A 56,957-nucleotide genomic window follows, 5' to 3' on the forward strand; every position below is an offset into this window, starting at 1 on the left:
CACCCCCGCGCTCCCGCGCGAGGCCATGCTTTGAATCGATGCGAGTCAGGTTTCGCCGGACTCACGGTCGGCGCGGCGCCCGACGGGATCGGGCCCCGAGAAAGAACAAAGCCCCGGACGAAGCCGGGGCTCTGGGTCCGCCGGATACGGGAGACCAGGTCTCCCGCATCGCGGCGTCAGGACATCAAGTCGCTCAGATCGCCGTGACGACGACCGTGGAGCGGCTGTTCTCGCCCTTGACGGTGAAGGACACCGTGCCGTCGATCAGTGCGAACAGCGTGTGGTCCTTGCCCATGCCCACGTTGGTACCGGCGTGGAACTTCGTGCCGCGTTGGCGGACGATGATCGAGCCAGCCGAGATGGTCTGGCCGCCATACACCTTGACGCCCAGCATCTTCGGCTTCGAGTCGCGGCCATTTCGTGTTGAGCCGCCGCCCTTTTTCTGTGCCATGGATTACTCCTTGATCAGATTACGAGAGAGTCAGGAATCAGCCGTTGACCGCGCTGATTTCCAGCTCGGTGAACGTCTGGCGATGGCCTTGGCTCTTCTTGTAGTGCTTACGACGACGCATCTTGAAGATGCGCACCTTGTCATGCTTGCCATGCGCCACCACGGTGGCCTTGACGCTTGCACCCGCAACCAAGGGAGTCCCAATCTTCAGGTCGGCGCCGTTTCCGACGGCCAGCACCTGGTCAATCACGATCTCTTGGCCAACGTCCGCAGCAATCTGTTCTACCTTGATCTTTTCGCCAGCAGCAACCTTGTATTGCTTGCCACCGGTTTTTATGACCGCGTACATATCAGCCCTTTCACATGAGAGCGGCTCGTCAGACACCCGGAAAATTTCCGGAGGTGCTCGTCGACCGCCCAAGAAAAAACACCGCACAAAGATGCGGAGCCCGAGAATGTAGCACAGCCCCCCGGATTGATGCAAACCCTGATACGTCGAGAAGCCTGTGGCCACCGGCTTTCCGAGGCATCCAGGCGACATCGGGGCGGCCTCCGCGAGGTGCCGGGGCGTGCTTTGACGATGCGCCCGTGCGAAGGCGCGGACGTCACGGACAGACCTGGCCCCGCGCCTTCCTATAATCCGCGCTTCCCCTCACAGTGAGTCCAGAGTGCAGCCCATTGCCTCTACCCCAGTTGCCGAGGTCCTCGAGGCGCTGAACGCGCAGATGAATGAAGTCGACGCCGTGATCGCGCAGCGGCTTCGTTCGGACGTCGCGCTGATCAACCAGATCTCCGCGTACATCATCCATGCCGGCGGCAAGCGGATGCGTCCGAAGCTGGTGCTGATGTTCGCCAACGCGCTGGATGCGGACTCGCCGGCCAGCCGGGAACTCGCGGCCGTCGTGGAGTTCATCCACACCGCCACCCTGCTGCATGACGATGTCGTCGACGAGTCCGCGCTGCGGCGCGGCAAGCAGACCGCCAACGCGCTGTTCGGCAACGCCGCCAGCGTGCTGGTGGGCGACTTCCTGTACTCCCGCGCCTTCCAGATGATGGTGTCGGTGAACCGGATGCGTGTGCTGGAAGTGCTGGCCGATGCGACCAACGTCATCGCCGAAGGCGAGGTCCTGCAGTTGATGAACATGCACGATCCGGACGTTGCGGTGGACAGCTATCTGCGCGTCATCCGCTACAAGACGGCCAAGCTGTTCGAGGCCAGCGCGAGACTGGGCGCGGTGCTGGCCGATGCGCCGCCCGCACTGGAGGAAGCCTGCGCTGGGTATGGCCGCGCGCTGGGTACCGCCTTCCAGCTGATCGACGACACGCTGGATTACGAAGGCACGAGCGAATCGCTGGGCAAGAACGTCGGCGACGACCTGCGCGAAGGCAAACCCACGCTGCCGCTGCTGATCGCGATGGAGCGCGGCACTGCAGAGGACCGCGCGCTGATCCGGCACGCGATCGAACATGGTGAAGTCGAGCGGCTGCAGGACATCGTCGCGATCGTGCGTCGCACCGGCGCGCTGGAAGCGACGCGCGAAGCCGCCCGCGCGGAGGTCGCACAGGCGAGACAACATTTGTCGGCGCTTCCCCTTTCCAAGTGGAAAGAAAGCCTGCTAGAATTTGCGGCTCAGTCGGTGGAGAGAAGTTCTTGAACAGACGATCTTGAACCACTCTGAACCGAGTGACCAAAACGGGGTGTAGCTTAGCCTGGTAGAGCGCTACGTTCGGGACGTAGAGGCCGGAGGTTCGAATCCTCTCACCCCGACCAGGACATCGATGACGCCGCGAATCGCAAGGTTCGCGGCGTTTTTCTTTGCGCGCGAAAAACGCTCGCCCGGCAACGGTGCGCCGCTCGCCAGACGTGATGCACGCGGGAAATGTCCGGAACCGACGACCCCGAGGGTCAGGCCTTGCGGCCTCGCGGAAACGGTATTGCACATTTCTCGCTCAATTTCCAGTGACCAAGGCCGAAACTGCACGAAGCGTCTGACTTCATTACAAGCCAGGGCCGCCCCTGCCGCCGCCCCTCCTGTCATGGGGGTAAAGTGAGGGGCTGTTCCGGCGCATGCGCCGGCATCCGGCAAGACCCTACCCGATGGCGATATCCGTGGACACCACACTGGCAGAACCTCCTCAGTCCGCCCTGTCAGGCGTCGCCCGCGTGCTCGTGCACGCCGGCAAGCTCAAGCCGCAGGCCGCCGAGGACCTGGTCAAGCTGGCCCGGGAAAAGAAGACCAGCTTCATCAACGCGGTCATGGCCTCGGGCACCGTCACGCCGACGGACCTGGCGCACACCTTGTCGCAGTCGCTCGCGCTGCCGCTGCTCGACCTGAACGCCGTCGACGGCCACAAGCTGCCGCAGAACATCATCGACGCCAAGCTGGCGGTGCAGTACCAGGTCGTGGTGCTGGCACGCCGAGGCAACCGGCTCTTCATCGGCGGCGCCGATCCGACCGAGCAGGAAGTCGTCGAGCGCATCAAGTTCGCCACCCAGCTCACGCCTGAATGGATCGTCGTCGAGCACGACAAGCTCGCGAAGCTGCTGGGCCTCACCGCGGCCTCGGCCTCGGAAGCGCTGGAGGCGATCGCCGGCGAGGATTTCGACTTCGACATCGCCGACGACACCGCCGCACCACCCGAGGAAGCGCAGGAGATCGCCGACGTCGAAGATGCGCCGGTGGTGCGCTTCCTGCAGAAGATGCTGGTGGACGCCATCAACATGCGGGCCTCGGACCTTCATTTCGAGCCCTTCGAATATCACTACCGCGTCCGGTTCCGGGTCGACGGCGAGTTGCGCGAGATCACGCAGCCGCCGATCGCCATCAAGGACAAGCTCTCCTCCCGGATCAAGGTGATCTCGCGGATGGACATCTCCGAGCGCCGCGTCCCGCAGGACGGCCGGATGAAGCTGAAATTCGGCTCCAAGGCGATCGACTTCCGGGTCTCGACGCTCCCGACGCTCTTCGGCGAGAAGATCGTGATCCGGATCCTGGATCCGTCCTCGGCCAAGCTCGGCATCGAGGCGCTGGGTTACGAAAAGATCGAGAAGGAGCGGCTGCTCCATTGCATCCATCGTCCGTACGGGATGATCCTGGTCACCGGGCCGACGGGTTCGGGCAAGACGGTGTCGCTGTACACCTGCCTGAACATCCTGAACCAGCCCGGCACCAACATCTCGACCGTCGAGGATCCGGCGGAAATCAACCTGCCCGGCATCAACCAGGTCAACGTCAACGACAAGGCCGGCCTGACCTTCTCGGCGGCGCTCAAGGCCTTCCTGCGCCAGGATCCCGACATCATCATGGTCGGCGAGATCCGGGATCTGGATACCGCGGACATCGCCATCAAGGCCGCGCAAACCGGCCACATGGTGATGTCGACCCTGCACACCAACGATGCGCCGACAACCCTGACCCGCTTGCTGAACATGGGCGTCGCCCCGTTCAACATCGCCTCGAGCGTGCTGCTGATCACCGCGCAGCGTCTGGCGCGCCGGTTGTGCGAAAACTGCAAGGCACCGGCCGAATATCCGCGCGAGGCGCTGCTTCGCGCGGGCTTCGCGGAGTCGGATCTCGATGGCAGCTGGAAGCCCTACCGGGCCGTCGGCTGCTCGAATTGCAACAATGGTTATCGTGGGCGCGTCGGTCTTTACCAAGTGATGCCCATCACGGAGCCGATCCAGCGGATCATCCTGTCCGAGGGAACGGCCGTGGACATCGCCCACCAGGCCCGCGCGGATGGTGTGCGGGACCTGCGGCAGTCCGGGTTGATCAAGGTCCGGGCGGGCGTCACGACACTGGAAGAGGTGCTGGCGGCCACCAACGAATGACATCGGCGACATGACGCGGCGCCTGCGGGCGCCGCGTTCGTGCGTCTGGCGTCGGGCTACCAGGACCGTTCGAACGAGTCAAAGATTGGGAGCGCCACTCATCTGGCGCGACGGCAGGAGGTGATATGGCGACGACCACCGCAGGCGCGAAGAGCGCGGCCAAGGGCATCAAGGAATATGTCTTCGAATGGGAAGGCAAGGACCGCAACGGCAAGATCGTGCGCGGAGAGATGCGGGCCGGCGGCGAAGCCGTCATCAGCGCGTCGCTGCGGCGCCAGGGCATCCTGGTCAGCAAGATCAAGAAGCGCCGCAGCTCCGGCGGCAAGTCCATCAAGCAGAAGGACATCTCGGTCTTCACTCGCCAGCTGGCGACGATGATGCGCGCCGGCGTTCCACTGCTGCAGTCCTTCGACATCGTCGCGCGCGGCAGTCCGAACCCGCGCCTGACCAAGCTGCTCACCGACATCCGCCAGGACGTCGAAACCGGCACGTCGCTGTCGGCCGCCTTCCGCAAGCATCCACTCTACTTCGACGCGCTCTACTGCAACCTCGTCGAGGCCGGCGAGCAGGGCGGTATCCTGGAAGCGTTGCTGGACCGTCTGGCGATCTATCAGGAAAAGACCGTTGCGCTGAAAGGCAAGATCAAGTCGGCCCTGACCTATCCCATCGCGGTGCTGGTCGTGGCCTTCGTCGTGACCGCGGTGATCATGATCTTCGTGATCCCGGCCTTCAAGGACGTGTTCAAGTCCTTCGGCGCTGAGCTGCCGGCACCGACGCTGTTCGTGATGGCGCTGTCGGAGATCTTCGTCGCGTACTGGTGGCTGATCTTCGGCGTGGTCGGCGGCGGCATCTATTTCTTCTTCCAGAGCTGGAAACGCTCCGAGAAGATGCAGAAGTTCATGGACCGGCTCCTGCTCAAGGTGCCGATCTTCGGGCAACTGATCTACAAGTCCGCGGTCGCGCGCTGGACGCGCACGCTGGCGACGATGTTCGCCGCGGGCGTGCCGCTGGTCGAGGCACTGGACTCGGTGGGCGGCGCCTCCGGCAACGCGGTGTTCGCCGAGGCGACGGAGAAGATCCAGCGTGACGTGTCGACGGGCGCCTCGCTGACGACCTCGATGCAGACGACCGGCATCTTCCCGATCATGGTCCTGCAGATGTCGTCGATCGGCGAGGAATCCGGCTCGCTCGACCACATGCTGGGCAAGGCGGCGGACTTCTATGAGGAAGAGGTCGACGACGCCGTCAAGTCGCTGTCCAGCCTGATGGAACCCATCATCATCGTGTTCCTGGGCGGGCTGATCGGTGGCATCGTGGTCTCGATGTACCTGCCGATCTTCAAGCTGGGCGCGGTGGTGTAAGTGCTGGACCCGGCCCTGCTGGACGCGCTGCTGTCCCCCGCGTTCCTCGGCCTGATCGGCCTGTGTGTCGGCAGCTTCCTGAATGTCGTCATCTACCGCCTGCCGGTGATGCTGCACCGGGAATGGCTGTCCGATTGTGCCGATCAGCTGGCGATCGACAGCGATCTGAAGAGCTATGCCGGACTCGACGACGTCGCGGCACGGCAGCTCGCCGCCGCTGCGGAGCCGTTGCGCGACTCGCTCGACCGTCTGCCTGCGTTCTCGCTGATTCGGCCGGCCTCGCGCTGCCCCCACTGCAGCCACCAATTGCGCTGGCATGAGAATCTGCCGCTGCTCGGCTGGTTGCGGCTGGGCGGAAAATGCGCCTCCTGCAAGGCGCCAATCTCGGCGCGATATCCGTTTTTCGAACTGCTCACCGGCCTGCTGTTCGCAGGCATCGCTTGGCGCCTCGGTGACCAACCAGCGACGTTGCTGTACTGCGGCTTCGCAGCCGCGCTGGTGGCTCTGGCCGGCATCGACTGGGACACCACGCTGCTGCCTGACAGCATCAATCAACCGCTGTTGTGGGCAGGCCTGATCGCGGCATTCGCGGGATGGATTCCGGTCTCGCTGAGCGATTCACTGATCGGCACGCTGGCGGGCTATCTGTCGCTCTGGTCGATCTACTGGGTCTTCAAGCTGGCCACCGGCAAGGAAGGCATGGGCTACGGCGATTTCAAGCTGCTCGCTGCCCTCGGCGCCTGGTTGGGCTGGCAGATGGTGCTGCCGGTCGCGCTGTTCGCTTCGCTGATCGGAGCCGTGGTTGGCATCGGCCTGAAACTGCGCGGAGGTCTTCGGGAAGGCTGGTATGTTCCCTTCGGCCCCTTCCTCGCCGGCGGTGGACTCGTCGTCCTGCTGGTCGGAACCGCGCAGGTCGCGGCCTGGCTCGGATTGCGGGCCTGACCCGTCCTCGGAGTCCGTTGTGCGCATCGGCCTCACCGGCGGCATCGGCAGCGGCAAGAGCACCGTCGCGGCAGCGCTGGTGGATCTGGGCGACGCGCTGCTGGTCGACACCGACGCCATCTCCCGAACCTTGACCTTGCCCGGCGGCGGCGCGATGCCAGCCATCGCCACGCGGTTCGGTCCGGGCTTCGTCGCTCAGGATGGCGCCCTCGATCGAGCCGCCATGAGAGAACTGGCTTTCCGCGACCCCAGGGCCAAGCGGGAGCTCGAAGCCATCCTGCACCCCCTGATCGGCGCCGAGACGGCGCGGCAGGCGGCGCTCGCCGCACCGGGGCAGCGGGTCGTGTTCGACGTGCCGCTGCTGGTCGAGTCCGGTCGTTGGCGCCAACAGGTCGACCGGGTGCTCGTCGTCGACTGCAGGGAGGAGACGCAGGTCGCTCGCGTCATCGCGCGATCACGCCTGGACGAGGCGACGGTGCGCGCCATCCTCGCCCAGCAGGCGACGCGCACTCAGCGCCGCGCCGCTGCCGACGCCGTGATCCACAACGACGGCCTCTCGCTGGAGCAGTTGCGTGAGGAGGTCGGACACCTGCTGAGCACCCCCCTCTTCTGACCACCCCTCAGCCGATCTGGGTAACGTCACGACACACTGTGGAACAATGGCCACTTGCCGCAAAGGGATGGTCGACTTGGTCCTCTACGAATACCCGTTCAACGAGAGCATCCGCACGATGCTCAGACTCGAACACCTGTTCGATCGGCTCGGTCAGTTGATGGCGCGCGACACCGCGATGGATCACCACTTCGCGTTGGCCACCATCTTCGAGGTGATGGACGTCGCCTCGCGCGCCGACCTCAAGGCCGATCTGCTCAAGGAGTTGGAACGCCACCGAACGCAGTTCAACAGCTACCGCGGCAATCCGGCCGTGTCGGAAGCCGTGTTGGACGAGGTCGTCGGTCGCATCGACGCCGCGTTTGACAAGCTCAACCAGCTGCCCGGCAAGGCCGGTCACACGCTCACGACCAACGAGTGGCTGATGAGCATCCGCAGCCGGATCTCGATTCCCGGCGGCACTTGCGAGTTCGACCTTCCCGCCTACTACGCGTGGCAACAGCTGTTGCCGGTCCGCCGCCGCAACGACCTGATGCAGTGGGCGCAGACGTTGATGCCGCTGGCCGAAGCGCTCAACGTCCTGCTGGGCCTGCTGCGCGACAGCGGCTCGCCGCACAAGGTGGCGGCCCACGGCGGGCAGTACCAGCAGAGCCTGCCGCCGGGCCGCAGCTTCCACATGCTGCGCATGCGCATCGATCCCAGCCTGGGCCTGATCCCCGAGATCAGCGGTCACCGGCTGATGGTCTCGATCCGTCTGATGCGCCAGGATGAGGATGGGCGCTTGAAACCCGCGCCGGTCGACGCCACCTTCGAACTGACCCTGTGTTCCTGACCTGGCGCGCGCGGCGTTGAGCGCCACGCGCTCCCTGTAGTTCCGACTCCGTCATGCCCGAGAAATTCATCCCCGCCACGCCGGCGCCTCGCATCGTCCCCTGCCCCACCTGCGGCGGCGACAGCCTGTTCGCGCCCACCAACATCTGGCGCCCGTTCTGCAGCGAGCGCTGCCGTCAGATCGACCTGGGCCACTGGTCCGACGAATCGTTCCGGGTGGCCGCGCCGCCGACGACGATCGACGAGGACGACGCGTCGAAATAAGGACGCCGCGCGCGATCAGCCGGCGCCCCGACCACCGTCCTTCAGGCCGGCAGCAGGTCCCGACGCACCAGGTCTTGCCGCGCCAGTTCCGGCGTCGTGAAAAGGTGCGTGTGCCAGCCGAGCGCCTTCGCCGCGGCGATGTTGTCCGGATGGTCGTCGAGGAAGAGCACTTCCTCGGGCCTGGCGCCGAACTGCTCGAGCGCGAGATCGAAGATCTCGCGCGACGGCTTCGACTGCTTCACGCGCCCCGAGAACACGCCCGAGACGAACCAGTCCTTCAGCGGGAAGGTCTGCTCGAGGTAGTCGGCATACGGCTCGGGCATGTTGGACAGGAAGTGCAGCGTGTGCCCCTGCGCTTTCAGTTCCTGGATCAGCGCCGCGGAGCCGTCGATGAGCTTCAGCTCCGACGGCACGGCATCCATGACTGCGACGATGTCCTCGCGCGGCCAACCGGTGCGCGCATGGATGCGGTCCGCGGTCGTGGAGGCGTCGATGAGGCCTTGATCGAACGCGCCCCAATCGCCGCGGTAGTCCTGGAAGAGTTCCTTGGCCAGCGCGGCTCCCTGGATCTCGTCGGCGGCACGATGGGCCCAGACGCGGGCCAGGAAACTCGGCGGGTGCCAGCGGAACAGCACGGCGCCGAAATCGAACACGATCTTCATCTGATTCGTTCTCTACTGCGTGGGAATCGGGAGAGCGCGCTCAGCTGCGCACCTTGGTCAGCAGGCCGGCCGTCGAGGCGTCCAGGCCCGAGGCGTCACCGCTGGTCAGGCGCGGCAGCAGACTGTTGCACAGCGCCTTGCCGAGCTCCACGCCCCATTGATCGAAGCTGTTGATGTTCCAGACGGCGCCACTGACGAACACGCGGTGCTCATACAGCGCGATCAGCGCCCCCAGCGACGACGGCGTCAGCGCGTCCAGCAGCAGTGTCGTGCTCGGCCGGTTGCCGGTGAAGCTCCGATGCCGCGCCAGCACGTCCGGATCCAGATCCTGGGACGCCGTTGGCGCCTTTTCCATGCGCGCGGCTTCCGCGGTCTTGCCCTGCATCAGCGCCTGCGATTGCGCGAGGCAGTTCGCCAGCAGCTTCACGTGCTGGTCCTGGAGCCGTGCCAGCAACTCGCCGCCCACGTGCTCGCCGAAGTTCGGCGTCTTCACCGCGATGAACTCCACCGGGATCACGTCGGTCCCCTGGTGCAACATCTGGAAGTAGGCGTGCTGGCCGTTGGTACCGGCTTCGCCCCACACCACCGGGCTGGTGGCGAAACTCAGCGGATCGCCCGCGCGGTCGACTCCCTTGCCGTTGCTCTCCATCTCCAGTTGCTGCAGATAGGCTGGCAGACGGCGCAGGCCCTGGTGATACGGCGCCACCGAGCGGCTCGTGAAGCCGTGGAAATTGCGGTACCAGACGTCCAGCAGGCCCAGCAGCACGGGCAGGTTCCTGTCCAGCGGCGCGCTGCGGAAATGCTGGTCCATCGCATGGGCACCGGCCAGCAGCGCGCGGAAATTGGCTGATCCCACGGCGATCGCGATCGGTAGACCGATCACCGACCACAGCGAGTAGCGTCCGCCGACCCAGTCCCAGAACCCGAAGGTCGTCGTGATACCGAATTCGGCGGCCGCCTTGGCATTGCTGGTCGTGGCGACGAAGTGCTTCGCGATGTCGGTGCCGCCGTTCTGCAGGAACCACGCCTTGGCGGCCATCGCATTGGCCAGCGTCTCCTGCGTCGTGAAGGTCTTGGAGGCGACGATGAACTGCGTCGTCTTTGCATCCAGCTTGCGCAGGACCGGGGCCAGGTCGTGCCCGTCGACGTTGGACACGAAATGCAGCGTCAGTCCGGACGGCACATAGGACTGCAGCGCCTGCACGACCATCGCCGGCCCCAGGTCCGAACCGCCGATGCCGATGTGGACGACGTCCGTGATGCCGCTGCGGGCCGCGTCGCGGACCGCGTCGGCGAAGGCCAGCATGCGCGTGAGCGCGTCCTGCACCTCGTCCGAGTGCGGCCCCTGCCCCGCCGGCGCGCGCAGCGCCGTGTGCAACACCGCGCGGCCTTCGGTCGCATTGATGGGATCGCCATTGAACAGCGCCTCGCGCTGCGACTCCAGCTGCACGTCCCGGGCCAGCGTCAGCAGCAGTTCCAGCGTGCGGGCGTCGATGCGATTCTTCGACAGGTCCGCGAACACCTCCGGAGCCTGCAGCGACCAGGCCGCGAAGCGGCCCTCATCGGTCGCGAAGACCTGACGCAGGTCGAACGCGCGTCCGGATTGCTGGTAATGACTTTGCAAGGCCGCCCAGGTCGGGCTGCGGTCGCAACGCGGGAACTCGGTCATCGCAGGCTTTCGATCATCTGGTCCAGCTTGCCGGCATCGACGGCAAACAGGCGGATGCCTTCGGCCAGCTTCTCGGTGGCCATGGCATCCTGGTTGAGGGCGAAGCGGAAGGCCGCCTCGTTGTAGGAGACCTTGGGCAAGTCCTGGGCCTTGGCGGCGTCCGCGTCGAGGGCGCGCGTCAACGGCACCTCGCTGCCCTGCAGCTGGGCGAGGAGGTCGGGACTGATCGTCAGCAGGTCGCATCCGGCGAGTGCCTGGATCTGCCCGATGTTGCGGAAGCTCGCCCCCATCACCTCAGTCCGGATGCCATGCTTCTTGAAGTAGTTGTAGATGGCGGCCACCGACTTCACGCCGGGGTCGTTGACGCCGGCGTTGGCCGCCTCGTCCCAGCTCTGACCGGCCGACTTCTTGTACCAGTCGTAGATGCGGCCGACGAAGGGCGAGATCAGCTGGATGCCGTTCTCGCCGCAGGCCACGGCCTGGCAGAACGAGAACAGCAGCGTCAGGTTGGTGTGGATGCCTTCGAGTTCCAGCTCGCGCGCGGCCTGGATGCCTTCCCAGGTCGACGCGACCTTGATCAGCACGCGGTCGCGGCCGATGCCGGCGTCCTCGTACATCTGGATCAGGCGGCGGGCCCGCGCCAGCGTGGCCACGGTGTCGAAGCTCAGGCGCGCATCGACCTCGGTCGACACGCGGCCTGGCACGACCTTCAGGATTTCCAGACCGAAGGCGACCAGCACCTTGTCGACCACCAGGTCCAGCGCATCGGTCCTGTTCGCGGCGACCGTGTCTTCCAGCAGGTGCGCGTAATCGGGCGACTGCACCGCCTTCAGGATCAGCGACGGGTTCGTCGTCGCGTCGCGCGGCGTGAACTGCGCCAGCTGCTTGAAGTTGCCGGTGTCGGCGACGACGGTGGTGAAGGCCTTGAGTTGTTCGAGCTGGTTCATGAGCGTGGGCCCTGGGGGCGGTCGAATACGGAGGGGCACGTCGGAGGCATGGGCCTTGCCCCACGCCACCGACGGAGAAACCCCTATTAGAACTGCTGGCGGCCCCTGCCCCAGGAGATGGCGTCCACGTTGACCGGCCCAAGAAACTGCGGCATCATAATTCCGGTAACTTCGTTACATCAAGACATCGCCAACAACTCTTACGCCCCGACGCGGGGCGCCCGCGCTCATGTCCTTCGACCTCGTCTTCTTTGGTGGCACCGGTGACCTGACCTGGCGCAAGCTGATGCCCGCGCTGTTCCAGGCGTTCCGCCATGGCAAGCTGCCCGAGGGCGGCCGCATCCTGGCGGTCGCCCGCGACGATCAGTCCGACGAGCGCTACCGTGAATGGCTCAAGGAGCGCTTCCAGGAGGTCGAAGCCGGCAAGCGGCCGAACGATGAAGAGTTCGCCCGCTTCTCCGAGCTGGTGCATTACCGCCGCATGGACCTGTCCCAGCCCGACCACTACGCGCGGCTGAAGGAATGGCTGGGTGAACGCAACGCCGACACGGTCGTGTTCTACCTGGCCACCAGCCCCCACCTGTTCACGCAGATCTGCCAGCAGCTCGGCGCCGCCGGTCTGAACGGCGACAACGTGCGTGTCGTGCTGGAGAAGCCGCTGGGCCACGATCTGGCCAGCGCACAGGAGATCAATCGCGTCGTGCGCTCGGTGTTCTCCGAGACCCAGGCCTTCCGCATCGACCATTACCTCGGCAAACCGTCGGTGCAGAACCTGATGGCGCTGCGCTTCGGCAACGCCCTGTTCGAACCGCTGTGGCGGCGCGAGAGCATCGCCAACATCCAGATCACGCTGGCCGAGGGCCTGGGCGTCGGCACGCGCGGTCCGTTCTACGACGGCACCGGTGCGCTGCGCGACATGATCCAGAACCACGCGCTGCAACTGCTGACGATGATCGCGATGGAGGCGCCATCGAGCAACGACGCCGACGCCATCCGCGACGAGAAATTGAAGGTGCTGCGCGCGCTCAAGCCGTTCACGGCGGAGAGCGTCGCGCGCGACGTCGTGCGCGGCCAGTACCGGGCCGGCAACGCCGAAGGCAAGCCGGTTCCGGGTTATCTGGACGAAGGCAAGATCCCGCCGGACAGCCACACCGAAACCTTCGTCGCACTGAAGACGGAGATCCAGAACTGGCGCTGGGCCGGCGTGCCCTTCTACCTGCGCACCGGCAAGCGTCTCGCGGCGCGCGATGCGCAGATCGTCATCAATTTCCGTCCGGTGCCGCATCCGATCTTCCCGGGCAGCAGCTGCCCCAACCGGCTGATCATCAAGCTCCAGCCCGAGGACGGCCTGGAACTGCAGCTGATGGCCAACAAGGGCGGGTCCAGCACCGAGGCCTTGAGCCCGGTGTCGCTCGACCTGGACTTCGACAAGGCCTTCGCACACACGCGCGTCGGTGCGTATGAGCGGCTGCTGCTGGACGCGATCGCCGGACGGCTCAACCTGTTCGTGCGCAGCGATGAACAGGAACAGGCCTGGCGCTGGGTCGAACCGATCCTGAACTTCTGGAAGCAGGACAGCACCGGCCCGCGCACCTACGTCGCCGGCAGCTGGGGCCCTCCCGCATCGAGCGCGCTGGTGGCCCGCGACGGCCACTCCTGGATCGAGGAATGCTGACGCGATGAGCATGCTCGAACGAGTCAAGGCCGCGCTGCCCGCGCTGCCGCCCGCCGAACAGCGGGTCGCCAAGCTGCTGCTGGCCGACCCGCGCTCGTTCGCGAGCCTGCCGGTGAGCGAACTGGCCGATCGCTCCCATGTCAGCAAGCCGACCGTGGTGCGCTTCTGCCGCAGCGTCGGCTACGACGGCCTGGCGGATTTCAAATTGAAGCTCGCCGGCAGCGTCAACGAAGGCGTGCCCTTCGTGCACCGGGCCGTGGACGAGGACGACAAGCCCGGCGACCTGATCGTCAAGGTGGTCGACAACGCCGTCGCGGCGCTGCTCCACTACCGCAACGATGCGGCCAGCCATGCCTTCGAACGGGCCATCGCGGCGCTGTCGGAGACCGCCCGGCAGCGCCAGCGCATCGAGTTCTACGGCGTCGGCAACTCCGGCATCGTGGCGCAGGACGCCCAGCACAAGTTCTTCCGCCTGGGCGCCAACACCTTCGCGTGCAGCGACGGCCATGTGCAGCTGATGAGCGCGACCATGCTGGGCGCCGGCGACTGCGCGGTGATCATCTCCAATTCGGGGCGCAGCCGCGATCTGATGGACGCGGCCGAAATCGCCCGCAAGAAGGGCGCGACGACGATCATCATCACCGCCAGCGGTTCGCCGCTGGCGCAGATGGGACAGTTGCCGGGTCAGGTCTTGCTGGCCGTCGATCACCCGGAGGACTACGACCGGTACAGCCCGATGGTGTCCCGCCTGTTGCACCTGATCGTCGTGGACGTGCTGACCACCGGCGTCGCTTTGCGCCTGGGCGAGAACCTCCGCCCGATGCTGCAGGAGATCAAGCGCAACCTCCGCACCAAGCGCTACGCGCAGTGAGGCGGACGGCGCCGACCACCGCGGTCGGCCGTCGCGCCGAGAACTCGACGCTGAAAAGGAATCGGGCCGCGTCAGCGGCCCGATGTCGTTGGAGATGTCGTTGGAGACGTCTGCGTCACACCATCTCTGGCGGCGCCGGAGCGTCGGTCCAGAACAGATGCTCCAAGGCATACACGCGCGCCAGCTCACGCAGCTCGCGAGGGGCCTGCTGGAGCGTCAGCTGCCAACCGTCCTGACCGCACAGGCGCAGCGCGCTGAGCAGCAGGCTCAGCGCCGCGGAGTCGAAGTCGTTCAAGCCGCTGGCGTCCAGCGTGACGCTGCGTCCGGCGGCATTGCCGACCTGCGCCAGTTCAGCGCGCAGCGCGCCCTCGAGCCGCACCCATTCCTCGGGCACGTTCTCCAGGCGCAGCCGCGACGGCAGCTTCAGCATCGCATCAGCCCTTCTTGGCGCCCGAGGCGGCCGTGGCCGGACGCGCGTTGCGCTCGGCCAGCGACTTGACCAGCCCGTCGATGCCCTTGGCGTTGATCTCCTGGGCGAAGCTGTTCTTGTACTGATCCGCCAGCCAGATGCCGAGGACGTTCACGTCGTAGATCTTCCAGCCGGAATCCAGCTTTTCCAGACGGTAGTCCAACTGGATCGGATCGCCCTTGCCGCGGATCTCGGTGCGCACGATGACTTCCTTGTCCTCGGGCGACGCGCGCATCGGCTTCATCGCGATCGTCTGGTCCTTGACCTGCGTCAGCGCGCCGGCATAGGTGCGCACCAGCAGGGTCTTGAACTCCTCCTGCAGGCGCTGCTTCTGCTCCGGCGTCGCCTGACGCCAGAAGCGGCCCACCGCCGTCGCGGTGATGCGCTGGAAGTCCACGTGCGGCATCACCTTGCTGTCGACCAGCTGCATGATCTTATTGACGTCGCCGCCCTGGATGGCCTTGTCGCCCTTGACGGCATCCAGCGTCTCGATGGACAGCTCGCGGATCAGTTGATCCGGTGCCGAGCTGTCGGCGGCGAAGGAGGCCAGCGGGCTCAGCGTGGCGATCGAGACGATCGCGCCGAGCAGCAGTCGTTTGGTGGCATTCATGCTTGTCCTTTCTCTCTCTTCATGACACGGACCGGATCACAACGCGGCAAGTCCGGTGCCGGTTCACCGGTCGCCCCCATGGGCGTTACCGGTTGTTGCGACACTCAACGATCTTTCACGGACCGTTCAGCGATCGCCTTGTGGATTGACCGGCTTGTCGTCCGGGGTGATGACTTCGTAGTCGTCGTCCTCTTCCTGCTCCTTGTGCGTCTTGATGGTCCGACGCTGCATGTAGGCGTCGCGCACGAAGGTGTACTTGTCCAGCGCGATGCCGTCCAGCATGTCGGTCACCCGCAGCAGGTTGGCGCGGGTGTTGATCAGCTGGAGCGCCGAGATCGCGAACTTGTATTCGCCATCGTCGAACAGGTAGGCGGGTGAGTAATAGATGTTGGCAGGCAGCGTCACCGAGTCACGCAGCGATGACGGCCCCAGCAGCGGCCAGACGATGTACGGGCCCGTCTTGACGCCCCAGTAGCCGAGCGTGCGGCCCAGGTCTTCGGAGGTCTTCTCCAGGCCCGCGGGCGTGGCGATGTCGATCAGGCCCGCGATGCCGAACACCGAGTTCACGGCGACGCGCATCGTCTGCGACGCCCCGGTCTTGAAGCGGCCTTGCAGGAACAGGTTGACCGCCGACCAGGCGTCGGAGAAATTGCCGAAGAAGTTGTCGACCGCCTGCCGCGCCGGCTGCGGCACGAGGTCCGAGTACGCCGTGGCGACCGGACGCAACAGGTTCTCGTCCAGCTTCTCGTTGAAGTTGAAGACCTTGCGGTTCCAGCTCTCCCACGGGTCGAGACGGTTGCGCACGCGCGGGCCCGGGGCTGGCGCATCCTGCGCCGCGGCGGCCGCAGCGCCGGCTTGACCTGCCGCGGCAGGCTCAGCCGACGAGGCGCCGGACGCGGGCGCGGCGGCGGCCGTCGCCTGGTCCTGCTCCGCCTGGTCCCAAGTAGGTTGCTGCTCGGTCGGCTTCGGCTCGGCGACTTGCTGTTCAGCGGCTTGCGGCGCCTCGACCGCCTGCTCGGCAGTCGGCGCCATCAGGCTGGCGGTCTGCGGCCGCTCAAGCGGCTGCTCAAGCGCCTGCTCGGCCTGCGCCATGGCCGGTGCCGCGACGCCCAACAGGACGGCACTCAGCAGAGCGGCCGCGAGTTCGGGCCGTCCCGCGCAAGCGGTCCCGACCTGTGTGGTGATCTTCATTGTTTCTCTCCCGAGGCCGGCGTCGAGGACGCGTCGGCCGCCTTGTTATAGAGGAACTGGCCGATCAGGTTCTCCAGCACCACCGCCGACTGGGTCTGCGTGATGATGTCGCCTGAGGCGAGGTTCTTTTCTTCCGCACCCGGCTCCAGGCCGATGTATTGCTCGCCGAGCAGACCGGACGTGAGGATCTTGGCCGAGCTGTCCTTGGGGAACGCGACGCCCTGGTTCATGTTGAGGATCACGCGCGCCTGGAAGCTCTTGTCGTCGAAGCTGATGGCGCCGACACGGCCGACCACGACGCCGGCGCTCTTGACCGCCGCGCCGGGCTTCAGCCCGCCGATGTTGTCGAACTTGGCGGTCACGGTATAGGTGTCCTGGAAATTCAGCGACAGCAGGTTCCCCGCCTTCAGGGCCAGGAACAGCAGGGCCGCGCCGCCCAGCAGCACGAAGAATCCGACCAGCGCGTCATAACGAGAGGATTGCATCAGGCAACTCCGAGATATCTCTTGAATTCGATGGGGTGTCGACGGATCGCGCGCCGCGCGTCAGATCGAGAACATCATGGCGGTGAGGATGAAATCCAGCCCCAGCACCGCCAGCGACGACAACACGACCGTGCGCGTCGTCGCCTGGGACACGCCCTCCGGCGTGGGCTTGCAGGCATAACCTTGCAGCAGGGCGACGAAGCTGACGGTCACGCCGAACACCACGCTCTTGACGAAGCCGTTGCCGACGTCTTTGAACACGTCGACGCCGCCTTGCATCTGGGACCAGAACGATCCCGCGTCGATGCCGATCAGCGGCACGGCCACCAGCCAGCCGCCGATGATGCCGACCGCGGAGAACACCGCGGCGAGCAGGGGCATCGCGATGAAACCGGCCCAGAAGCGGGGGGCGAGCACGCGCTGCACCGGGTCGACCGCCATCATTTCCATGGCGCTGAGCTGCTCGCCGGCTTTCATCAGACCGATCTCGGCGGTCAGCGAGGTCCCGGCCCGTCCCGCGAATAGCAGGGCTGCCACCACCGGTCCGAGTTCGCGCACGAGGCTGAGCGCGACCAGCAGACCGACGGCTTCCGCCGAGCCGTAACGCTGCAGCGTGTAGTAGCCCTGCAGCGCCAGCACGAAACCGACGAAGAGCCCGGACACGCCGATGATGGACAGCGAGCGGTTGCCGAGGAAGAAGATCTGCTCCCGTACCAGCGAGAAGCGGCGCAGGCAGGCGCCCAGATGCAGCAGCAGCGTCCCGAGCAGCCGGGCCGCGCTGCCCCAGTCGCCGAGCTTCAGGCGCAGGCCGCGCCCGATCGACGTCGCGAAACCGATCATGCCGACGCCTCCTGCGGCAGGCCGAAGTCCTCGCGGACCGGCTTGGCGGGTTGGTGGAAGCGCACCGGGCCGTCCGACTCGGCGTTGACGAACTGATGGACCAGCGGATCCGTGCTGTGGCGCAGCTCGTCCGGCGTTCCCTGGGCGACGACGCCGCCATTGGCCACCATCACGACGTGATCGGCGATGCCGAAGGTCTCGTGGATGTCATGGGAGACGATGACGCTGGTCAGTCCGAGCGCGTCGTTGAGGTCGCGGATGAGCCGTGCGGTCACGCCGAGCGAGATCGGATCCAGGCCCGCGAACGGCTCGTCGTAAAGCACCAGGTCCGGATCGAGCGCGATCGCTCGCGCCAGGGCGACTCGACGCGCCATGCCGCCCGACACCTCGTTGGGCATCAGGTCGCGGGCGCCGCGCAGGCCGACCGCATTGAGTTTCATCAGGACGAGGTCGCGGATCATGGCCTCGGACAGCCGGGTGTGCTCGCGCAGCGGGAAGGCGACGTTCTCGAACACGCTCAGGTCGGTGAACAGCGCCCCGAACTGGAACAGCATGCCCATGCGGCGGCGCTGGGCGTAGAGCTCGGTCTGGCCCATCGGCGCCAGATCGTGGCCATCGAACAGCACCTGCCCGGAGCGCGGCCGCAATTGACGCGTCAGCAGCCGCAAGAGGGTGGTCTTGCCCCCGCCCGACGAGCCGATCAGCGCCATCACCTTGCCGCGCGGCAGCGTCACGTTGACGTGTTTCAGGATGATCCGGTCGCCATAGCCGACGGTCACATCCTTCACCTCGATCAGGGGGCGGACGCTTCTGGATGAATTGGGATCAGTGAATGCCATTTCCTTGGGATCGATCCGGGACGAAGCCGGGCGGCAGGCGTCCGGGAGCCGGGATCATAGGGTAAAGCCCGAATTGATGCCGGAGGGCACCTGGGGCGGGGTGCAGATATATGAGCGGGGTCCGGCGCGGTGCGCCGCGGGGCCCATGACCCGGGCTGCGACGCACCGGGCTTCCGCAGGTCGCCGCAAGACGGGCGGAATCCGAGGCACGACGAGCGGGCTCGCCTTTCGAACGACGCTGTCGATAATTTCGGAAACAAGGAGCGCTTCATGTTCGGGACCCTCAAGACCTCTTTCGCCCGCCGCCACCGCGCTGACGCCCGGGGCTTCACGCTGATCGAGCTGATGATCGTCGTGGCCATCATCGCCGTCCTGGCCGCAGTCGCCCTGCCGGCCTACCGCAACTACGTCATTCGCGGCCAGATCACCGAGGGCATCGCTGCCCTGACGACCACCCGCGCGGACATGGAGCGCTATTTCCAGGACTTCCGGACGTACGCGTCGGCTTCCGGCGTGGCGGCCAGCCCCTGTGCCACCTCGCGCGTGGTGGGCAAGTTCACCATCTCCTGCCCCACGCTCACCGCGACGACGTACACGATCCAGGCGGTGGGCAGCGGCGTTGCGACCGGCTTCACATATTCGGTCGATCAGGCAGACACCCGCTCGACGGTAGGCCCGGGAACCGGATGGACCTGCGCCACGCGCTGGATCACGCGCAAGGGGGACACGTGCTGACCCGCAGCCGCGGCATGACGTTGGTCGAGCTGATGGTGGTGGTGTCCATCATCGCGCTGATGACCGCCCTCGCCGTCCCGGGCATCCGCAGCTGGGCCGTCAATGCGCAGATCCGCAGCAATGCCTCGGCGTTGCAGAGCAACCTGCGGCAGGCCCAGGCTGAAGCGGTGCGGAGTTTCCGGCAGGTCGTGTTCTTCCGAACCAACGACACCACCTGCACCGGACGCGAAACGGCAGCCGCGGCCGGCACCCGCTGGGTCATCAAGGTGCTGCCACTGGTGGCCGGCGGCGCCGTCTCCGCCTCCCAGTGCGGCAGCGTGCTCGACAACGCCGCCGGCCTGGCCGTCAACGGCCCGACCGCCGTGTGCTTCGGTGCCAATGGTCGCCCGCTGTCGCTGACCGCCACCCAGACCGCCGTGGGCACGGCATGCACGACCGGTACCAATGGCCGGATCATCTACGGCATCGAGCCCACCGGCACGACCGCCAACCTCAAGCAGCTGCAGGTGTGGCTGACGCTCGGCGGCACCGTGCGCAGCTGCGAGAAGACCCGCATGGTGTCCGACACCGTGCCGGACGGCTGCCCCGCCATCAACCAGGCGCCCACGACATGAAGCCGACCTTCACCCACAGATCCGCGCAGCGCCGTGCGCGCGGCATGACGCTCATCGAGATCATGTGCGCCATCGTCATCATGACGATCGGCCTGCTGGGCATGATGTCGCTGATGGCGCGAGCCTCCCAGGCCACGGCCTCCAGCGACGACGCGCAACGCGCCGCCGTGCTCGCCAACGAGATCGCCACCCAGATGTGGTTGGCAGGCACGATCACGCTGCCCACCGGGACCGTCACCGCCTGGAACGCCCGCGTGGCCGACCCCGTCAACATGGGCCTGCCCAACGGAACCGGCACGATCACCGCGGCCAACAACGTCGCTCGAATCACCATCGTGTGGACCACCCCCGGCGGCGATCAGCGCCGTTATTACACCGACGTGCGGCTGACCAACTGATCATGAAGCTCCAAGCACGCCCCACTTTCATCGCCCGTCCCTTGTCGACGCGCGGTTTCACGCTGATCGAGCTGATGGTGTCGATGGTGATCGCGATGGTGGTCATCATCGCGATGGCCACCGTGTCGTCGCGCTTCGAGACCAGCAAGCGCCAGGACAGCTCGTCGTCCGACATGTCGGCCAATTCGGGGTATCTGGCCTACGACCTCGACCGACAGTTGCGCAGCGCGGGTTCCGGCTTCAGCGTGATGCGCAGCGAAACCTACGGCTGCCAGCTGTTTGCCGTCCGCAACGGCACGCAGATCCTGCCGGCACTGGCCGCTTTCCCCGAGCCGTTCAACACGGTCACGACAGCCGTGCGGATGATGCCGGTGCTTGCCTACCCGGGCGTGGGCGCCGGCGGCTCCGACGTGCTCCAGTTCATGACCGGCACCGGCGGGCTCGGCGAGACGGCCACCCAGGTGCGTCTGAACAGCGTCCAGACCAACACGCTGCGACTGACGACGACGCTCGGCATCCGCGGCGACGACATGCTGCTGATCTCCGAAGCGAGTCGGCCATGCATGCTCGAGCAGGTGACCGCGACCGCTGCCGGGGGAGCTTCCCAGCAACTCGATCTGGCCGGTGCCTACTTCGCCACGGTGATCGGCTCGGAGTCGATCAATACCCGCTCCGTCGGCGCCACGGCCAACGCGATGGTGTTCGGCAACGCCACCAACGGCAACCCTCCGAAGTTGATGCTGATCGGCGTCAATACCGACCGCCAGCTGGTGCGCTACGACCTGCTCCAGTTCACCAATGACGCCTCTCAGCAGCCAGTACCGCTGGCCGACGGCGTCGTCGACATGCGCGTGATGTACGGCGTCAACGCGGCCGGCAGCGCGACGGCCGGCGTGGTCGACAGCTGGGTGACGCCATCGGGCAATTGGTCGCCAGCCAACCTGAATGCGGGCAACGCCGCGGCACAGAATTTGATGAACCGAATCCTGGCCGTGAAGATCAGCATGGTGCTCCGTTCGGAACTGCAGGAGGCGCCGGACAAGGGCAACCCCGTCGACGTCGCGCCGGCCACGGTCGCCATGTTCCCCAGCCTGCCTACCGCTCAACGCGTGAACTACACGGTGGCCGATCGCACGCGCCGGCACCGCGTGGTCGAGTTCACCATCCCGCTGCGCAACCTGCTCACGATGAGCGGCCGCCCGACCCCGCCCTGAGCATCGGGCCCGATCCCTCCTTCTCCTCCACGATGACCATGCAAGCCCATCCTGTCCGCCGCTCCCGCGGCGTCATCATGGTGATCGCGCTGATCACCCTGGCCGTCCTGATGATCGGCGCCGTCGCGGCCATCCGCTCGATGAACGTGTCGCTGGCCAACGTCGGCAATTTCGGATTCAAGCGGGACATGACCAACCAGGCCGATCGCGCCATGCGTCGCGCCATGGACTCGATCAACCTGGGCGGGGCGTTGACCGCCAACAACGCGTCGCTCAATTACAGCGCCACCATGCTGAGCACCACGCCGGAAGGCATTCCGCAAGTCCTCGCCACCATGCCCACACCCGGGACCATGGGCGGCGTCGCGACCGCCGGGAACGTCATCGACCTGAACAGCGCCATCAGCGGCGAGAGCGCCACCGACCTGGCGCGACTCACGGTCTATTACGTGATCGACCGCATGTGCCTGAACACCGGCGCGATGGACGCCGCCACCTGCGCCACCGCGTCGACGCCGCCCCAGGGCGGCAAGAGCCCCGGCGACATCGTTCCCGAACCCAAGCCGCTGTACCGCATCTCCGTCCGGGTGGACGGCCCTCGCGGCGCGCAATCCTTCTACCAGGCGACCGTCAGCAATTGAGGCCTCCGATGAACCATCACCTTCCCCTGCTCCGGCACGTCGGCGTCGCCGCCGCACTGGTCCTGGCGTCTCTCGCGGGACCTGCCCAATCGCAGACGACATTGGCCAACCAGCCGGTGTTCTCCTCCTTTGCCGTGCCCGGCAACCTGGCGCTGGCACTGTCGGTGGAGTACCCGACCGCAGTCAGCAATGCCCACGTCGAGAGCTACACGACGGCGTCCACTTATCTGGGGTACTTCGATCCCAACAAGTGCTACGACTATGCCTACGGTTCGGACTACTTCCAACCCGCCGGCGCGACCACGACGCGCTCCTGCGACGGGACCAAGTGGAGCGGCAACTTCCTGAACTGGGCGACGATGCAGACCATCGACCCGTTCCGATGGGCGCTCACGGGCGGCTACCGCGTGACGGACACCGCCACGACGACGATCCTCGAAAAGGCCTACGCCAGCGGCCAGGGCAACACGAACAACTTCCCCGACCGCAGCATCGACAGAAGCTTCATCGCCGGTGCGACGCCGCTGGGATGGCGAGGACTCAACCTGCGCGTGCAGGGTTTGGGCGCGAACTTGCGCTTCACGCGCAACGGTGACAACTACGGCAACTCCATCAATACCTTCGCCGCGCCTGGCAGAGACGGTTGGGATGACAGCAAGTCGTGGCAAGTCGTCGTCCGCGTGAAGGTCTGCGATCCCAGCGCCGCCGCAGGTGGTTTGGAGAGCAACTGCGTCGCCTACGACAGCGGCAACTACAAGCCCGAAGGCCTGATCCAGAAGTATTCGTCGAAGATCCGCTTCAGCGCCTTCGGCTACCTCAACGATTCCAACCTGAGTCGTGACGGCGGCGTACTCCGCGCCCGCCAGAAGTTCGTCGGCCCGACCCGCCCGGTGCCAGGCTCCGATCCGGTCGCCAACACGACGGCGCGCGAATGGGATCCGTCGACTGGCGTGATGTACCAGAACCCCGACGCCGCCGATGCCACCACGACGTCGACCTCCTACGGCATCACCATCGCCGACAGCGGCGTGATGAACTATCTGAACAAGTTCGGAGAAGTCATCCGAGGCTCATACAAGACCTATGACCCGGTGGGTGAGCTCTATTACGCCGCGCTGCGCTATTACCGCAACCTGGGCAATGTGCCGGAGTGGACCAACGCCACGACCACCGACACGAATACGCGCAGGACGCAGGCGGACGGGTTCCCGGTCATCACGACCTGGGACGATCCCATCCTCTACTCGTGCCAGAAGAATTTCATCCTCGGGATCGGTGACGTCAACTCCCACGCCGACCGCAACCTCCCGGGCGCAAGCGGCAGCTCCGAGCCGGGCAAGCCGGCTGCGGTGACCTCCGACGACGGATTCAATGCGGTGACCTGGACGAACAAGGTCGGCGCCCTCAGCGGCGTGAATGGGTCGTTGGGGACCGTGCAGGGTTACAACGGCTGCTGCACCAACAACGGCGCACTGATCGCGGGCATGGCCTACTGGGCCAACACGCAGGACATCCGTCTGAACATGGACGGCAAGCAGACGGTCAAGACCTACTGGCTGGACGTGCTCGAGTTCCAGAACTACAAGTCCAACAACCAGTTCTACCTGGCCACCCGCTACGGCGGCGCGACCATTCCCGGCGACTGGGACGCCTTGGGCACGGCCACGGACCTGCCCCAGACCGCCTGGCATACCGGGCCGGCCTCTGACACGGTGGGCGGACAGTTGCGACCCGACACCTACTACACGGCCGCGAAGGCGGACCAGATGGTGAACGGCCTGACCGGCGCCTTCGCCAGCATCGTCTCCAGCATCACGGCCTACACCTCGTCGGTGAATACCGACAGCAACAGCGTGTCCTCGGGCACCGAGTCGTACAGCTCCTCCTATGACTCCGCGGGGTGGACAGGCCAGATCGAGGCATTCAGGATCAACGCCCTGGCCAATCCGATCACCTACAACAGCGTGTGGAAGTTCAGCGACAAGCTGGCCGCCCAGTTGGGCACCGACGGCACCGGCTGGGATGTGCGTCGTCGTGTCGTCACCTTTGCGCCGGCCGTCGGCAATACGCCGGGCGCTGGCATTGCGTTCCGCTTCAATAGCCTCACGGCCAATCAGAAGACGGCGGTGAATCCGACCTACACCTCCACCAATGACGGGGCGGACTTCGTTGCCTACGTGCGCGGCGACAGAAAGAATGAAGCCAGCTCGCCCGACGCGGCCAGCACGCGCGCTTATCGCGTGCGCAACAGTCTTGTCGGCGACATCATCAACAGCCAGGTGGTGGTCCTCGGGCCGCCGTCGCCAGGCATTCTTTCCGACACCTCCAATCCTGGATACGCCGCATTCGCGACTGCCAAGAGCTCCCGGCCGAACATCCTGATCGCCGGCGCCAACAGCGGGCTGATCCACGTGATCAACGGTTCGACCACCGCCACGGATGGCGGCACCGAACTGTTCGCCTACATCCCCAGCCCCGCCATCACAGGCCCCGGCACGACGCCCAGCGTCGATGGGCTCGCCGCAACGGGCAACACGGACTACGAACATCGCTACCTGGTCGATGCCCGTCCCCAGGTCGCGAACATCGACGTCGCGCGCACTGGCGGCAGCACGGCCACCGGCCAGTGGCGCAGCATCGCCGTCGGCGGCCTGGGCAAGGGCGGCAAGAGCATCTGGGCGCTCAACCTGACAGATGCCAATGAGGTGAACACGGAAGCGGCGGCCGCTCAACGTGTGATGTGGGAATTCAAGGACGCCGATCTCGGCTTCACTTTCGGCACGCCCGTGATCACCAAGACCGCCCAATGGGGCTGGGTCGTCGTCGTCGGATCCGGCTATAACAACAACGCGACCGGAAAGGGATATTTCTACATCCTGAATGCGGCCACCGGCGCCCTGATCCAGAAGATCGCGCTGGGCGCCGGAGACGACGGTACCGCCCAGGCGCCGGCGGGTCTGACCCATCTGGAGACCTACTACCGTGACCGCACCGACGCGACGGTGGAGTCGATCTACGCGGGCGACCTGCGAGGCAACCTCTGGCGCCTGGATCTGACCGCCACGTCGGGCTCCTACCCCGCGCCGGTGAAGCTGGCCAAGCTCACCAATGCTGCTGGCGGCGAACTGCCGGTCACCTCGGCACCGACACCGGTGATCAGCTCCAATGGCAATCGTCGCTGGGTCATCGTCGGCACGGGCCGATTGCTCAGCACGGACGATCTGGCCGTGACGCGGGCCAACCGCATCTACGCGGTCATGGACGGCTACCAGGCTCGCCCGACCGTCACGACGGACCTGCCTGCCGGCATCACCCTGCCTTTCACCGAGTCGACGCTCCGGCACGATTTCCTGAACATCAGCACCACGGCAGCGGCTGTGGATCCGACAGCCAAGGTCGGCTACGTGATCGATATTCCCGTCGCCACTGGCAACTCTGGCTATCAGGTCATCAATGAAGCCGACGCCCTGGACAATCTTGTTGCGGTCGCCGCCGTGAGGCCCTCCTCGACGGACGCCTGCAGTCCCGGCGGCACCAGCCGGGTGCTCCTCTTCGACCTGAACACCGGCGTGACCACGAAGATCAACGCGACGTTCGCGGTCGACGAGGTCCGGTTCGTCAAGGACGGGGACAAGGTGAAACTCGTGATCGCGGGACGTCCTGGCACTGACGGGGGCGGCGGCGGCAACTGCGGCGCGAACGGAGAACTCTGCTGCGTCACTGACTGCAGCGTGGAAACTTCGGCTACAGGATCCAGCACGGGCCGGCTGATCAACTGGCGCGAGATCCCCCTACGCAACTGATCCCACCTGGTCTCCTCGAAACCCGCCCTCGCAAGACGGCGGGTTTTTTCATGCGGGATCGCCGCGATGGACCAGGCACGAAAAAGCCCGCCAGCTTTCGCCGGCGGGCTCGAAGACGAGGCGCGAGTGTTTGACGCCGTGTGCTGCCGATTCAGCGAGGCAACGCGCTGTCGCCCATCAGGAACTCATCGATCGAGCGCGCGGCCTGGCGACCCTCGCGGATGGCCCACACGACCAGCGACTGGCCGCGGCGCATGTCGCCTGCCGCAAACACCTTGGGAGCGCTGGTCTTGTAGCCGCCGGTGAAGTCCGTCGTCGCCTTGGCATTGCCGCGGGCATCCTTGCTCACGCCGAACGCTTCCACGATCGCCGAGACCGGACTCACGAAGCCCATCGCCAGCAACACGAGATCCGCCTTGAGGATCTGCTCGCTGCCAGGGACCTCGACCACCTTGCCGTTGACCCATTCGACGCGCACCGTCTTCACGCCGGTGACCTTGCCCTTCTCCCCGAGGAATTCCTTCGTCGCGATGGCGAACTCGCGTTCGCAGCCTTCTTCGTGGCTGGACGAGGTGCGCAGCTTGATCGGCCAGTAGGGCCAGGTCATCGGCCGATCCTCGACTTCGGGGGGCTGGGGCATCAGCTCGAACTGCGTCACGCTCTTGGCACCCTGGCGGTTGCTCGTGCCGACGCAGTCGCTCCCGGTGTCGCCGCCACCGATCACGATGACGTGCTTGCCGTCGGCGCGCAACTGGCCCTTGAGCTTGTCGCCGGCGTTGACCTTGTTCTGCTGCGGGAGGAACTCCATCGCGAAATGAACACCCGCCAGGTCCCGTCCCGGCACCGGCAGATCGCGCGATTGCTCGGCACCACCAGCCAGCAACACCGCATCGAACTGCTGTGAGAGTTCCTCTGCGGTGACCACGTCCTTGGCCCAGTTCGTGACCTTCGAGCCCTCGGGCAAGTGCGCCACCATCACGCCGGTGCGGAAGACCACACCCTCCGCTTCCATCTGCTGGACGCGACGGTCGATGTGGCTCTTCTCCATCTTGAAGTCGGGAATGCCATAACGCAGCAGTCCGCCGACGCGATCATTCTTCTCGAACACCGTGACGCTGTGTCCCACGCGCGCCAGCTGCTGCGCAGCCGCCAGGCCCGCAGGGCCGGAGCCGACAACGGCAACGGTCTTGCCGGTCTTCACCTTCGCCGGACGCGGCGGCACCCAGCCCTCCGCCCAGGCGCGATCGATGATCGCGTGCTCGATCGACTTGATGCCGACGGCGTCGTCATTGACGTTCAAGGTGCAGGCGGCCTCGCAGGGCGCCGGGCAGATGCGACCGGTGAACTCCGGGAAGTTGTTGGTCGAGTGCAGCACCGCGATGGCGCTCTTCCAGTCCGTGTCGCCGCCCCGATACACCAGGTCGTTGAAGTCCGGAATGATGTTGTTGACCGGGCAGCCGCTGTTGCAGAACGGCGTGCCGCAGTCCATGCAGCGGGCGCCCTGCTGTTTCGCCTGCTCGACGTTGAGGCCGATGACGAATTCCTTGTAGTTCTTGAGACGCGCCTCGACGGGCTCGTAGCCCTCTTCCAGACGTTCGTACTCCATGAAGCCGGTGACTTTTCCCATGGCGGCTCGCTCCTGAATTCCTGAATCTTCGATGCGGTGACGGTCAGGCCTTGGCCTTGGCGGCGGGCGCCTTGGCGTGGGCGATCGTGGCGGCGGTCTCCTTGGCCGCTCCCATCTCGCCCAGGGCGCGGCGGTACTCGTTCGGGAACACCTTGACGAACTTGGCGCGCGATTCGGCCCAGTGGTCCAGGATGTCCCGCGCGCGTTGGCTGCCGGTCCAGCGGTGGTGATCTTCGATCAGCTTCTTGAGCAGCGCCTCGTCGGTACGAGCTTCGCCGTCACCCAGCTTGTGCCAGAGCGCCTTGTCCATCGTGGCTTCCTGCTCGTGCGCGGGCAGCAGCTTGTCCAGCGAGACCATGCTGGTGTTGCAACGCTTGGCGAATTGCCCGTCCTCGTCGAAGACGTACGCAACCCCGCCGCTCATGCCTGCGGCGAAGTTGCGACCGGTCCGTCCCAACACGACCGCGGTACCGCCAGTCATGTATTCGCAGCCGTGGTCGCCGGTGCCTTCGACGACCGCCGTCGCGCCAGACAGTCTCACCGCGAAGCGCTCGCCGGCGACACCGCGGAAGAAGGCCTCGCCCTTGGTCGCACCGTACAGCACGGTATTGCCGACGATGATGTTCTTCGTCGCGTCGCCGCGGAAGTCGATCGACGGACGCACGACGATGCGCCCGCCGGACAAACCCTTGCCGGTGTAGTCGTTGGCGTCTCCGATCAGATAGAACGTGATGCCCGGCGCCAGGAAAGCGCCAAAGCTCTGTCCGCCCGTGCCTTCCATCTGGATGAAGATGGTCTGGTCGTCCAGGCCCTCAGGGCGGCGACGGATCAACTCGCCCGACAACATCGCGCCCACGGTGCGGCGCACGTTGGTCACTTCCTGCATGAAGCGCACCTTCTCACCCTTGTCGAACGCGGGCAGGCACTTCTCGATCAGCTTGACGTCCAGCGCGCGGTCCAGGCCGTGGTCCTGCTGATCGTTGTGCAGGCGGGCCACATCGGCCGCCAGTTCCGGACGGTGGAACACACGGGTGAAGTCCAGGCCCTTGGCCTTCCAGTGACTGATGCCCTTCTTCGTGTCGAGCAGGTCGGCGCGACCGATCAGGTCGTCGAACTTGCGAATGCCCAGCTGCGCCATGATCTGACGTGCTTCCTCCGCGACGAAGAAGAAGTAGTTCACCACGTGCTCGGGCTTGCCGCTGAACTTCTTGCGGAGCAGCGGATCCTGGGTCGCCACACCGACCGGGCAGGTGTTCAGATGGCACTTGCGCATCATGATGCAGCCCTCGACGACCAGCGGAGCCGTCGCAAAGCCGAACTCGTCCGCGCCCAGCAGCGCGCCGATGACGACGTCGCGACCGGTCTTCATCTGACCATCGGCCTGCACCCGCACGCGGCCGCGCAGGCGGTTCAGGACCAGCGTCTGCTGCGCTTCCGCCAGACCCAGCTCCCACGGCGTGCCGCAGTGCTTGATCGAGCTCCACGGCGAGGCCCCGGTGCCGCCGTCATGCCCCGCGATCACGATGTGGTCCGCCTTGGCTTTCGCGACACCGGTCGCGATCGTGCCGACGCCGACTTCGGACACCAGCTTCACCGACACGTCGGCGCGCGGATTGACGTTCTTCAGGTCGTGGATCAGTTGCGCCAGATCCTCGATGGAATAGATGTCATGGTGCGGGGGCGGCGATATCAGGCCCACGCCCGGCACCGAATGGCGCAGGAAGCCGATGTAATCGGTGACCTTGCCGCCGGGCAGCTGGCCACCCTCGCCAGGCTTGGCCCCCTGCGCCATCTTGATCTGGATCTGGTCGGCGCTGACCAGGTATTCGGTCGTGACGCCGAAGCGGCCGGACGCGACCTGCTTGATGCGCGAGCGCATCGAGTCGCCGTCCTTGAGCTCGTAGTCGACCTCGACCACCTTGCTGCCGACGACATCCGACATCTTCGTGCCGGCAGTGATCTTGATGCCCTTGAGCTCGTTGCGGTAACGGGCCGGATCCTCGCCGCCTTCGCCGGTGTTGCTCTTGCCGCCGATGCGGTTCATCGCGACCGCCAGCGTCGCGTGCGCCTCCGTGGAGATCGAACCCAGCGACATCGCGCCGGTCGCGAAGCGCTTGACGATGTCGGCGGCCGATTCGACCTCCTCGAGCGGGATCGCCTGGCTCGGATCGAACTTGAACTCGAACAGGCCGCGCAGCGTCATGTGGCGCTTGCTCTGATCGTTGATCAGCTGGGCGTACTCTTTGTAAGTGTCGAACTTTCCGGAGCGCGTGCTGTGCTGCAGCTTGGCGATCGCGTCGGGGCTCCACATGTGCTCCTCGCCGCGGGCGCGCCAGGCGTATTCGCCGCCGGCGTCGAGCATGTGCTCCAGCACCGGATCGTCGCCGAAGGCGGCGCGATGCAGACGCAAGGCCTCTTCCGCGACCTCGAACACGCCGATGCCGCCAACCTGCGTCGGCGTGCCACGGAAGTACTTCTCGACCAGGTCGGCCTTCAGGCCGATGGCCTCGAAGATCTGCGCGCCGCAGTAGGACATGTAGGTCGAGATGCCCATCTTGGACATGATCTTCGACAGCCCCTTGCCCACCGCCTTGATGTAGTTGTAGATCGCCTTGTCGGCCGACAGCGAGGCCGGCAGCTCCGACGTCATCGCCTGCAGCGTCTCCAGCGCCAGATAGGGGTGGACCGCTTCGGCGCCAAAACCGGCAAGCACGGCGAAGTGATGCACCTCGCGTGCGGTGCCGGTCTCGACGACCAGACCCGCCGTCGTGCGCAGGCCTTCGCGCACCAGATGATGGTGGACAGCCGACAGCGCCAGCAGCGCCGGGATCGCCACGCGATTCGCGCTCAAGTGGCGGTCCGTGATGATCAGAATGTTGTGGCCGCCCTTGATCGCGTCGACCGTCTCGGCGCAAAGCGAGGCGAGTTGCGCCTCGACCCCTTCGCGTCCCCAGTCCAGCGGATAGGTGATGTCGAGCTCGTACGGCTTGAACTTGCCGTTGGTGTGATGCTCGATCGCACGCAGGCGGGCCATCGACTCGAAGTCGAGCACGGGCTGCGTCACTTCCAGCCGCATCGGCGGATTCACCGCGTTGATGTCGAGCAGGTTGGGCTTGGGTCCGATGAAGCTGTTCAGCGACATCACGATCGCCTCGCGGATCGGATCGATCGGCGGATTGGTCACCTGCGCGAACAACTGCTTGAAGTAGTTGTACAGCGGCTTGTTCTTGTCGGAGAGCACGGCCAGCGGGCTGTCATTGCCCATCGAGCCGATGCCCTCCTCGCCGTTCGCCGCCATCGGCGCGAGCAGGAACTTGATGTCTTCCTGCGTGAAGCCGAAGGCCTGCTGGCGATCCAGCAACGAGGCCGGGAACACCGGCGCGGTGACCTCGGGCGCAGGGATCTCGTCGAGCTTGACGCGGACGTTCTCGATCCACTGCCGATAGGGACGGGCGTTCGCGTACTGGGTCTTCAGTTCCTCGTCATCGATGATGCGCCCCTGCTCCAGGTCGATGAGGAACATCTTGCCGGGCTGCAGGCGCCACTTCTTGACGACTCGGGATTCGGGGATCGGCAGCACGCCGGACTCGGAAGCCAGCACGACGAGGTCATCGTCGGTGACCCAGTAGCGGGCAGGGCGGAGGCCGTTGCGGTCCAGCGCGGCGCACACCTGGCGGCCGTCGGTGAAGACCATCGCCGCCGGGCCGTCCCACGGCTCCATCATCGCGGCGTGGTACTCGTAGAACGCGCGGCGACGTTCATCCATCCACTCGTGCTGTTCCCATGCCTCGGGAATCATCATCATCGCGGCGTGCGCGAGCGGATAGCCCGACATCGTCAGCAGCTCGATGGCATTGTCGAAGGTGGCTGTATCGGACTGATGCTCGAAGCTGATCGGGTACAGCTTCTTCAGGTCGTCGCCCAGCACGGGAGACTTCATGACGCCCTCGCGAGCCCGCATCCAGTTGAAGTTGCCCTTGACGGTGTTGATCTCGCCGTTGTGGGCGACCATGCGGTACGGGTGGGCCAGCGGCCATTCCGGGAAGGTGTTGGTCGAGAAACGCTGGTGCACCAGCGCGATCGCGCTGACGACGCGCGGATCGGCCAGGTCCTTGTAGTACTTGCCCACCTGGTCGGCGAGCAGCAGCCCCTTGTAGATGACGGTGCGGCAGCTCATCGACGGCACGTAGTACTCGCGGCTGTGCGTCAGCTTGAGCGCCTGGATCGCGCTGGACGCTGTCTTGCGGATCACATACAGCTTCCGCTCGAGCGCGTCGGGGACGATGATGTCCGGACCACGGCCGATGAAGATCTGCCGGATGATCGGCTCCTTCTCGCGCACCGTGGGCGACATCGGCATGTCGCGGTCCACCGGCACGTCACGCCAGCCGATCAGCACCTGGCCTTCGGCCTTGATCGCGCGGGCCAGCTCCTGCTCGCAGGCCAGGCGCGACGCATGTTCCTTCGGCAGGAAGATCATGCCGACGCCGTACTCTCCGGGCGGTGGCAGCGTGACCCCTTGCCTGGCCATCTCCGCGCGATAGAACTCGTCAGGGATCTGGATCAGGATGCCGGCGCCGTCGCCCATCAGCTTGTCGGCGCCGACCGCGCCGCGGTGATCCAGGTTCTCCAGGATCTTCAGGCCTTGCTGGACGATGTGATGCGCCTTCTGCCCCTTGATGTGTGCGACGAAGCCCAGGCCGCAGGCGTCCTTCTCATTGGCGCCGTTGTACAGGCCGTGGGTGGCGAGTTCGCGGATCTCATTCGCGGACGGGCCGCTGACCGGCAGGGCGGTCGCGGTCTCGACGGGGAACGACGCTTGCGCGGGGCGCGGATCTTGAGCTGCCGACATCGTGGCCTCCTGCACTCTCGGATAAAGAAACCCGCGCAGGTTAAGACGCCTGCCGAAGCGGCACAAGCGCAACTAAATGGGGTCAGTCTCGAATTAGGTTCGCTGTTGCGGGCAGGCGCCGATTAAATGGGGACAGACTGAATCACCCGGGGGTTGTCGCTTTGGTCTTGCGCGGGCGCCCACGTGGCCGCGGGCTCATGGGCCGTGGGCTGATCTCACTCAGCACCTGCAGGAAACGTGCCGATCCGAGGGGCCAGCCCTTGAGTGCCGCATTGACGAGGCGTGCGCGCTCCGCTTCCGACTCCCCCTCCTCCAGCCAGCGACGCCAGGCGAGTTCGCGTTCAAACGGCGTGTTGCCCAGCGCCCAGAAACCAGGTGGATCGCTGATGAGCGGATCGCGTCGGCGTCCGAGATGGTGCGCCGCCGACGACCAGGCGAAATCGCCTGGCTCCGCGCTGAGTCCAGCACGCTGTGGGTTCAACTCGATGCTACGCATGACAGTGAGCAGGTGGCTCTCCGCCTCCAGCGGCGAGGCACGAAAGCGTCCTTCCCACAAGGTGCCAACCCGTCCGTGGCGAAGATTGAAGGCGCTCACGTAGCGACGCCCCAGCGCCTGCATCATCCGACTCAAGCCCTCGTCTGCAGCGGGGGTTGCCAGCAGGTGCAGATGGTTGGGCATCAGCACGTAGGCGTGGATTGCGACCTTGTGAGTGGCGGCACTGTCCTGGAGCGCGGCGAGCAGCGCCCGGCGGTCGTCGTCGTCGAGGACGATGGGCTGCAGGTTGTGCCCGCGGTGGATCAGGTGGTGCAGATGGCCGGCGAGCGCCAGCCGGGAAAGTCGTGCCATGGCGGGGGACTGTAGTCTGTCCCCAATTATGCGATGAGCTTCTTTCCGGTGAGCCGCTCGTGCTCCTTGAGGGCAAATCGGTCCGTCATGCCGGCGATGTAGTCGGCGCAGGCGCGCGCATGGTCCTCGCCGTCCGCGAAGTCCGGCGGGAGATGCCCCGGATCGCTGAGGTAGAGCTGAAACAGCTCTCGCAGCACCTGCTCGGCCCGGTCGCGCTGCTGCTGCACGACAGGATGACGATAGAGGTTGGCGAACAGGAAGCGCTTCAGCTCCGTACTCGCCTGGCGCATCTCGGGGCTGAAGCGGACCAGCGGTCCCTTCGTGCGCGCATCCTGCGCGTCAGCCGGCGCGGCATCCTCGATGGCCATGCGCGTGGCGTCGATGATGTCGTAGACCTGCTGCGACAGCATCCGGCGGATGGTCTCCGCGAGCAGGCGCTTGCCAGTCAGGCCCGGATACGCGGCCAGTGTCTCCCGCAGGTAGCGGTGGACGAGCGGTATCTGCTCCAGCTGCTCCAAGGTCACGAGGCCCGATCGCACGCCGTCGTCCACGTCGTGCGCGTTGTAGGCCACCTCGTCGGCCAGGTTGCAGAGCTGCGCCTCCAGGCTCGGCTGTCCGCCGACCAGAAAGCGCGCCGCGACGCCCCCGGGCTCGCGGTCCTCGATGCGCTGCGCATCGCGCTTGCTGCAATGCTTCAGGATGCCTTCCCGGCTCTCGAAACTGAGATTGAGCCCGTCGAAGGCCGGGTAGCGCTGCTCCAGCTTGTCGACCACCCGCAGGGACTGCAGGTTGTGTTCGAACCCGCCGTGAGCCGTCATGCAATCGTTCAGCACATCCTGTCCCGCGTGGCCGAAGGGCGTGTGCCCCAGATCGTGGGCCAGCGCAATGGTCTCGACGAGGTCCTCGTCGAGCGACAGGCTCCGTGCGATCGAACGCCCCAGCTGGGCGACTTCCAGCGAATGCGTCAGCCGGGTCCGGAACAGGTCGCCCTCATGGTTGAGGAATACCTGCGTCTTGTAGACCAGCCGGCGGAATGCCGTGCTGTGGACGATCCGGTCGCGATCACGCTGGAATTCGCTGCGCGTCGGCGCGGAAGCCTCGGCATACCGTCGACCCCGACTGCGCGCGGGGTCGGAAGCAAAGGGCGCGCGCAGCATCATCATGGTCGGTTCAGGCTTTCAGTGGGATCCGGGCCCGGTGTGCGCGGAGATCACCTCGGCCACCAGCGCATCGGGAGCCCCCCGCATGCCCGCCTTGCCAAGGCCCTCGATGACAACGAACCGGATCTCGCCGCCTTCGTTCTTCTTGTCGACTCGCATGAGTTCGAGCCATCGATCCATCGCCATGGCAGGCGCCTGGATCGGCAAGCGCGCCCGCTCGATCAGTCGCGACATCCGGCCGACAAAGGACGGCGGCATCAGTCCCAGCCGCACTGACAGCTCGGAAGCCAGGACCATGCCGCAGCCCACGCCCTCGCCGTGCAGCCAGGCACCGTAGCCGAAGCCCGTCTCGATCGCATGGCCGAAGGTATGGCCGAAGTTCAGGATGGCCCGCAGCCCTGCTTCGCGTTCGTCCTGCCCGACGACCCAGGCCTTGATCTCGCAACTGCGCTTGACCGCGTAAGCCAGCGCTGACTTGTCCCGCGCCAACATCGCGTCGAGGTTGTTCTCGATCCACTCAAGGAAGGTCGTGTCGGCGATCGGTCCGTACTTGATGATCTCGGCAAGACCCGCGGAGAGTTCGCGCTCGGGCAAGGTATCGAGCGTGTCGAGATCGGCGATGACACGGGCTGGCTGATAGAACGCGCCAACCATGTTCTTCCCGCGCGGATGATTGATGGCTGTCTTGCCGCCGACCGACGAGTCGACCTGCGCCAGCAAGGTCGTCGGCACCTGCACGAACGGCACGCCGCGCATGTAGATCGCCGCGGCGAAACCGGTGAGGTCGCCGATCACGCCGCCCCCCAACGCGAACAGCACGGTCTTGCGATCGGCCGCGCCGGCGAGGAGCTGGTCGATGACGACGTCGAGAGACGCCCAGTTCTTGTGTTGCTCGCCGTCCGGCAGGACCACGGTCTCAGTCCGCGCGTAATGGGGCGCCAGCTGACGCTTCAGTCGATCCAGGTAGATCGGCGCCACCACGTCGTTGGTGACGATCAATGCTGCGGAAGCCCGCGGCAATCCTGACCATGACGACGGTGCGTCGAGGAGGCCGGGGCCGATCAGGATGTCGTAGCGCCGGTCGCCGAGGTCGATGGCGACGGTGGACGAGGAGTCAGGAGCCGGTGCGGTCATTCCTGGAAGTGTACGGGGCCTCGCTGGCCCCCACGGTGGCCGCGACCCGCGCCGGATCGATCAGTCCCGCCAGCTCCAGCTGCATCAGGATCATGTTCGACAAGCCATGCACCGAGGGGCGGCTGGACTCGAGCACGAAATGCGCGCAGCGCCGGTACAGCGGATCACGCTGTCCATACAGCTCGCGCAGCTTCGCCAGTGGATTGGCCACCTGCAGCAGCGGACGTTGCGTGTCGTGCCTCAATCGCCGGAAGAGTTCTTCAGGCGACGAGCGAAGGTACACGACTGTCGAATCCGTCTTGAGGCGATCGCGGTTGATCTCGCGGAGGACGGCACCGCCGCCAGTCGCGAGCACCAACTCGCGGCCAGCCCGCGCTCCTTCGAGCAGGCGCGCGATGACGCGCGATTCGAGATCCCGAAACGACGCTTCGCCCTCACGGGCGAAGTAGTCCTTGATCGTCTCGCCGCCGAGATCCTTTTCGATCTCGGCGTCGGAATCGACGAAGGCGATGTCCAGCTGCCGGGCCAGCATGCGCCCGACGGTGGACTTTCCACCGCCCGGCATGCCAACCAGGCTCAGGATCACTGGCACTGTGTCGTCGGCACGCTCAGTTCGGCGAGGTGCAGTAGGAACCAACGGTGTCGGTGGACAACCGCACTTTGCCGTACGGACTGTTCTGGAACGACGGCGACGTCGTCAGCGTCGAAAAGTCCGCCGACTGTGCGGTCAACCGGTCAGCGAAGGTTGCAGGCGGACTCACCACACCAGTCGCCGAGGCGGTAATGACGTAATCAACCCATGTGGCCAGACTCTTGGCGTACTCGATCTTGATGACCAACTGGCCCGACGCGTCAGTTTTGGTAGCGGCGCTTTCATAGGAGATCTGCACGTCCGACTTACGCGGTTCGAGCACCCCGTTCCCGTTGCGATCCTCGCCGGCATCGAGGATGCCGTCGTTGTCATCGTCCTCGTTCAAGCAGGCGGCCTGCCCATTGACAACATTGGCGTTGCTGATGGTGTTCAGGTAGTAGAAGGGAACCCACGCATCGGCGCCCGCAGCATCGGTGCCTACAGCGTAGGCGCCCTTGTAGTAGCGCTTCAGGTCAACCAAAGGCTGGATGTCCACACCGGCAGCGGGGCGGCCAGCGGCATCCACCACCAGCACGACGAAACGCTTGATGTAGGTCAGCTTCGTCGCCCCTTCCTGCAGCGTCGAATCGGTGCCGATGCTGATCGCCAACGGACTCGCCACCACGGTCAACGCGGCGGTCATGGCGTTCGGGCAAGTACCCACGGCGAAATCGGTGTAATCCCAGCAGGCACGGATCGTCAGACCGTTCGTGGCGCTGGCCGTAGTACCCGGGTAGTAGCTCGAGGTCGCATTGCCGGAAGCATCGCTATACACCAGCGAGGTGCCCGAGCTGATCGTCCCGCCCACCGCGATAGACGCTGCACCGAACGGTTCGAAACGCACGCGGATGTTCTGCAGCGGCGCGTTGTTCGACGCCTGGAACAGGGTGCGCAACTCGACGCGATTGGACGTGGAGCCCGCTGCGTTGACGGCGATGACCTGCGGATTAGCGGAGAACGTGGTGCCCGCCGCCGGCGTGGTGACCGGCGGGATGACGGTGCCCGCGGACGACACGATCACCGAGGTGACCGTGGTCACACCACCGCCGACAGCGGTGATGTTGTAGGCGCCCGGCGCGGTCGGCGCGGTGTAGGTGTAGGTGTAGGCACCGCTGTTATCGGTGGTCCCCGTGGCCGCAGTCTGTCCCGGTGCCGTGACCGTGATGGTCTGACCGCTGATCGCGTTGTCGTTAGTGTCCGCCAGGCGGAACTGGACGGTGTTGCCCGTGGAACCCGCCGTCGGGGCGGAAGGCACGGCCGAGGCCGTCAGCTTCGCACCGCTGACCTGGAAGCTGGCCGTCTTCGTGAGCGTGCCGCTCTTCGCGGTGACGGTCACGACCCGGTTCGACTTGTCGGTTCCGATCCGCACGTTGGCGATCGAGGTGCCGGCAGCGCCGGTGTTGGCGTTGACAACGCTCACCGTGGCACCATTGTTGACCGAGAAGGCGACGGGCACGTTGCTCATCACGTTGCGGTTGGCGTCCACGGCCGTGGCGGTTGCCACGACGGTGTCCGTGCCGGAATTCGACACGGTGTACTTGTCGAGCGCCAGCGACAGTTCGGCCGGTTCGGTCGACGGCACGGTCGTCTGGACCACGTTGAACGTGGCGCTCTTCGTGACGGAACCACCTGCGACGTTCACGGTGACCGTGCGCAGCGAATGGTCGGCGCCCAGCGAGATCGTCGCTGTGCCCGTGCCGGTGCTGTCCGTCGTCAGGGTCGAGGCCGACGCGAAGACCGAGTTGTTGGGATCGGTGACACCGACCCGCAGGGTGGCGCCCGTGATGCCGCCACGATTGGCATCCAATGCGGTGGCCGTCAGGGTCAGTGTCTCGGTGCCGTCGTTGGCCATCGTGGACTTGCTCAGCACAGCCGACACATCGGCCACGGCGACAGTGCCGCCGCCGCCCGTGCCGCCGTTGCCGCCGCCGTTGAGCTGATCGCCAGCGCTACCGCCGCCGCCGCCGCACGCGGCCAGCGTACCGGCCACGAAGGCCCCCAGGACGGCAGCCTTGAGGGCCCGCGCGTACGTTGCAAATGTGGTCATGCCTTGCTACTCCAAACAGGCCGAGCTTTCACTTGCGCGGCCACTCCCGTGATTGATGACTCGTCCGTTCCTGCTCGCGGCAGGATCAGCGCACCGTCGCCGTCGTCGACGTCACCCGGTCGCTCACCACCTTCGGCGTGATGAAGATCAGCAGTTCCGTTTTAGCGGTGCTGCGTGACTTGTTCTTGAAGAGGTTGCCCAGCAGCGGGATATCGCCGAGGTAGGGCACCTTGTTCTCGCTCTCGAGGTCTTCCTGCGTGTAGATGCCGCCGATCACGACGGTGCCGCCGTTCTCGACCAGGACCAGCGTCTGCACATGCTTGTTGTTGATCGCATAGCCTTGAGGAGTCAACGTGCCGCGGCTGTCCTTGTTGACGTCCACCGTCAGGATCACGTTGCCTTCCGGCGTGATCTGCGGCGTGACTTCCAGTTTCAGCACGGCCTTCTTGAAGCTGATAGACGTGGCGCCGCTGGAGGTCGACTGCTGATACGGGATTTCTTCACCCTGCTCGATCAGCGCCTTGGTCTGGTCGGCCGTGACGACGCGCGGGCTGGACACGATCTTGCCGCGTCCGTCCGCTTCCAATGCGGAGATCTCGAGATTCAGGAAACGGTTCGCGGTGGCACTGAACAGCGACAGGGCGAAGTTCGCGGCCGTCGCGCCGCCGAAGGCGTCGCCTGCAACGTTGGCGGGCAGGTTCACGAATTGCGAGTCCGCGTAGTTGTAGGACGCCTGCTGGTTCGTCGCCGAGCCGATCGCCGAGTAATTGCCGCCGACGGTCACATAGTTGCTGCCGCCGACGCTGTAGCCGGGGATGCCGCCCTGCCGACCGCGCAGGTCGCTGGCGCCCAGCTTGACGCCCAGTGCGCGTCCGAACTTGTCGTCGGCCTCGACGATGCGCGCTTCGATCAGCACCTGGCGCACCGGCACGTCGATCTTCGCGATCAGCGCCTGGATCTCCTCCAGCTTGGACGGAATGTCGCTCACGAACAGCTGGTTCGTCCGGGTCTCCCAGATGACGCTGCCGCGAGGCGACAGGATCCGCGACGTCTGGTTGCCACCGCCGCCCTGGTTGTTCTGGCCCGTCAGTCCCTTGGCGACTTCCTCGGCCTTCGTGTAGTTCATCTGGAAGGATTGGGTGCGCAGCGGTTCCAGCTGGGCGACCGCCTGCTTGGCTTCCAGTTCGGCCTTTTCCTTGTTGGCCAGTTCTTCCTTCGGCGCGATCCACAGCACATTGCCGGACTTGCGCATGCCCAGGCCCTTGGCTTGCAGGATGATGTCCAGCGCCTGGTCCCACGGCACGTCCTTCAGGCGCAGCGTCACATTGCCGGTGACGGTGTCGCTCGTCACGACGTTGAAGTTGGTGAAGTCGGCGATGACCTGCAGCAGCGCACGCACATCGATGTTCTGGAAGTTCAGGCTCAGCTTGTCACCGGCATAACCAGGACCTTGCGTCAGCTTGTTCGGGTCGACCTTCTGCGGACGCACTTCCAGCACGAACTGGTTGTCGCTCTGGTAGGCGCTGTGCTCCCAGGCGCCCTTCGGCGTGACGACCAGGCGCACGCGGTCACCCTGCTGGGTCGCCACGATCGACTGGACCGGCGTACCGAAGTCCGTGACGTCCAGCTTGCGGCGGAGGCGTTCCGGCAAGGTGCTGCGCAGGAATTCGACGACCAGCGCCTGTCCTTGCTGCTGGATGTCGACGCCGACCTGGCTGCTCGGCAGGTTCACGACGACCCGACCCGCGCCGTCATTGCCGCGGCGGAAGTCGATGTCCTGCAGGCCTTGCGCGGCAGCGTTCTGACTCGGTGCGAAGTGAAGGGGCTCCGACGCCGCTGACGACGGGGCCGCAGCGGCAGCCGCCGGACCCGACGCGCCATCCAGGAAGATCAGCAGCGAGTTGTCCTGCAACTGCGCGCGGAAAGTGCTGGCCTGGCGCAGGTTCAGCACCACGCGGGAACGATCACCCGCCTGGGCGACGTTCGCCGAGCGCATGTTGCCCGAATTGATCTCGACCGCGTTGCGGCCCAGGCCATTCGACACACCCGGCAGGTCCAGCGCAATGCGCGGCGGCACCTGCACGGCGAAGCCGCGTGGCACTTCGTTCAGCGGTTGCGCCAGCTCGATACGGACGATGTCCGAGCCCGATTGCTGCGTCGCGCTGATCGACTTGATCATGTTCTGCGCCCAGGCCTGGACGGGCAACAGCACCGCCATACCTACCGCGCAGGCCAGGGTTTGCCAGCGCATGGCACGCCCTTGTCGTTCCCTCGTTCGGACGCTCATCGAAGCGTTCTCCACAACAGTGTTCTTCATCGTCCCTGCTCCTGAAGCTGGAGAGTACTGGTGCGTTCAATCCATTCGCCCGCAGCGTCCTGGACGACTTCTCGCAACGTGATTTCGGTTTCGCTGATCTTGGTGATACGGCCGAAGTTCTGGCCCAGGTAGTCACCGACCCGCGCCTGATACAACAGGCTGTCCACCCGTAGCAGCGCATACGGACGGCCATCCCTCGAGACGCTGCCGACCATCGCCATCGTGTCCAGCGGGAAGGCTTCCAGCGGTTCCCGGCGGCGTTTCATCTCTGCAGCCAGCAGTGAACTGGGCTGTGCGGCCTCGCGACGCAATGCGACCGTCAGCTTTTGCGTGCTGAACGGATCAACCACCGCCTGCGCCTCGTAAGGTTGGGGCTGGAAGGTCTTCGGTGGTGTCAGCGGCTTGACGGTCGGACGCGCCTGTGCGCGCTGTTCGTCCATCCATTGCTGAAGCTCTTCCGTGCTGGAGGTGCAACCCGTCAGGAGTGCGCCGGCGACGGCAAGGCCGAGCAGGACGAACGCGCGAACGGGCGCTCGATCCGACATCGCCGTCTCGGGCGACGCCCTGCGGAGGCGAACGATGCGCGTCATTTCTTCTTCTCCACGGCCGCCGCGGCCTTCTTCTGCTCCTCGACCTCGGTCGGATCGAGGTACCGATAGGTCCGGGCCGTGGCGTCCATCGCCAAGGTCGCGTTGGTGTCGGTGCGGGGCGGCGTCCCGGCGCCGGTCGGCACGCCGGGGACGTTGATGTTCAGGTCGTGCAGCGTGACGATCCGGGACAGATTCGACACGTCAGCCGTGAAGGCCCCGATGTCGTGATAGCGGCCCGTCACCCGGATCGCGATCGGTTGTTCGGCGTAGTAGTCGCGCATGACGATGCCGGACGGCCGGAACAGTTCGAACTGCAGGCCACGTCCCAAGCCCGCCTGGTTGATGTCCGACAGCAGCGCATCCATCTCGGCCTTGCCGGGAAGCTGCTTCTCGAGCTGCAGCACGTATTCCTCGACCTGGCTTTTCTGCTTGCGCAGCTCCGGCAGGTTCACGGCCTGCGTCAGCTTGTTGTTGAAGTCTTCCTTCAACGTCGGTTCCTTCTGGACTTCAGCATCGAGGGCCGATTGCTCATCCGAAAGCACGGCGAACCAGCCCAGTCCCACCGTCAGCAGGGCTACCAGGATGAATGTCACATAGCGCGGCGCCGGCGGCCACTGGCCGGGCTCCTGCATGTTCAGATTCTGGAACTGACCGGTGAAGTCCGCGAACCACGCGTTGAGGTCCAGGTTTTTTAGCGTTGCCATGGGGTCCTCACACCTTCTTCGCCGGGGCGTTCGGCGTGGCGCCCGGGCCGCTCGCGGCTCCAGCCACCGGGTCCGGCGTCACGCTCTTGATGCCGACCTTGATGGAGAAGTCGAACAGCCGACGCGGATCACGCGGGTTCACTGCGGCGGACTTGATCTCGACGAGATCAGGAGCCTCGACCCATTCGGCGCGACTCAGGTTGCGCAGCATCTCGGACACGCGCTCGTTGGAGGCCGCGACACCGGAGATCACCACGACCTTGCCGGTCTGACGCATCGACTGGAGGAAGACGCCTTCCGGCGTGAACTTGGCCAGCTCGTTGAGCAGGTGCACCGGCGTGTTGCGGTCGCTCTGCAGGTTCTCGACCGCACGTTGGCGGGCGCGCAACGCGTCGATCTCCGCCCGCAGCGTGGCAATGTCCTTGATCTGGATGTCGAGCTTGGTGATCTCGGCTTTCAGGAAGTCATTGCGCGCGGCTTGCGCGGCGGTCAACTGCTGCAGCAGCAGATAGATGAAGGCCGCGATCAGCAGGCCGACGACGAAGGACATTCCCAGCCCGACGAAGAACGCGGCCTTGCGGCGCTTGCGTTTCTCCTCGCGGTGCGGGAGCAGGTTGATCAGAATCACTGAAAGAACCTCCGCATGGCGAGGCCGCACGCTGTGAGATACGCCGGCGCTTCACGGCGCAGCTTGGATTCGCGCACGGCAGAACCGAGCACCATGTTCTCGAACGGGTTGACCACCATGCAGGCGAAACCGGTCAACTCCGTCACCCGCTCCTTGAGACCGGGCAGGGTAGCCGTGCCGCCGGCCAGCATCACGTAGTGAACCTTGTGATGCGGCGTGCTGGTGAAGAAGTACTGCAGCGCACGGCCGATCTCCTGGGACAACGAGTCGACGAAGGGATTCAGCACCTGGCTGTCGTAATCGTCCGGCAGTTCGCCGCTGAGCTTTTTCAACTCCGCTTCCTCGAACGAGAAACCGTACTGTCGCGAAATCAGCTGGGTCAACTGCGAACCACCGAAGGCCTGATCGCGGTCGTAGAGCATCTCGTCGTCACGCAGGACCTTCAGCGACGTGGTGTCGGCACCGATCTCGAACAGCGCGACCAGCGCATCCTTGCCTTCGTTCGGCAGCGTCTCGACCAGGCGGCCAACCGCCATCCGGGAGGCGTGGGACTCGATGTCCAGCACCACCGGCCTCAGGCCGGCAGCCTCTGCCAACGCCTGGCGATCCTGCACGCGATCCTTGCGGGAAGCGGCGATCAGCACCTCGACGTCGCCGACCGAAGTCGGGCTCGGACCGATGACGCAGAAATCCAGCGACACCTCGTCCAGCGAGAAAGGGATGTACTGGTTGGCTTCCGCCTCGACCTGCAACTCGAGCTCTTCCTCGCGGAGGCCGGCCGGCAGCATGATCTTCTTCGTGATCACGGAGCTCTGAGGCATCGCGAGCGACGCCTGACGGGTTCGGCTGCCACTGCGCGTGACCACCCGGCGGACTGCGTCCGCGACCTCGTCGAATTTCTCGATCTGGCCGTCGGTAATCCAGCCTTTTTCGAATGGTTCGGTGGCGAAACGTTCAAGCACGTATTCGCCATTCGAGTTTTGACTCAATTCCACAAGCTTGACGCTGGACGACGAGATGTCCAGGCCAATCATGGGTGGATGCGCACGTCCGCGCAGTAGGTCCAACAGCCCCATGATGCGTTCCCCCAACGCGCCGCTCATGCGCCGGTTTGTTAATAAGTTACTTGAATGCTATCAGCAAAGCCTTTGTCGCCCCAAGGCAAAGCGGTCACAGCAAGTAACGCAGCGTTGCGTAACATACACGCCACCGACGAGTGGTAAAGCGCCGAGAAATGGCCCATTTACTCCCCGTTTCGAGCGGTTTTGCACAGATTCCCACTTTGCCGAATCCCCCGCCGGAACACCTTCAAGAGGGGTGATCCGGGTGTGGAAGAAAAGGCAGCCGCGCAGTGTCCGCGAAAGTTCCCTCAGCACTTGTAACAGTCAAGCGGGCACGGATCGGACCGGCGAGGCCCCACAGGGGGGCCGTTCCTATAATCGTCGCTCGCGGCCCGCATCGTCACCCGTAGAGGCCCTGATAGGGCGCGGCCAGGCACGCAAGAATGCACACTCCGGCCCATGCCCTCGAAGAATTCTCCTGACAACGAACCTTCCTTCGACGCCCCGTCCGATCCGGGCAAGGGCAGCGCTTCCAGGAAAGACAAGAACGACACCCCCCGCAATAAGAAGTCCAAGACCGACGCCAAGCCGCGCCGGCCCTGGTTCGTGCGACTCATCGGCTGGTGCTTCGGGCTGGCGCTTGCTGGCATCGGCGCCGTCGTGCTGCTGGTCGGCATGGCGCTGGCGATCGCCTACCCTCAACTGCCCGACATCAGCGGCCTGACCGACTATCGGCCCAAGCTGCCGCTGCGCGTCATGTCCAGCGAGGGACAGTTGCTGGCCGAGTACGGCGAAGAGCGGCGCAGCTATTCCGACATCCGCGAGATCCCCAAGCTGATGCAGGACGCGATCCTGGCCATCGAGGACGCGCGCTTCTACCAGCACGGCGGCGTGGACTACCTGGGCGTGATCCGGGCAGGTCTGGCCAATGTCAGCGAGTCCAAGAGCCAGGGCGCCTCGACCATCACGATGCAGGTGGCGAGGAACTTCTATCTCTCCACCGAGAAGACGTTCACCCGCAAGATCTACGAGATCCTGCTGGCGCTGAAGATCGAGAGCGCGCTGCCCAAGGAGAAGATCCTCGAGATCTACATGAACCAGATCTTCCTGGGGCACCGTGCCTATGGCTTCGCGGCCGCCAGCGAGGTCTACTTCGGCAAGCCGCTGAAGGACCTGTCGGTCGCGGAAGCAGCCATGCTCGCCGGGTTGCCGAAAGCACCATCTGCTTACAACCCCATCAACAATCCGCGTCGCGCAGTGTTGCGTCAGCAATACATCATCGACCGGATGCTGGAAATGGGCTTCATCACGCCCGAGCAGCACGCCCAGGCCAAGGCCGAGAAACTGCGCATCCGGCCGCCCCAGGAAGCCGCCAGCCATGCGGAATATGTCGCGGAGCTGGCCCGGCAGCTCATCTTCAGCCAGTACGGCGACGAGGCCTACACGCGCGGCCTGAATGTCTATCTGACGCTGCACGCCGACGAGCAGGAGCGCGCCTACCGCGCGCTGCGGCGCGGCATCATGGATTACGAACGCCGCCAGGTGTACCGGGGCCCCGAGGCCTATGTGGATCTGCCAGCCGACCCGAAGGAACTCGACACCCGCGTCGCCGAGGCGCTGTCCGACCACCCGGCCAACGACGAACTGCTGCCCGCCGTCGTGCTGGAGTCCAGCCCGAAGCAGGTCGTGGCGGCCTTGCAGAGCGGCGAGTCGGTGACCATCACCGGCGAGGGACTCAAGCCGGCGACCTCCGGGCTGTCCGAAAAGGGCAACCCGAAGACGCGCATCCGACGCGGCGCGGTGATCCGCGTGATCAAGCTGACCCGGAACAACAAGGACGAGTGGACGATCACCCAGCTCCCCGAGGTCGAAGGCGCGATGGTGGCGCTCAGCCCGAAGGACGGCAGCGTGCGCGCGCTGGTGGGCGGCTTCGATTACAACAAGAACAAGTTCAACCACGTCACCCAGGCTTGGCGGCAGCCCGGCTCCAGCTTCAAGCCGTTCATCTACTCGGCGGCCCTGGAGAAGGGATTCAACGGCGCCACCATCGTCAATGACGGGCCGCTCTTCTTCGACGCGACGACCACCGGCAGCCAGCCGTGGGAACCCAAGAACTATGACGGCCAGTTCGACGGCCCGATGCCGCTGCGACGCGCGCTCGCCAAGTCCAAGAACATGGTGTCGATCCGGGTACTGCAGTCGGTCGGCGTGAAATACGCGCAGGATTGGATCACCCGCTTCGGTTTCGACGCCGACAAGCATCCGGCCTACCTGACCATGGCGCTGGGCGCGGGCTCGGTGACACCGATGCAGATGGCGCAGGCGTACTCCGTCTTCGCGAACGGCGGCTACCGGATCGCGCCGCAACTGGTTCAGCGCATCACGGACCATGCGGGTCGCGTGCTGTACCAGCAGCAGCCCAAGCAGTTCGAAGACTCGCAGAGGGCCATCGAACCGCGCAACGCGTATCTGATGGACAGTCTGCTGCAGGAGGTGGCGCGCAGCGGCACGGCTGCCAGGACGCAGGCCACGCTCAAACGTCCGGACATCTACGGCAAGACCGGCACGACCAACGACTCGATGGATGCCTGGTTCGCAGGCTTCCAGCCGGAGCTGGTGTCGGTGGTGTGGATCGGCTACGACCAGCCGCGCAAGCTGGGCGACCGCGAGACCGGCGGTGGACTGGCCCTGCCCGTCTGGATCGAGTTCATGCAGTACGCGCTCCGGAACACGCCGGTGCAGGAGATCCAGCCTCCCGAAGGCGTCGTCAACTTCAACGGCGAGTGGTACTACGACGAATTCGCCGGCAACAATGGCGTGAAGACGCTCGGCACCGAGGAGCAGGTGCCGGCCTCGGGTTCCGAGGAGGAGAAGAAGAGCATCCTGGATCTCTTCAAGCGTTGAACGACACCCCCAACACAAAGGCGCCCCGCGGGGCGCCTTTTTCATGAGGCCTCGACTTCAGACCTGGGTGAAACTCAACGGCTGTCCGGCGTGGTGAGACGCCTCCTCGGACAGTCGATCGAAGAAGGGGATGCCGTCCTTGGTGTCGATCCACTGGCCGTCCACGAACTTGAAGTGATACCCGCCGCGGCGCGATGCGAGCCACAGCTCATGCAGCGGCGGCTGCGTGTTCACGACGATCTTGCTGCGATCCTGGAACTCCAGCTCCAGCAGGCCGCCGGTGCGATGCTGGTCGATGTCGACCACATCGTCATCGAGCCAGGTGTCGATGTCGGATTCAATGCTGGCCAGCACGGCGTCGGTGCGGGCGTCGTAATCGGCATCGGTCAGTGGCGTGGGCATCATGGGCAGTCGGGAGCGGGCTCGCGAGGGACTAGACTGCGAGCCCATGAAGAACGTGAAGACGCGAAGTGTAGGCCTTGCCTCCACGCCGACCCGCCGCCGCGCCGCCAAGGCCATGACAACCCTGATGTTGTGCGCGGCCGCGCTCGCGCTCAGCGCCTGCGGCCAGAAGCGACCGCTGCAATTGCCTCAGGCAAAGCATCCGGCGCCGTCTTCGGCGACGACTGCCTCCCCGCCAGCCTCGGCAGCCAGCGCCGCGGACTGACGCCGCGAGATCCGCGAGATCCGCGAGCCCCGCAAGGTCCGCTGAAAGGGGATCTCAGATCCGCCCCTCCTCCACCGCGTGGCAAGCCACGCGGACGCCCTGGAACGGCAGCAGCTGCGGCCGCTCCGTGCTGCAGCGCGTGTTCGCGTGCGGGCAGCGAGGGTGGAAGCTGCAGCCGCTCGGGGGATTCAGCGGATTGGGCACCTCCCCCTGCACCGGCGTGCGCGAGCGCCCCGTCATGTGGATGTCGGGAATCGCATCGAGCAGCATCCTCGTGTACGGATGCCGCGGCGTCGCGAACAGCGCGCGCTTGTCCGCCTGTTCCACCAGCCGGCCCAGATACATCACGCCCACCTGATCGGCCACGTGCCGCACCACCGCGAGGTTGTGCGAGATGAACAGATAGGTCAGGCCCTGCTTGCGCTGCAGGTCCTTCATGATGTTCAGCACCTGCGCCTGCACCGAGACATCGAGCGCCGATGTCGGCTCGTCGCAGACGAGGAACTCCGGCTCCGTCGCCAGCGCGCGGGCGATCGAGATGCGCTGACGCTGGCCGCCGGAGAACTGATGAGGAAACTTCTCCGCGTCCGCCGGCGCCAGCCCCACCGAGTTCAGCAGCTCCCCCACGCGTTGCTTCAGCGCCTGCGCGTCACGCACCAGGCCATGCTCGCGCAAGGGTTCGGCGACGATGTCCTGCACCTTCCAGCGCGGGTTCAGGCTCGCATACGGATCCTGGAAGATCATCTGCATCCGGCGTCGCAAGGCCAGCGCCGCCGGCCCCTTCAGCGTCGTCGCGATATCGGCATCGTCGAATCGCACCTCGCCGTGCGTCGGTGCGTACAGACCGACCAGCAGACGGGCCACGGTGCTCTTGCCGCAGCCCGACTCCCCGACCAGCGCCAGCGTCTTTCCCTTCTCGATCGAGAAGCTGACGCCGTCCACGGCATGGACGAACTGCCGGGACTTGCGCTCGATCACGCGGTTCAGCCATGGCGCCGACACGTCGAAGGTCTTCGCCAGGTCGCGGACCTCGACCAGCGCCGCGCCAGGCCGAACCTGCGCCGCATCGCCGGTCGCGACCGCCGGTCCCGCCGCGCGTGGCGTCCCGTTCACGACCGTCATGCGACACCTCCCTGCACGACGGCGGCGTTCGCGGCATGCAACCAGCACGCCGCCTGGGTCGCGGGCGCCTTCATCAACTCGGGGCGCTGCTCGTGGCAGCGATCGAATGCCCGCGGGCAACGCGGATGGAAAGCGCAACCCGTCGGGATCGACGTGAGCCGCGGCATCGCGCCGTCGATCTGCACCAGCCGCTCTCGGTCCTCGTCCATCGCGGGGATGGATCCCATCAATCCCGAGGTGTACGGATGACCGGGGCGATGGATCACCTCCTGGACCGGTCCGATCTCCGCCACGCGCCCGGCATACATCACCGCGACACGGTCGCAGGTCTCCGCGATCACGCCCATGTCGTGCGTGACCAGCATGACTGCGGCGCCTTGCTCCCGGCACACGCGCTTGAGCAAGGCGATGATCTGCGCCTGGATCGACACGTCCAGCGCCGTCGTCGGCTCGTCCGCGACGATGAGCTTCGGATCGGCCGCGAGCGCGAGCGCGATCACCACGCGCTGTCGCATGCCGCCGGAGAACTGGTGCGGGTACTGGTCCACGCGCGCCTCGGGCGCCGGGATGCCGGTGGCCGCGAGCAGCTCGATCGCGCGGGCGCGCGCCTGCTTCGCGCTCAGGCCAAGATGCGTCGTGATCGTCTCGACCAGTTGCCGCCCCACCGTGTACAGCGGATTGAGCGAGGTCAGCGGATCCTGGAAGATCGCGCCGATCTGCCGGCCGCGCACACGGCGCATCTGATCGGCAGGCAGGTTGTCGATGCGTCGGCCTTCAAGCAGGATCTCGCCGCCGGCGATGCGGCCCGGCGGCTCGAGCAGGCCGATGATCGCGGCGCCGGTCAGCGACTTGCCGGCGCCGGATTCGCCGACGACGCCGAGCACTTCACCCGGTGCGATGTCGAAGGACACGTCGTCCAGCGCGAGCAGCGTGCCGCGCCGGGTCGGGAACTCCACGCGCAGATGGCGGACTTGCAAAAGAGGTGCGGGGGCGGTCATGGGCTGTCCATCCAATCAGCGCAGACGGGGATTGAGCGCATCGCGCAACCAATCGCCGAGCATGTTCACCGACACCGTGATCAGTACCAGCATCGTGCTGGGCCAGATGGTGATCCACCATTCCCCGGAGAACAGGAAGTCGTTGCCGATGCGGATCAGGGTGCCCAGCGAGGGACTGGTCGGCGGGACGCCGACGCCCAGGAAGGACAGGGTGGCCTCGGTCAGGATCGCCGACGCGACCTGCAGCGTCGCCAGCACCAGCACGGGGCCGGTGACGTTGGGCAGCACATGGCGCCACATGATCGCCATGGGCTGGACACCGATCACGCGCGCGGCCTGCACGTATTCCTTGTTGCGCTCGACCATCGTCGAGCCGCGCACCGTGCGCGCGTACTGCACCCAGCCTGTCAGCGAGATCGCCAGGATCAGCACCGCGAAGGCGAGCGACTCGTGCGCGTCCTTGAAGACGACGCGCCCCACGCCGTCGATCAGCAGCGCGATCAGGATCGACGGAAAGGACAGCATCACGTCGCAGATGCGCATGATGAACGCGTCCACCTTGCCGCCGACGAAGCCGGACAGCAATCCCAGGCCGACGCCGATGATCATCGACAGGATCACCGAGGCCACGCCCACCAGCAGCGAGATGCGAGCGCCGTACATGATCGCGGACAGGAGATCGCGTCCCTGGTCGTCGGTGCCGAGCAGGTACTTGGCCGAGCCGCCCTCGATCCAGGCCGGCGGCAGCCGGGAGTCCATCAGCTCCAGCGCGGAGAGATCGAACGGATCGTGCGGCGCGATCCAGTTCGCGAACAGCGCGCAGACCAGGCAGCAGAGCGCGACGAAAGCCGCGACCATCGCGAACGGCGATCGGGTGAACGAGTGCCAGACATCGCCGTCGAAGAAGCGCTTGAGCGCATTCGGCGGACGCGGAGCCGGCGCGCCGGAGGCCGGCGGAGGAGGAAGGGAGGCGGTCATGCGGGGATCGCGGAGGCGGGGAATGGCGGGCTTTGGCGGGCTGTCGTAGCGATGGGGCGGGACGGACCCGCTCAATGCGGCGCGAGTGGGAGTCCCTGCTCGACAAGGGCCGCGAACAGCGCGGACCCGAGCGGCAGGATCTCGTCATTGAAGTCGTAGCGCGGCTGATGCAGGCCGCAGGGACCGCCCTGCCCCAGTCGGAGATAGGCGCCGGGCCGCGCCTGCAACATGAAGGCGAAGTCCTCGGAGCCCATGCTGGGCACGAGCTTGTCGTCGACGTTCTCGGCGCCGACCAGCGATTGCGCGACGCGCACGGCGAAATCCGCTTCGCGCGCACTGTTGACCGTCGCCGGATAGAGGCGCTGGTAGTCGACCTTGGCGCTCGCGCCGAAGCCCAGCGCGACCGATTCGACCAGTCGCGTCATCCGCTCCTCGAGCAGTTGCTGCACTTCGGGCTTGAAGCTGCGGACGGTGCCGGTCAGCTGTGCGGCCTCGGGGATCACGCTGAAGGCGCTGGGTTCACCGGCGTGCATCGAGCAGAGGCTGACGACCGCCTGCTCGATCGGCGCGATGTTGCGCGACACCAGGCTCTGCACCGCGGTGATCACATGGCCGGCGATCAATACCGGATCGACGCTCAGGTGGGGGTGCGCGCCGTGGCCGCCGCGTCCCTGGATCGTGATGTTCACGCGGTCCGCCGCGGCCATCATCGCGCCTCGGTTCAAGCCGATCTTGCCCGGCGGCAGGTGCGGCCAGTTGTGCATCGCGTAGATGGACTCCACCGGGAAGCGCTCGAACAGGCCGTCGGCGATCATCTCGCGCGCACCGCCGTATCCCTCTTCGCCAGGCTGGAACACCAGCACCGCCGTGCCCGCGAAGCGTCTCGTCTGCGCCAGGTAGCGGGCCGTGCCCACCAGCATCGCGCAATGGCCGTCATGGCCGCACGCATGCATCAGCCCGGGCGTCGACGACCGCCAGGCGAAGTCGTTCTGTTCGCGCAGCGGCAGCGCGTCCATGTCTGCGCGCAGCCCGAAAAGCCTGGGCGGCGTGCCCGGCGTCGTCTGTCCATGGATGGTCGCGACGATCCCGGTACGGCCCAGGCCCTGGTGGATCTCGTCGACACCGCAAGCCTTCAGCGCCTGCACGATGCGCGCGGCGGTGCGGTGCTCCTCGAAACCGAGTTCCGGCATCGTGTGCAGCTCACGTCGCAAGGCGACGAGTTCACCGCGCGCCTCGAAGAGGCGCTGGTAGGTGCCCGCCGCGCTGGCGGTCAAATGCTCTGGGACGTTCATGTCAGTGCGCGCCGCCGCTCACGCGCAAGCGCGGATCGACGGCGAAGTACAGCAGGTCGACGACCAGGTTGATCACGACGAAGATCAGCGAGATCAGGCAGAGGTAGGCCGCCATCACCGGAATATCGGCGAACTGGACCGCCTGGATGAACAGCAACCCCATGCCGGGCCATTGAAACACGGTCTCCGTGATGATCGCAAAGGCAATCAGCGATCCCAACTGCAAGCCGGTGATCGTGATGACCGGCACCAGCGTGTTCTTCAGCGCGTGTCCGAAGTAGATCGTCCGGTCGCTCAGACCCCGCGCGCGCGCGAACTTGATGTAGTCGGCGCGCAGCACCTCCAGCATCTCGGCCCGCACGATGCGCATGATCAGCGTCAGCTGGAACACCGCCAGCGTGACGCCCGGCAGCAGCAGGTGACGCAGGCCGTCGCCGGTGAGCAGACCGGTGCTCCACGCGCCGAGCATCACGACCTCGCCCCGGCCGTAGCTCGGCAGCCAGGCCAGTTGGACCGCGAAGACGAGGATCAGCAGGATCCCGATGAGGAACGTCGGCAGCGCGACGCCCAGCAGCGACAGCGTCATCAGCAGCTGCGAGCCGAAGCTCCCCCGTCTCAGCGCTGCGTAGACCCCCAACGGGATACCGAACACCAGCGCGATGACGGCCGCCGTCGCCGACAACTCGAGCGTCGCCGGCAAGCGCTCGGCGATCAGCGCGGACACCTTGCGTCCCTGTTTCAGGCTGACACCGAATTCGCCTTGCGCGGCGTTGCCGGCGAAATGCGCGAACTGCACCATGAAGCTCTGATCGAGTCCCAGGTCCTTGCGCAGCTGCTCGCGCTGTTCGGGCGTGGCGTCCTGGCCGAGCAGGTTGTTGACCGGGTCGCCGACGTACTGGAACAGCATGAAGGCGATGAAGGCCACCGTCAGCATGACGACGAGGGCCTGCGCCAGACGGCGAAGAATGAAAACCAGCATGGACGGGGGCCTCCGGCATGGGCTCGGGCGATGCGGCTTGTGACCGGCCCTGGCACGACCTGACCCCGGAGGCGGGACGCTTCAGAAGGAAGCATCATCAAGGAGCGTACGCCCACCGGCAAGTGGGTAAGCCCTTGACGCGGCATGAACGCGACGTCGCTCGAACCGATGCGCGCCCACGAAAAAACCGCCCGGAGGCGGTTTGACGGAAGGCCGGCGCGCGCGGCACGCCGCGCGCGATGGCACGGATCAGAAGCGGTGGCGGATACCGACGATCGATCCGCCGCGCTTTTCGGCGTTGTTGGCGAAGCGGACCGCGCCTTCGTGCTTGGTGTAATCCAGCTCGAGGTAGGCGTCCGTGCGCTTGGAGAAGGCGTAGTCGGCGACGAAGGCGACGTAGTGTCCCTTGCTCTTGGTGTTGGCCAGTGCCGCAGAGTAGTGCGTCTGCGTGGCGTACCAGTAGTGGGCGCCCAGATTCAGCTGCGGGGTCAGTTGGTAGGCTGCGCCGACCGAAATCATGTCCCGCTTCTTCACGTCGTTCGCAGCCGCATTCAGCACGTTGCCCAGCAGGCCGGACGTGTAGGCCGCACCCAGCAGACCGCCGCGGTCGAACTTGTTGGTCGCCCAGGACAGGTTGATGTACCACGGGCCGCTCGTGTATGCGCCGCCTGCGGTGTAGCCCTTGACCTTCTTGCCGAGCGTGTCCTCGACCTGCAGGAAAGCACCGCCGAAGGCGATCGGGCCCTGGTTGTAGCGCAGCAGACCGCCGAAGGACTTGTTCTGCGAGTTGCCTTCACCGGCGGAGACCTGGACCTCGCCACGGATGGGGCCCTTCTCGAACAGGTACTTGACCATGTTGTCCTGGCGGGCGCCCATCGAGAGGCCGATTTCAGGCTTGTACGCCTCGATGTAGGGCGAGTACTTGAACGACGCGTAGGTCGACGTGTAGATGTCGAACAGGATGTTGTACTGGCGGCCCAGCGTGAGGCGACCGAAGTCGGCGGACTGGATGCCAACCCAGGACTGGCGCCAGAAGTCGGCCGCTGCCACGGTGCCTGTGTCCGAGTTCAGGCGGTGCTCCAGGTTGGCGATGGCCTTCAGGCCGCCACCCATGTCCTCGGTCACGTTCACGCCGAGCCGGCTCTGGGACATGCCGCCAGGGATGACTTGCTTCTCCGAGCTTCCGGCGTTCGCGTTGCTGGTCCAGCGCAGACCCACGTCCACGATGCCGTAGAGCTGCACGCTCGACTGTGCCCAGGCGGCGCTGGTGCTCGCTGCCAGGATGCTCAGCGCCAAGGCGGCTTTTTTCATGTGATGTCTCCTATTTGTTTGGTGTGGTCGCCGGAATCGATTCTCAGCGAAGCCCCCAGACGGAGACGCTTTGTGTTGCACATCGCCCACGCGAGCAAACCCTGTCAAGTTTGTGACGCCACGACAGAGGGAAAACCCGCGATCACTGTCTACAAAATCCACAACAGTGCGTTGCGGCGACAGTGCTTGATCGACACGCGCAAGACCTGGCACCTGCGCGACACCACCCGTACGGGCAAACGTTGAGACGAAAAAAAGCCGCCCCGAGGGGCGGCTTTCGTAGCGCAGTGCGCTGATCCGGGGATCAGAAGCTGTGCTTGACGCCGACGTCCAGGCCGCCCGACTTGCCACCGCGAGCGGCAGCAACGGCGTTGTTCTGAACGCGGAAGTTCGCGTTGTCGTTGTCGATGATCGACGCGGTCGTGTACAGCGCGGTGCGCTTCGACAGGTTGTGCTGGTAGCCGATCGAGAAAGCTTGCGCGTCGCCGCGGGAAGCCACGACAGCGTCAGCAGCACCGTTGGTCTCAGCCTTGGTGTACTGGGCGGTCACCGAGCCGGCAGCCGTCACCGGGACCACGGCGCCAACGGTGAAGAGGTTCTGCTTGCGCGAACCGAACTTCAGCTGGCTGAACAGACCTTGCACCTTCACGACCTTGAAGTCGTAGCTGGCGCCCAGCGACAGCTGCTTGAACTTCGAGCCCAGCGAGTCGGTCGACTGGTAGCCACCGGCGACGTTGAAGTCGGCGATCTTGTAGCCCAGACGGCCACCGAACGACTTCTTGCCGTCGGTGCCTTCACCAGCGGCCACGTCGAACGAGCCGTACACGCCGCCCAGGTCGGCCGGCAGGAAGTACTGAACCAGGTTGTCCGAACGGTTGATCGTGTCGATGTTCGAACCCAGCAGGCTGTACGTGCGGGTGACGTCGCCCAGACCGGTGGTCGAGTAGACATCGAAGTCATCGACGACCAGGCGGGTCGAGGTCTTGCCACGGCCCAGACGGACTTCACCGAAGTCGCCCATCAGGCTCACGGAAGCGCGACGGCCCCAGAAACGGGAAGCGTCAGCGGTGCCGGTGTCGGCAGCCAGGGCGCCTTCCAGCCAGAAGCCAGCCTTCAGGCCGCCACCCAGGTCTTCGACGCCACGGACGCCGATGCGGCTGGAGGAGCTGCCGTCGTTCGTCAGTTGCTTCGTGTCGTTGCCATTGGCCTTCGTGTAACGGGCGGCCACGTCGATCACGCCGAACAGCGTCACGGACGATTGAGCGGCAGCGGCACCAGCGAAACCAGCCAGCACTGCCAGCGCGACGAGAGATTTCTTCATTAGAGACTCCTAGATCTTCAATGAGGTTGCGGTTGGTAGATCACCCGCAAACCAAGCTCCTGCAATGAAGCTGTGGTGTATTGCAACAGGTCCCATCACGCCTGACCAGCAGCCACCCCGTAAAAGTCCTGATTTCGTTGGATCGAAGCAACGCGTATGGGATTAAAAAATTGTGTCATCACGCATTCGCACAAAGGATCGACCTGGGTCGGCGAACCGCTTGACGCCCCGCTTCTAAACTGCGGAGCCATGCCCACGGCGAGCATTCAAGATGGAATTTCGGCCTCAGCGCCCAGCGCGCATACTTTCCAGAACGGACGCGTGGATATCCACGCTGGACCACGGCTTGAAGACGCTGGCGGGGGTGGCGCCCATGGCGCGACCTGCGCCTGAGGCACCAACGCCGGATGCCCCGCTGGACGAATCGCAACGGAAACTGGCGGCGTCGCTGATGCGGGTCAACCATGTCGGCGAGGTCTGCGCGCAGGCACTCTACCGCGCCCAGGCCTTGACCACACGCGATGACGCCCTCCGGCAGCACCTCGAACACGCCGCCCAGGAGGAGATCGACCATCTCGCGTGGTGCGCCGATCGGCTGCGCGCGCTCAACGACCGCCCTAGCCTGCTCAATCCCCTCTGGTACGGCGGCGCCTTCGCGATCGGATCGATCGCCGGGCTGATCGGCGACAAGGTCAGCCTGGGTTTCGTCATCGAGACCGAGCGCCAGGTGGAGGCCCATCTGGCCAGCCACCTGACGCGTCTGCCAGAAGGCGACCGCAGTTCCAGGGCCGTCGTGGCGCAGATGAAGGAAGAAGAAGCCCGCCACGCCGAGGAGGCGAGGGAACTGGGTGGCGTCGAGCTGCCTGCACCGGTTCGCGGGCTGATGCGACTCGCTGCCAAGGTCATGACGCGCACCGCCCACCATCTCTAGCAGCTCAGCAGGCCCCGCCCTCCCGCCGGCGAAGCGGATCAGCCTTCGACGATCTCCACCGACGTCGTGATTTCGGCGGTCTTCGCCAGCATGATGCTGGCGGAACAATACTTCTCATGGGAGAGCTGCACCGCGCGCTCGACCGTGGCCTGCGGCAGGTTCTTTCCTGTCACGACGAAGTGCATGTGGATCTTCGTGAAGACCTTGGGATCGACCTCCGCGCGGTCGGCGCTCAGCTTGACCTGGCAGCCGCGGACATCGTGCCGGCCGCGCTTGAGGATGAGCACCACGTCATAGGCCGTGCAGCCGCCGGTGCCGGCCAGCACCGTCTCCATCGGACGCGGCGCCAGATTGCGCCCGCCGCCGTCCGGCGCGCCGTCCATGGCGATCATGTGGCCGCTGCCGGTCTCAGCGATGAAGCTCATGCCCTCGGCGCCCATCCAGTTGATCGTGCATTCCATCGTCGTTCCTTCGTTCCATGAGCCGTTCGAGCCACTCGGCGGCGATCTGACCCCATTTATCAGGCGACCGCTCGTCATGGCCACCTGCTCTGGCGGTGATTTTGCGCATTTAGAGGCCCGACTCCAGGGCCGGAGACCTCAAAAAATATTGCAGCGCAACATGCATCCCCCCTAGAATTCTAGGCATGCGATAGCGCTGTCCCAACTGTGGGGGCAGCCCTCGCACCGATTGTCTCCTCCACCGCCTCCATGGTGGATTCAGCCCGAGGCCACAAGCCTCGGGCTTTTTTTCGTCCCGACTCCGCCTCCACTTCCGCCCGTCAGGCGCCATGCCGGGCCAGCAAGGCTGGCTCCTCCAATGGCGAAAGCGCACCAGCGCGCAGCCGTCCACGCTCCGCCGCGCCCCGGGCAAACCCTGGCTATCATCGTCCGCCCGAC

50 protein-coding genes and 1 tRNA gene are annotated in these 56,957 nt (G+C 65.6%); 19 read left to right on the forward strand and 32 right to left on the reverse strand.

What is annotated here, in order from left to right:
* Positions 1-193: 193 nt before the first annotated feature.
* A complete protein-coding gene (gene rpmA, locus PV762_RS10480; protein ID WP_088407914.1) occupies positions 194-451 on the reverse strand; it encodes a 50S ribosomal protein L27 in 258 nt (85 codons plus the stop codon).
* Positions 452-488: 37 nt separating this feature from the next.
* Positions 489-800 (reverse strand): 50S ribosomal protein L21, encoded by a 312-nt coding sequence (rplU, locus tag PV762_RS10485; protein WP_421035225.1) that lies wholly within the window; start codon positions 798-800, stop codon positions 489-491.
* 376 nt (positions 801-1,176) lie between these two features.
* Between rplU and PV762_RS10490 the strand changes: the two genes are divergently transcribed.
* From PV762_RS10490 to PV762_RS10525, 8 genes are all read left to right on the forward strand, one after another.
* Complete coding sequence (locus tag PV762_RS10490; protein ID WP_421034980.1) at positions 1,177-2,106, forward strand: polyprenyl synthetase family protein; 930 nt, start codon at positions 1,177-1,179, stop codon at positions 2,104-2,106.
* A 39-nt stretch (positions 2,107-2,145) separates the two neighbouring features.
* Positions 2,146-2,222, forward strand: a tRNA-Pro gene (locus PV762_RS10495).
* 327 nt (positions 2,223-2,549) lie between these two features.
* Positions 2,550-4,283, forward strand: coding sequence for a type IV-A pilus assembly ATPase PilB (gene pilB / locus PV762_RS10500; protein ID WP_421034981.1), 1,734 nt, complete (start codon positions 2,550-2,552; stop codon positions 4,281-4,283).
* A gap of 125 nt (positions 4,284-4,408) precedes the next feature.
* Entirely contained in the window at positions 4,409-5,644 is a 1,236-nt protein-coding gene (locus PV762_RS10505) for a type II secretion system F family protein (protein WP_421034982.1), read from the forward strand.
* Entirely contained in the window at positions 5,645-6,586 is a 942-nt protein-coding gene (locus PV762_RS10510) for a prepilin peptidase (RefSeq protein ID WP_421034983.1), read from the forward strand. It begins immediately after the preceding gene.
* A 19-nt stretch (positions 6,587-6,605) separates the two neighbouring features.
* Complete coding sequence (gene coaE, locus PV762_RS10515; RefSeq protein WP_421034984.1) at positions 6,606-7,199, forward strand: dephospho-CoA kinase; 594 nt, start codon at positions 6,606-6,608, stop codon at positions 7,197-7,199.
* Between the two features lie 76 nt (positions 7,200-7,275).
* The gene (gene zapD, locus PV762_RS10520) at positions 7,276-8,031 is read left to right on the forward strand and encodes a cell division protein ZapD (RefSeq protein WP_331612900.1); all 756 of its coding nucleotides are present in this window, start codon (positions 7,276-7,278) and stop codon (positions 8,029-8,031) included.
* Between the two features lie 53 nt (positions 8,032-8,084).
* Positions 8,085-8,294 carry a DNA gyrase inhibitor YacG gene (locus PV762_RS10525; protein WP_421034985.1) on the forward strand — a complete coding sequence of 70 codons (210 nt, stop codon included), beginning with the start codon at positions 8,085-8,087 and terminating at the stop codon, positions 8,292-8,294.
* Between the two features lie 41 nt (positions 8,295-8,335).
* On the opposite strand, the gene PV762_RS10530 is transcribed toward PV762_RS10525, so the two are convergent.
* Genes PV762_RS10530 through tal form a run of 3 tightly spaced genes read right to left on the reverse strand, consistent with a single transcriptional unit; the run spans position 8,336 to position 11,572 of the window.
* Entirely contained in the window at positions 8,336-8,956 is a 621-nt protein-coding gene (locus PV762_RS10530; protein ID WP_421034986.1) for an HAD family hydrolase, read from the reverse strand.
* Positions 8,957-8,996: 40 nt separating this feature from the next.
* Positions 8,997-10,625: a glucose-6-phosphate isomerase gene (gene pgi / locus PV762_RS10535; protein WP_421034987.1), complete on the reverse strand. Its 1,629-nt coding sequence runs from the start codon at positions 10,623-10,625 to the stop codon at positions 8,997-8,999.
* The gene (gene tal / locus PV762_RS10540) at positions 10,622-11,572 is read right to left on the reverse strand and encodes a transaldolase (protein ID WP_421034988.1); all 951 of its coding nucleotides are present in this window, start codon (positions 11,570-11,572) and stop codon (positions 10,622-10,624) included. Before tal ends, pgi begins: the two co-directional genes overlap by 4 nt.
* Before the next feature lie 229 nt (positions 11,573-11,801).
* Between tal and zwf the strand changes: the two genes are divergently transcribed.
* Both zwf and PV762_RS10550 read left to right on the forward strand, forming a co-directional pair.
* Positions 11,802-13,247 carry a glucose-6-phosphate dehydrogenase gene (gene zwf, locus PV762_RS10545; RefSeq protein ID WP_421034989.1) on the forward strand — a complete coding sequence of 482 codons (1,446 nt, stop codon included), beginning with the start codon at positions 11,802-11,804 and terminating at the stop codon, positions 13,245-13,247.
* Between the two features lie 10 nt (positions 13,248-13,257).
* Positions 13,258-14,118: a MurR/RpiR family transcriptional regulator gene (locus PV762_RS10550; protein ID WP_421034990.1), complete on the forward strand. Its 861-nt coding sequence runs from the start codon at positions 13,258-13,260 to the stop codon at positions 14,116-14,118.
* A gap of 115 nt (positions 14,119-14,233) precedes the next feature.
* On the opposite strand, the gene PV762_RS10555 is transcribed toward PV762_RS10550, so the two are convergent.
* The 6 genes from PV762_RS10555 to PV762_RS10580 all read right to left on the reverse strand — a co-directional run bounded on the left by PV762_RS10555 (position 14,234) and on the right by PV762_RS10580 (position 18,552).
* Positions 14,234-14,548, reverse strand: coding sequence for an STAS domain-containing protein (locus PV762_RS10555; protein ID WP_421034991.1), 315 nt, complete (start codon positions 14,546-14,548; stop codon positions 14,234-14,236).
* A 4-nt stretch (positions 14,549-14,552) separates the two neighbouring features.
* Complete coding sequence (locus tag PV762_RS10560) at positions 14,553-15,197, reverse strand: MlaC/ttg2D family ABC transporter substrate-binding protein (RefSeq protein WP_421034992.1); 645 nt, start codon at positions 15,195-15,197, stop codon at positions 14,553-14,555.
* Positions 15,198-15,323: 126 nt separating this feature from the next.
* Entirely contained in the window at positions 15,324-16,388 is a 1,065-nt protein-coding gene (locus PV762_RS10565; RefSeq protein WP_421034993.1) for a VacJ family lipoprotein, read from the reverse strand.
* Complete coding sequence (mlaD, locus tag PV762_RS10570; protein WP_421034994.1) at positions 16,385-16,873, reverse strand: outer membrane lipid asymmetry maintenance protein MlaD; 489 nt, start codon at positions 16,871-16,873, stop codon at positions 16,385-16,387. Before mlaD ends, PV762_RS10565 begins: the two co-directional genes overlap by 4 nt.
* A gap of 60 nt (positions 16,874-16,933) precedes the next feature.
* Positions 16,934-17,713, reverse strand: a complete 780-nt coding sequence (gene mlaE / locus PV762_RS10575) for a lipid asymmetry maintenance ABC transporter permease subunit MlaE (RefSeq protein WP_421034995.1) — start codon at positions 17,711-17,713, stop codon at positions 16,934-16,936.
* On the reverse strand, positions 17,710-18,552 hold the full coding sequence (locus PV762_RS10580) for an ABC transporter ATP-binding protein (RefSeq protein WP_421034996.1): 843 nt from the start codon (positions 18,550-18,552) through the stop codon (positions 17,710-17,712). The genes mlaE and PV762_RS10580 overlap by 4 nt, the downstream gene beginning before the upstream one ends.
* 270 nt (positions 18,553-18,822) lie before the next feature.
* Here PV762_RS10580 and PV762_RS10585 point away from each other — a divergent pair, with 270 nt between their 5' ends.
* From PV762_RS10585 to PV762_RS10610, 6 genes are read left to right on the forward strand one after another with little or no spacing between them, the layout of a single operon-like run.
* On the forward strand, positions 18,823-19,287 hold the full coding sequence (locus tag PV762_RS10585) for a type IV pilin protein (RefSeq protein ID WP_421034997.1): 465 nt from the start codon (positions 18,823-18,825) through the stop codon (positions 19,285-19,287).
* Complete coding sequence (locus PV762_RS10590) at positions 19,239-19,901, forward strand: pilus assembly FimT family protein (RefSeq protein ID WP_421034998.1); 663 nt, start codon at positions 19,239-19,241, stop codon at positions 19,899-19,901. Before PV762_RS10585 ends, PV762_RS10590 begins: the two co-directional genes overlap by 49 nt.
* Positions 19,898-20,299: a type IV pilus modification PilV family protein gene (locus tag PV762_RS10595; RefSeq protein WP_421034999.1), complete on the forward strand. Its 402-nt coding sequence runs from the start codon at positions 19,898-19,900 to the stop codon at positions 20,297-20,299. The genes PV762_RS10590 and PV762_RS10595 overlap by 4 nt, the downstream gene beginning before the upstream one ends.
* Positions 20,300-20,301: 2 nt before the next feature.
* Positions 20,302-21,513 (forward strand): PilW family protein, encoded by a 1,212-nt coding sequence (locus PV762_RS10600; RefSeq protein ID WP_421035000.1) that lies wholly within the window; start codon positions 20,302-20,304, stop codon positions 21,511-21,513.
* Positions 21,514-21,551: 38 nt separating this feature from the next.
* Positions 21,552-22,154 (forward strand): hypothetical protein, encoded by a 603-nt coding sequence (locus tag PV762_RS10605; RefSeq protein ID WP_421035001.1) that lies wholly within the window; start codon positions 21,552-21,554, stop codon positions 22,152-22,154.
* An 8-nt stretch (positions 22,155-22,162) separates the two neighbouring features.
* On the forward strand, positions 22,163-25,957 hold the full coding sequence (locus tag PV762_RS10610) for a pilus assembly protein (RefSeq protein ID WP_421035002.1): 3,795 nt from the start codon (positions 22,163-22,165) through the stop codon (positions 25,955-25,957).
* Positions 25,958-26,108: 151 nt separating this feature from the next.
* Here PV762_RS10610 and PV762_RS10615 read toward each other — a convergent pair whose 3' ends face one another.
* The 12 genes from PV762_RS10615 to PV762_RS10670 all read right to left on the reverse strand — a co-directional run bounded on the left by PV762_RS10615 (position 26,109) and on the right by PV762_RS10670 (position 43,570).
* Positions 26,109-27,584, reverse strand: coding sequence for a glutamate synthase subunit beta (locus PV762_RS10615; RefSeq protein ID WP_421035003.1), 1,476 nt, complete (start codon positions 27,582-27,584; stop codon positions 26,109-26,111).
* 43 nt (positions 27,585-27,627) lie between these two features.
* Positions 27,628-32,436: a glutamate synthase-related protein gene (locus PV762_RS10620; protein ID WP_421035004.1), complete on the reverse strand. Its 4,809-nt coding sequence runs from the start codon at positions 32,434-32,436 to the stop codon at positions 27,628-27,630.
* A gap of 142 nt (positions 32,437-32,578) precedes the next feature.
* The gene (locus PV762_RS10625) at positions 32,579-33,283 is read right to left on the reverse strand and encodes a transposase (RefSeq protein ID WP_421035005.1); all 705 of its coding nucleotides are present in this window, start codon (positions 33,281-33,283) and stop codon (positions 32,579-32,581) included.
* Positions 33,284-33,309: 26 nt separating this feature from the next.
* Complete coding sequence (locus PV762_RS10630) at positions 33,310-34,440, reverse strand: deoxyguanosinetriphosphate triphosphohydrolase (protein WP_421035226.1); 1,131 nt, start codon at positions 34,438-34,440, stop codon at positions 33,310-33,312.
* A gap of 21 nt (positions 34,441-34,461) precedes the next feature.
* Positions 34,462-35,577 carry a 3-dehydroquinate synthase gene (gene aroB / locus PV762_RS10635; protein WP_421035006.1) on the reverse strand — a complete coding sequence of 372 codons (1,116 nt, stop codon included), beginning with the start codon at positions 35,575-35,577 and terminating at the stop codon, positions 34,462-34,464.
* The gene (locus PV762_RS10640) at positions 35,558-36,163 is read right to left on the reverse strand and encodes a shikimate kinase (protein ID WP_421035007.1); all 606 of its coding nucleotides are present in this window, start codon (positions 36,161-36,163) and stop codon (positions 35,558-35,560) included. The genes aroB and PV762_RS10640 overlap by 20 nt, the downstream gene beginning before the upstream one ends.
* A gap of 22 nt (positions 36,164-36,185) precedes the next feature.
* Positions 36,186-38,255, reverse strand: coding sequence for a hypothetical protein (locus tag PV762_RS10645; RefSeq protein ID WP_421035008.1), 2,070 nt, complete (start codon positions 38,253-38,255; stop codon positions 36,186-36,188).
* An 85-nt stretch (positions 38,256-38,340) separates the two neighbouring features.
* A complete protein-coding gene (pilQ, locus tag PV762_RS10650; protein ID WP_421035009.1) occupies positions 38,341-40,506 on the reverse strand; it encodes a type IV pilus secretin PilQ in 2,166 nt (721 codons plus the stop codon).
* A 62-nt stretch (positions 40,507-40,568) separates the two neighbouring features.
* The gene (locus PV762_RS10655; protein ID WP_421035227.1) at positions 40,569-41,117 is read right to left on the reverse strand and encodes a pilus assembly protein PilP; all 549 of its coding nucleotides are present in this window, start codon (positions 41,115-41,117) and stop codon (positions 40,569-40,571) included.
* Positions 41,118-41,158: 41 nt separating this feature from the next.
* On the reverse strand, positions 41,159-41,866 hold the full coding sequence (locus PV762_RS10660; RefSeq protein WP_421035010.1) for a type 4a pilus biogenesis protein PilO: 708 nt from the start codon (positions 41,864-41,866) through the stop codon (positions 41,159-41,161).
* Positions 41,867-41,873: 7 nt separating this feature from the next.
* A complete protein-coding gene (locus PV762_RS10665) occupies positions 41,874-42,494 on the reverse strand; it encodes a PilN domain-containing protein (RefSeq protein WP_421035011.1) in 621 nt (206 codons plus the stop codon).
* Positions 42,491-43,570 carry a pilus assembly protein PilM gene (locus tag PV762_RS10670; RefSeq protein WP_421035228.1) on the reverse strand — a complete coding sequence of 360 codons (1,080 nt, stop codon included), beginning with the start codon at positions 43,568-43,570 and terminating at the stop codon, positions 42,491-42,493. The genes PV762_RS10665 and PV762_RS10670 overlap by 4 nt, the downstream gene beginning before the upstream one ends.
* 444 nt (positions 43,571-44,014) lie before the next feature.
* On the opposite strand from PV762_RS10670, the gene PV762_RS10675 reads away from it, so the two are divergent.
* Positions 44,015-46,459: a penicillin-binding protein 1A gene (locus PV762_RS10675; RefSeq protein ID WP_421035012.1), complete on the forward strand. Its 2,445-nt coding sequence runs from the start codon at positions 44,015-44,017 to the stop codon at positions 46,457-46,459.
* Between the two features lie 57 nt (positions 46,460-46,516).
* Here the strand turns inward: PV762_RS10675 and cyaY are convergent, their stop codons facing one another.
* A complete protein-coding gene (gene cyaY, locus PV762_RS10680) occupies positions 46,517-46,864 on the reverse strand; it encodes an iron donor protein CyaY (protein ID WP_421035013.1) in 348 nt (115 codons plus the stop codon).
* Positions 46,865-46,907: 43 nt separating this feature from the next.
* Between cyaY and lptM the strand changes: the two genes are divergently transcribed.
* Positions 46,908-47,126, forward strand: a complete 219-nt coding sequence (lptM, locus tag PV762_RS10685; protein WP_421035014.1) for an LPS translocon maturation chaperone LptM — start codon at positions 46,908-46,910, stop codon at positions 47,124-47,126.
* A 54-nt stretch (positions 47,127-47,180) separates the two neighbouring features.
* Here lptM and PV762_RS10690 read toward each other — a convergent pair whose 3' ends face one another.
* From PV762_RS10690 to PV762_RS10720, 7 genes are all read right to left on the reverse strand, one after another.
* Positions 47,181-48,248: an ABC transporter ATP-binding protein gene (locus PV762_RS10690; RefSeq protein ID WP_421035015.1), complete on the reverse strand. Its 1,068-nt coding sequence runs from the start codon at positions 48,246-48,248 to the stop codon at positions 47,181-47,183.
* Entirely contained in the window at positions 48,245-49,246 is a 1,002-nt protein-coding gene (locus PV762_RS10695) for an ABC transporter ATP-binding protein (protein ID WP_421035016.1), read from the reverse strand. Before PV762_RS10695 ends, PV762_RS10690 begins: the two co-directional genes overlap by 4 nt.
* Before the next feature lie 15 nt (positions 49,247-49,261).
* Positions 49,262-50,224 (reverse strand): ABC transporter permease, encoded by a 963-nt coding sequence (locus PV762_RS10700; protein WP_421035017.1) that lies wholly within the window; start codon positions 50,222-50,224, stop codon positions 49,262-49,264.
* A 71-nt stretch (positions 50,225-50,295) separates the two neighbouring features.
* Positions 50,296-51,516, reverse strand: coding sequence for a M20 aminoacylase family protein (locus PV762_RS10705; RefSeq protein ID WP_421035018.1), 1,221 nt, complete (start codon positions 51,514-51,516; stop codon positions 50,296-50,298).
* A 1-nt stretch (position 51,517) separates the two neighbouring features.
* Positions 51,518-52,495 carry an ABC transporter permease gene (locus PV762_RS10710; RefSeq protein WP_421035019.1) on the reverse strand — a complete coding sequence of 326 codons (978 nt, stop codon included), beginning with the start codon at positions 52,493-52,495 and terminating at the stop codon, positions 51,518-51,520.
* Between the two features lie 249 nt (positions 52,496-52,744).
* Positions 52,745-53,806 (reverse strand): porin, encoded by a 1,062-nt coding sequence (locus PV762_RS10715; protein ID WP_421035020.1) that lies wholly within the window; start codon positions 53,804-53,806, stop codon positions 52,745-52,747.
* Positions 53,807-54,110: 304 nt separating this feature from the next.
* Complete coding sequence (locus PV762_RS10720; RefSeq protein ID WP_421035021.1) at positions 54,111-55,127, reverse strand: porin; 1,017 nt, start codon at positions 55,125-55,127, stop codon at positions 54,111-54,113.
* 271 nt (positions 55,128-55,398) lie between these two features.
* Here PV762_RS10720 and coq7 point away from each other — a divergent pair, with 271 nt between their 5' ends.
* Complete coding sequence (coq7, locus tag PV762_RS10725) at positions 55,399-56,058, forward strand: 2-polyprenyl-3-methyl-6-methoxy-1,4-benzoquinone monooxygenase (RefSeq protein ID WP_421035022.1); 660 nt, start codon at positions 55,399-55,401, stop codon at positions 56,056-56,058.
* Between the two features lie 38 nt (positions 56,059-56,096).
* On the opposite strand, the gene PV762_RS10730 is transcribed toward coq7, so the two are convergent.
* Positions 56,097-56,519 (reverse strand): OsmC family protein, encoded by a 423-nt coding sequence (locus tag PV762_RS10730; protein ID WP_421035023.1) that lies wholly within the window; start codon positions 56,517-56,519, stop codon positions 56,097-56,099.
* Positions 56,520-56,957 lie beyond the last annotated feature (438 nt).

It is taken from the genome of Mitsuaria sp. CC2 (genome assembly GCF_048957715.1).
GTDB lineage: Bacteria > Pseudomonadota > Gammaproteobacteria > Burkholderiales > Burkholderiaceae_C > Roseateles.

What these genes read in the sequence shown, in the direction of transcription:
- rpmA (WP_088407914.1), bottom strand. Translation starts at nt 451, where the DNA reads ATGGCACAGAAAAAGGGCGGCGGCTCAACACGAAATGGCCGCGACTCG.
- rplU (WP_421035225.1), bottom strand. Translation starts at nt 800, where the DNA reads ATGTACGCGGTCATAAAAACCGGTGGCAAGCAATACAAGGTTGCTGCT.
- PV762_RS10490 (WP_421034980.1), top strand. Translation starts at nt 1,177, where the DNA reads ATGAATGAAGTCGACGCCGTGATCGCGCAGCGGCTTCGTTCGGACGTC.
- pilB (WP_421034981.1), top strand. Translation starts at nt 2,550, where the DNA reads ATGGCGATATCCGTGGACACCACACTGGCAGAACCTCCTCAGTCCGCC.
- PV762_RS10505 (WP_421034982.1), top strand. Translation starts at nt 4,409, where the DNA reads ATGGCGACGACCACCGCAGGCGCGAAGAGCGCGGCCAAGGGCATCAAG.
- PV762_RS10525 (WP_421034985.1), top strand. Translation starts at nt 8,085, where the DNA reads ATGCCCGAGAAATTCATCCCCGCCACGCCGGCGCCTCGCATCGTCCCC.
- PV762_RS10530 (WP_421034986.1), bottom strand. Translation starts at nt 8,956, where the DNA reads ATGAAGATCGTGTTCGATTTCGGCGCCGTGCTGTTCCGCTGGCACCCG.
- pgi (WP_421034987.1), bottom strand. Translation starts at nt 10,625, where the DNA reads ATGACCGAGTTCCCGCGTTGCGACCGCAGCCCGACCTGGGCGGCCTTG.
- tal (WP_421034988.1), bottom strand. Translation starts at nt 11,572, where the DNA reads ATGAACCAGCTCGAACAACTCAAGGCCTTCACCACCGTCGTCGCCGAC.
- zwf (WP_421034989.1), top strand. Translation starts at nt 11,802, where the DNA reads ATGTCCTTCGACCTCGTCTTCTTTGGTGGCACCGGTGACCTGACCTGG.
- PV762_RS10550 (WP_421034990.1), top strand. Translation starts at nt 13,258, where the DNA reads ATGCTCGAACGAGTCAAGGCCGCGCTGCCCGCGCTGCCGCCCGCCGAA.
- PV762_RS10555 (WP_421034991.1), bottom strand. Translation starts at nt 14,548, where the DNA reads ATGCTGAAGCTGCCGTCGCGGCTGCGCCTGGAGAACGTGCCCGAGGAA.
- PV762_RS10560 (WP_421034992.1), bottom strand. Translation starts at nt 15,197, where the DNA reads ATGAATGCCACCAAACGACTGCTGCTCGGCGCGATCGTCTCGATCGCC.
- PV762_RS10565 (WP_421034993.1), bottom strand. Translation starts at nt 16,388, where the DNA reads ATGAAGATCACCACACAGGTCGGGACCGCTTGCGCGGGACGGCCCGAA.
- mlaD (WP_421034994.1), bottom strand. Translation starts at nt 16,873, where the DNA reads ATGCAATCCTCTCGTTATGACGCGCTGGTCGGATTCTTCGTGCTGCTG.
- mlaE (WP_421034995.1), bottom strand. Translation starts at nt 17,713, where the DNA reads ATGATCGGTTTCGCGACGTCGATCGGGCGCGGCCTGCGCCTGAAGCTC.
- PV762_RS10580 (WP_421034996.1), bottom strand. Translation starts at nt 18,552, where the DNA reads ATGGCATTCACTGATCCCAATTCATCCAGAAGCGTCCGCCCCCTGATC.
- PV762_RS10585 (WP_421034997.1), top strand. Translation starts at nt 18,823, where the DNA reads ATGTTCGGGACCCTCAAGACCTCTTTCGCCCGCCGCCACCGCGCTGAC.
- PV762_RS10590 (WP_421034998.1), top strand. Translation starts at nt 19,239, where the DNA reads ATGGACCTGCGCCACGCGCTGGATCACGCGCAAGGGGGACACGTGCTG.
- PV762_RS10595 (WP_421034999.1), top strand. Translation starts at nt 19,898, where the DNA reads ATGAAGCCGACCTTCACCCACAGATCCGCGCAGCGCCGTGCGCGCGGC.
- PV762_RS10600 (WP_421035000.1), top strand. Translation starts at nt 20,302, where the DNA reads ATGAAGCTCCAAGCACGCCCCACTTTCATCGCCCGTCCCTTGTCGACG.
- PV762_RS10605 (WP_421035001.1), top strand. Translation starts at nt 21,552, where the DNA reads ATGCAAGCCCATCCTGTCCGCCGCTCCCGCGGCGTCATCATGGTGATC.
- PV762_RS10610 (WP_421035002.1), top strand. Translation starts at nt 22,163, where the DNA reads ATGAACCATCACCTTCCCCTGCTCCGGCACGTCGGCGTCGCCGCCGCA.
- PV762_RS10615 (WP_421035003.1), bottom strand. Translation starts at nt 27,584, where the DNA reads ATGGGAAAAGTCACCGGCTTCATGGAGTACGAACGTCTGGAAGAGGGC.
- PV762_RS10620 (WP_421035004.1), bottom strand. Translation starts at nt 32,436, where the DNA reads ATGTCGGCAGCTCAAGATCCGCGCCCCGCGCAAGCGTCGTTCCCCGTC.
- PV762_RS10625 (WP_421035005.1), bottom strand. Translation starts at nt 33,283, where the DNA reads ATGGCACGACTTTCCCGGCTGGCGCTCGCCGGCCATCTGCACCACCTG.
- PV762_RS10630 (WP_421035226.1), bottom strand. Translation starts at nt 34,440, where the DNA reads ATGCTGCGCGCGCCCTTTGCTTCCGACCCCGCGCGCAGTCGGGGTCGA.
- aroB (WP_421035006.1), bottom strand. Translation starts at nt 35,577, where the DNA reads ATGACCGCACCGGCTCCTGACTCCTCGTCCACCGTCGCCATCGACCTC.
- PV762_RS10645 (WP_421035008.1), bottom strand. Translation starts at nt 38,255, where the DNA reads ATGACCACATTTGCAACGTACGCGCGGGCCCTCAAGGCTGCCGTCCTG.
- pilQ (WP_421035009.1), bottom strand. Translation starts at nt 40,506, where the DNA reads ATGCGCTGGCAAACCCTGGCCTGCGCGGTAGGTATGGCGGTGCTGTTG.
- PV762_RS10655 (WP_421035227.1), bottom strand. Translation starts at nt 41,117, where the DNA reads ATGTCGGATCGAGCGCCCGTTCGCGCGTTCGTCCTGCTCGGCCTTGCC.
- PV762_RS10660 (WP_421035010.1), bottom strand. Translation starts at nt 41,866, where the DNA reads ATGGCAACGCTAAAAAACCTGGACCTCAACGCGTGGTTCGCGGACTTC.
- PV762_RS10670 (WP_421035228.1), bottom strand. Translation starts at nt 43,570, where the DNA reads ATGGGGCTGTTGGACCTACTGCGCGGACGTGCGCATCCACCCATGATT.
- PV762_RS10675 (WP_421035012.1), top strand. Translation starts at nt 44,015, where the DNA reads ATGCCCTCGAAGAATTCTCCTGACAACGAACCTTCCTTCGACGCCCCG.
- cyaY (WP_421035013.1), bottom strand. Translation starts at nt 46,864, where the DNA reads ATGATGCCCACGCCACTGACCGATGCCGATTACGACGCCCGCACCGAC.
- lptM (WP_421035014.1), top strand. Translation starts at nt 46,908, where the DNA reads ATGAAGAACGTGAAGACGCGAAGTGTAGGCCTTGCCTCCACGCCGACC.
- PV762_RS10690 (WP_421035015.1), bottom strand. Translation starts at nt 48,248, where the DNA reads ATGACGGTCGTGAACGGGACGCCACGCGCGGCGGGACCGGCGGTCGCG.
- PV762_RS10695 (WP_421035016.1), bottom strand. Translation starts at nt 49,246, where the DNA reads ATGACCGCCCCCGCACCTCTTTTGCAAGTCCGCCATCTGCGCGTGGAG.
- PV762_RS10700 (WP_421035017.1), bottom strand. Translation starts at nt 50,224, where the DNA reads ATGACCGCCTCCCTTCCTCCTCCGCCGGCCTCCGGCGCGCCGGCTCCG.
- PV762_RS10705 (WP_421035018.1), bottom strand. Translation starts at nt 51,516, where the DNA reads ATGAACGTCCCAGAGCATTTGACCGCCAGCGCGGCGGGCACCTACCAG.
- PV762_RS10710 (WP_421035019.1), bottom strand. Translation starts at nt 52,495, where the DNA reads ATGCTGGTTTTCATTCTTCGCCGTCTGGCGCAGGCCCTCGTCGTCATG.
- PV762_RS10715 (WP_421035020.1), bottom strand. Translation starts at nt 53,806, where the DNA reads ATGAAAAAAGCCGCCTTGGCGCTGAGCATCCTGGCAGCGAGCACCAGC.
- PV762_RS10720 (WP_421035021.1), bottom strand. Translation starts at nt 55,127, where the DNA reads ATGAAGAAATCTCTCGTCGCGCTGGCAGTGCTGGCTGGTTTCGCTGGT.
- coq7 (WP_421035022.1), top strand. Translation starts at nt 55,399, where the DNA reads ATGGAATTTCGGCCTCAGCGCCCAGCGCGCATACTTTCCAGAACGGAC.
- PV762_RS10730 (WP_421035023.1), bottom strand. Translation starts at nt 56,519, where the DNA reads ATGGAATGCACGATCAACTGGATGGGCGCCGAGGGCATGAGCTTCATC.